Origin of the sequence: Streptomyces sp. NRRL F-525, from assembly GCF_000716605.1 — a bacterium.
In the GTDB taxonomy this organism is placed as follows: domain Bacteria; phylum Actinomycetota; class Actinomycetes; order Streptomycetales; family Streptomycetaceae; genus Streptomyces.
In genome coordinates, this window is record NZ_JNXE01000023.1 from 56,397 (window position 1) to 112,809 (window position 56,413).

At 69.6% G+C, this 56,413-nt stretch carries 50 protein-coding genes and 1 tRNA gene (1 of these 51 running past the window's edge); 23 read left to right on the forward strand and 28 right to left on the reverse strand.

The window, feature by feature from the left end:
* The 3 genes in view from OO69_RS29255 to OO69_RS29265 are tightly spaced (each overlapping or abutting the next) and all read left to right on the forward strand, a layout consistent with a single transcriptional unit that may run on beyond the window.
* A protein-coding gene (locus tag OO69_RS29255) for an ABC transporter substrate-binding protein (protein ID WP_033283820.1) crosses the window boundary here: on the forward strand, positions 1-552 show its final stretch. It extends 747 nt beyond the left edge of the window; 552 of the gene's 1,299 nt are visible here — the last part of the coding sequence; the start codon falls outside the window, past its left edge; its stop codon occupies positions 550-552.
* Complete coding sequence (locus OO69_RS29260) at positions 549-1,529, forward strand: carbohydrate ABC transporter permease (protein ID WP_033283821.1); 981 nt, start codon at positions 549-551, stop codon at positions 1,527-1,529. Before OO69_RS29255 ends, OO69_RS29260 begins: the two co-directional genes overlap by 4 nt.
* On the forward strand, positions 1,526-2,419 hold the full coding sequence (locus tag OO69_RS29265) for a carbohydrate ABC transporter permease (RefSeq protein ID WP_033283822.1): 894 nt from the start codon (positions 1,526-1,528) through the stop codon (positions 2,417-2,419). The genes OO69_RS29260 and OO69_RS29265 overlap by 4 nt, the downstream gene beginning before the upstream one ends.
* A gap of 36 nt (positions 2,420-2,455) precedes the next feature.
* Here the strand turns inward: OO69_RS29265 and OO69_RS29270 are convergent, their stop codons facing one another.
* The 4 genes from OO69_RS29270 to OO69_RS29285 all read right to left on the reverse strand — a co-directional run bounded on the left by OO69_RS29270 (position 2,456) and on the right by OO69_RS29285 (position 7,630).
* The gene (locus OO69_RS29270) at positions 2,456-3,160 is read right to left on the reverse strand and encodes a hypothetical protein (protein ID WP_033283823.1); all 705 of its coding nucleotides are present in this window, start codon (positions 3,158-3,160) and stop codon (positions 2,456-2,458) included.
* A 125-nt stretch (positions 3,161-3,285) separates the two neighbouring features.
* Entirely contained in the window at positions 3,286-4,815 is a 1,530-nt protein-coding gene (locus OO69_RS29275) for an HAL/PAL/TAL family ammonia-lyase (protein WP_033283824.1), read from the reverse strand.
* 151 nt (positions 4,816-4,966) lie between these two features.
* Positions 4,967-6,385 carry a GH1 family beta-glucosidase gene (locus tag OO69_RS29280; protein WP_033283825.1) on the reverse strand — a complete coding sequence of 473 codons (1,419 nt, stop codon included), beginning with the start codon at positions 6,383-6,385 and terminating at the stop codon, positions 4,967-4,969.
* Between the two features lie 201 nt (positions 6,386-6,586).
* Positions 6,587-7,630 (reverse strand): LacI family DNA-binding transcriptional regulator, encoded by a 1,044-nt coding sequence (locus tag OO69_RS29285; RefSeq protein WP_033283826.1) that lies wholly within the window; start codon positions 7,628-7,630, stop codon positions 6,587-6,589.
* Between the two features lie 492 nt (positions 7,631-8,122).
* Here OO69_RS29285 and OO69_RS29290 point away from each other — a divergent pair, with 492 nt between their 5' ends.
* The 6 genes from OO69_RS29290 to OO69_RS29315 all read left to right on the forward strand — a co-directional run bounded on the left by OO69_RS29290 (position 8,123) and on the right by OO69_RS29315 (position 15,284).
* On the forward strand, positions 8,123-9,442 hold the full coding sequence (locus OO69_RS29290; protein WP_033283827.1) for an ABC transporter substrate-binding protein: 1,320 nt from the start codon (positions 8,123-8,125) through the stop codon (positions 9,440-9,442).
* A 278-nt stretch (positions 9,443-9,720) separates the two neighbouring features.
* Positions 9,721-10,713: a carbohydrate ABC transporter permease gene (locus tag OO69_RS29295; RefSeq protein ID WP_033283828.1), complete on the forward strand. Its 993-nt coding sequence runs from the start codon at positions 9,721-9,723 to the stop codon at positions 10,711-10,713.
* Positions 10,714-10,727: 14 nt separating this feature from the next.
* Positions 10,728-11,648, forward strand: coding sequence for a carbohydrate ABC transporter permease (locus tag OO69_RS29300; RefSeq protein ID WP_033283829.1), 921 nt, complete (start codon positions 10,728-10,730; stop codon positions 11,646-11,648).
* A 169-nt stretch (positions 11,649-11,817) separates the two neighbouring features.
* Positions 11,818-13,272, forward strand: a complete 1,455-nt coding sequence (locus tag OO69_RS29305) for a GH1 family beta-glucosidase (protein ID WP_033283830.1) — start codon at positions 11,818-11,820, stop codon at positions 13,270-13,272.
* A gap of 107 nt (positions 13,273-13,379) precedes the next feature.
* Complete coding sequence (locus OO69_RS29310) at positions 13,380-14,435, forward strand: LacI family DNA-binding transcriptional regulator (protein ID WP_033283831.1); 1,056 nt, start codon at positions 13,380-13,382, stop codon at positions 14,433-14,435.
* 63 nt (positions 14,436-14,498) lie between these two features.
* On the forward strand, positions 14,499-15,284 hold the full coding sequence (locus OO69_RS29315; protein ID WP_033283832.1) for a serine/threonine protein kinase: 786 nt from the start codon (positions 14,499-14,501) through the stop codon (positions 15,282-15,284).
* Here OO69_RS29315 and OO69_RS29320 read toward each other — a convergent pair.
* From OO69_RS29320 to OO69_RS29340, 5 genes are all read right to left on the reverse strand, one after another.
* Positions 15,256-15,768: a GNAT family N-acetyltransferase gene (locus OO69_RS29320; protein WP_199811051.1), complete on the reverse strand. Its 513-nt coding sequence runs from the start codon at positions 15,766-15,768 to the stop codon at positions 15,256-15,258. The two genes, OO69_RS29315 and OO69_RS29320, sit on opposite strands and share 29 nt — an antisense overlap.
* A 75-nt stretch (positions 15,769-15,843) precedes the next feature.
* Positions 15,844-15,916 (reverse strand) — tRNA-His (locus OO69_RS29325).
* Between the two features lie 82 nt (positions 15,917-15,998).
* Positions 15,999-16,601, reverse strand: a complete 603-nt coding sequence (gene orn / locus OO69_RS29330; protein WP_078652613.1) for an oligoribonuclease — start codon at positions 16,599-16,601, stop codon at positions 15,999-16,001.
* A gap of 120 nt (positions 16,602-16,721) precedes the next feature.
* Positions 16,722-17,984 carry a GlxA family transcriptional regulator gene (locus tag OO69_RS29335; protein WP_033283834.1) on the reverse strand — a complete coding sequence of 421 codons (1,263 nt, stop codon included), beginning with the start codon at positions 17,982-17,984 and terminating at the stop codon, positions 16,722-16,724.
* 377 nt (positions 17,985-18,361) lie between these two features.
* Positions 18,362-18,706: a hypothetical protein gene (locus tag OO69_RS29340; protein WP_033283835.1), complete on the reverse strand. Its 345-nt coding sequence runs from the start codon at positions 18,704-18,706 to the stop codon at positions 18,362-18,364.
* Positions 18,707-19,027: 321 nt separating this feature from the next.
* On the opposite strand from OO69_RS29340, the gene OO69_RS29345 reads away from it, so the two are divergent.
* Positions 19,028-19,555 (forward strand): universal stress protein, encoded by a 528-nt coding sequence (locus OO69_RS29345; RefSeq protein WP_019065779.1) that lies wholly within the window; start codon positions 19,028-19,030, stop codon positions 19,553-19,555.
* A 120-nt stretch (positions 19,556-19,675) separates the two neighbouring features.
* On the forward strand, positions 19,676-20,239 hold the full coding sequence (locus tag OO69_RS29350; protein ID WP_033283836.1) for a GPR1/FUN34/YaaH family transporter: 564 nt from the start codon (positions 19,676-19,678) through the stop codon (positions 20,237-20,239).
* A 123-nt stretch (positions 20,240-20,362) separates the two neighbouring features.
* Here the strand turns inward: OO69_RS29350 and glmS are convergent, their stop codons facing one another.
* Positions 20,363-22,180, reverse strand: a complete 1,818-nt coding sequence (gene glmS / locus OO69_RS29355) for a glutamine--fructose-6-phosphate transaminase (isomerizing) (RefSeq protein ID WP_033283837.1) — start codon at positions 22,178-22,180, stop codon at positions 20,363-20,365.
* Between the two features lie 12 nt (positions 22,181-22,192).
* Positions 22,193-22,450 (reverse strand): hypothetical protein, encoded by a 258-nt coding sequence (locus OO69_RS29360; RefSeq protein ID WP_033283838.1) that lies wholly within the window; start codon positions 22,448-22,450, stop codon positions 22,193-22,195.
* A gap of 165 nt (positions 22,451-22,615) precedes the next feature.
* Here OO69_RS29360 and OO69_RS29365 point away from each other — a divergent pair, with 165 nt between their 5' ends.
* The gene (locus tag OO69_RS29365) at positions 22,616-24,190 is read left to right on the forward strand and encodes a purple acid phosphatase family protein (RefSeq protein ID WP_033283839.1); all 1,575 of its coding nucleotides are present in this window, start codon (positions 22,616-22,618) and stop codon (positions 24,188-24,190) included.
* Between the two features lie 71 nt (positions 24,191-24,261).
* Here OO69_RS29365 and OO69_RS29370 read toward each other — a convergent pair whose 3' ends face one another.
* The gene (locus OO69_RS29370) at positions 24,262-25,140 is read right to left on the reverse strand and encodes a DUF4429 domain-containing protein (RefSeq protein ID WP_033283840.1); all 879 of its coding nucleotides are present in this window, start codon (positions 25,138-25,140) and stop codon (positions 24,262-24,264) included.
* A gap of 95 nt (positions 25,141-25,235) precedes the next feature.
* Between OO69_RS29370 and OO69_RS29375 the strand changes: the two genes are divergently transcribed.
* Complete coding sequence (locus OO69_RS29375; protein ID WP_033283841.1) at positions 25,236-26,825, forward strand: beta-N-acetylhexosaminidase; 1,590 nt, start codon at positions 25,236-25,238, stop codon at positions 26,823-26,825.
* A 70-nt stretch (positions 26,826-26,895) separates the two neighbouring features.
* Here the strand turns inward: OO69_RS29375 and OO69_RS29380 are convergent, their stop codons facing one another.
* The 6 genes from OO69_RS29380 to OO69_RS29405 all read right to left on the reverse strand — a co-directional run bounded on the left by OO69_RS29380 (position 26,896) and on the right by OO69_RS29405 (position 34,066).
* Entirely contained in the window at positions 26,896-28,674 is a 1,779-nt protein-coding gene (locus OO69_RS29380; RefSeq protein ID WP_033283842.1) for an IucA/IucC family protein, read from the reverse strand.
* Positions 28,671-29,216, reverse strand: coding sequence for a GNAT family N-acetyltransferase (locus OO69_RS29385; RefSeq protein WP_033283843.1), 546 nt, complete (start codon positions 29,214-29,216; stop codon positions 28,671-28,673). The genes OO69_RS29380 and OO69_RS29385 overlap by 4 nt, the downstream gene beginning before the upstream one ends.
* On the reverse strand, positions 29,213-30,496 hold the full coding sequence (locus OO69_RS29390; protein ID WP_033283844.1) for a lysine N(6)-hydroxylase/L-ornithine N(5)-oxygenase family protein: 1,284 nt from the start codon (positions 30,494-30,496) through the stop codon (positions 29,213-29,215). The genes OO69_RS29385 and OO69_RS29390 overlap by 4 nt, the downstream gene beginning before the upstream one ends.
* Entirely contained in the window at positions 30,480-31,922 is a 1,443-nt protein-coding gene (desA, locus tag OO69_RS29395) for a lysine decarboxylase DesA (protein WP_033283845.1), read from the reverse strand. The genes OO69_RS29390 and desA overlap by 17 nt, the downstream gene beginning before the upstream one ends.
* A gap of 152 nt (positions 31,923-32,074) precedes the next feature.
* Positions 32,075-32,908, reverse strand: a complete 834-nt coding sequence (locus tag OO69_RS29400; protein WP_033283846.1) for a siderophore-interacting protein — start codon at positions 32,906-32,908, stop codon at positions 32,075-32,077.
* 108 nt (positions 32,909-33,016) lie between these two features.
* On the reverse strand, positions 33,017-34,066 hold the full coding sequence (locus tag OO69_RS29405) for an ABC transporter substrate-binding protein (protein ID WP_033283847.1): 1,050 nt from the start codon (positions 34,064-34,066) through the stop codon (positions 33,017-33,019).
* A 256-nt stretch (positions 34,067-34,322) separates the two neighbouring features.
* Here OO69_RS29405 and OO69_RS29410 point away from each other — a divergent pair, with 256 nt between their 5' ends.
* On the forward strand, positions 34,323-35,444 hold the full coding sequence (locus OO69_RS29410) for a polyprenyl synthetase family protein (RefSeq protein ID WP_234444556.1): 1,122 nt from the start codon (positions 34,323-34,325) through the stop codon (positions 35,442-35,444).
* Complete coding sequence (locus tag OO69_RS29415; protein WP_033283849.1) at positions 35,441-36,106, forward strand: biliverdin-producing heme oxygenase; 666 nt, start codon at positions 35,441-35,443, stop codon at positions 36,104-36,106. The genes OO69_RS29410 and OO69_RS29415 overlap by 4 nt, the downstream gene beginning before the upstream one ends.
* On the opposite strand, the gene OO69_RS29420 is transcribed toward OO69_RS29415, so the two are convergent.
* The 4 genes from OO69_RS29420 to OO69_RS29435 form a co-directional block, all read right to left on the reverse strand.
* Positions 36,096-37,256: an acyl-CoA dehydrogenase family protein gene (locus OO69_RS29420; RefSeq protein ID WP_033283850.1), complete on the reverse strand. Its 1,161-nt coding sequence runs from the start codon at positions 37,254-37,256 to the stop codon at positions 36,096-36,098. The genes OO69_RS29415 and OO69_RS29420 overlap by 11 nt on opposite strands.
* A 5-nt stretch (positions 37,257-37,261) precedes the next feature.
* Positions 37,262-38,200 carry a hydroxymethylglutaryl-CoA lyase gene (locus OO69_RS29425; RefSeq protein WP_033283851.1) on the reverse strand — a complete coding sequence of 313 codons (939 nt, stop codon included), beginning with the start codon at positions 38,198-38,200 and terminating at the stop codon, positions 37,262-37,264.
* Between the two features lie 68 nt (positions 38,201-38,268).
* Positions 38,269-40,182, reverse strand: coding sequence for a biotin carboxylase N-terminal domain-containing protein (locus OO69_RS29430; protein WP_033283900.1), 1,914 nt, complete (start codon positions 40,180-40,182; stop codon positions 38,269-38,271).
* Positions 40,183-40,241: 59 nt separating this feature from the next.
* Positions 40,242-41,858, reverse strand: a complete 1,617-nt coding sequence (locus OO69_RS29435; RefSeq protein WP_033283852.1) for a carboxyl transferase domain-containing protein — start codon at positions 41,856-41,858, stop codon at positions 40,242-40,244.
* A gap of 106 nt (positions 41,859-41,964) precedes the next feature.
* Between OO69_RS29435 and OO69_RS29440 the strand changes: the two genes are divergently transcribed.
* The 4 genes from OO69_RS29440 (at position 41,965) to OO69_RS29455 (ending at position 46,012) form a co-directional block, all read left to right on the forward strand.
* Positions 41,965-42,567, forward strand: a complete 603-nt coding sequence (locus OO69_RS29440) for a TetR/AcrR family transcriptional regulator (RefSeq protein ID WP_033283853.1) — start codon at positions 41,965-41,967, stop codon at positions 42,565-42,567.
* A gap of 394 nt (positions 42,568-42,961) precedes the next feature.
* Positions 42,962-44,119: an acyl-CoA dehydrogenase family protein gene (locus tag OO69_RS29445; RefSeq protein ID WP_033283854.1), complete on the forward strand. Its 1,158-nt coding sequence runs from the start codon at positions 42,962-42,964 to the stop codon at positions 44,117-44,119.
* Positions 44,120-44,154: 35 nt separating this feature from the next.
* On the forward strand, positions 44,155-45,036 hold the full coding sequence (locus OO69_RS29450) for an acyl-CoA thioesterase (RefSeq protein ID WP_033283855.1): 882 nt from the start codon (positions 44,155-44,157) through the stop codon (positions 45,034-45,036).
* 4 nt (positions 45,037-45,040) lie between these two features.
* On the forward strand, positions 45,041-46,012 hold the full coding sequence (locus tag OO69_RS29455; RefSeq protein WP_033283856.1) for a cation diffusion facilitator family transporter: 972 nt from the start codon (positions 45,041-45,043) through the stop codon (positions 46,010-46,012).
* Between the two features lie 22 nt (positions 46,013-46,034).
* Here the strand turns inward: OO69_RS29455 and OO69_RS29460 are convergent, their stop codons facing one another.
* Complete coding sequence (locus OO69_RS29460; RefSeq protein ID WP_033283857.1) at positions 46,035-46,823, reverse strand: phosphatase; 789 nt, start codon at positions 46,821-46,823, stop codon at positions 46,035-46,037.
* Between the two features lie 62 nt (positions 46,824-46,885).
* Complete coding sequence (locus OO69_RS29465) at positions 46,886-48,424, reverse strand: PucR family transcriptional regulator (RefSeq protein WP_199811052.1); 1,539 nt, start codon at positions 48,422-48,424, stop codon at positions 46,886-46,888.
* Between the two features lie 165 nt (positions 48,425-48,589).
* Between OO69_RS29465 and OO69_RS29470 the strand changes: the two genes are divergently transcribed.
* From OO69_RS29470 to OO69_RS29480, 3 genes are all read left to right on the forward strand, one after another.
* On the forward strand, positions 48,590-50,056 hold the full coding sequence (locus tag OO69_RS29470; protein ID WP_033283859.1) for a sodium:solute symporter: 1,467 nt from the start codon (positions 48,590-48,592) through the stop codon (positions 50,054-50,056).
* Between the two features lie 73 nt (positions 50,057-50,129).
* Positions 50,130-51,098, forward strand: coding sequence for an agmatinase (speB, locus tag OO69_RS29475; RefSeq protein ID WP_033283860.1), 969 nt, complete (start codon positions 50,130-50,132; stop codon positions 51,096-51,098).
* A complete protein-coding gene (locus OO69_RS29480; RefSeq protein WP_033283861.1) occupies positions 51,095-52,780 on the forward strand; it encodes a thiamine pyrophosphate-binding protein in 1,686 nt (561 codons plus the stop codon). The genes speB and OO69_RS29480 overlap by 4 nt, the downstream gene beginning before the upstream one ends.
* Before the next feature lie 68 nt (positions 52,781-52,848).
* Here OO69_RS29480 and OO69_RS29485 read toward each other — a convergent pair whose 3' ends face one another.
* The 4 genes from OO69_RS29485 to OO69_RS50485 all read right to left on the reverse strand — a co-directional run bounded on the left by OO69_RS29485 (position 52,849) and on the right by OO69_RS50485 (position 55,421).
* Entirely contained in the window at positions 52,849-53,631 is a 783-nt protein-coding gene (locus OO69_RS29485) for a VOC family protein (RefSeq protein ID WP_033283862.1), read from the reverse strand.
* Between the two features lie 524 nt (positions 53,632-54,155).
* Positions 54,156-54,608, reverse strand: a complete 453-nt coding sequence (locus OO69_RS52050) for a type II toxin-antitoxin system VapC family toxin (RefSeq protein ID WP_051801262.1) — start codon at positions 54,606-54,608, stop codon at positions 54,156-54,158.
* Positions 54,605-54,904 carry a hypothetical protein gene (locus OO69_RS52055; RefSeq protein WP_033283863.1) on the reverse strand — a complete coding sequence of 100 codons (300 nt, stop codon included), beginning with the start codon at positions 54,902-54,904 and terminating at the stop codon, positions 54,605-54,607. The genes OO69_RS52050 and OO69_RS52055 overlap by 4 nt, the downstream gene beginning before the upstream one ends.
* Before the next feature lie 79 nt (positions 54,905-54,983).
* Positions 54,984-55,421, reverse strand: a complete 438-nt coding sequence (locus OO69_RS50485; RefSeq protein WP_078652615.1) for an ATP-binding protein — start codon at positions 55,419-55,421, stop codon at positions 54,984-54,986.
* Positions 55,422-55,582: 161 nt separating this feature from the next.
* Here OO69_RS50485 and OO69_RS29500 point away from each other — a divergent pair, with 161 nt between their 5' ends.
* Positions 55,583-56,344: a GntR family transcriptional regulator gene (locus OO69_RS29500; protein WP_033283864.1), complete on the forward strand. Its 762-nt coding sequence runs from the start codon at positions 55,583-55,585 to the stop codon at positions 56,342-56,344.
* The last annotated feature ends 69 nt before the right edge of the window (positions 56,345-56,413 follow it).

Genomic DNA, 56,413 nt, shown 5'->3' on the forward strand with positions numbered 1-56,413 from the left:
CCGTACCACCAGGACGGCTTCATGGGCCGCACCTGGCAGGACGCGGCGCAGGGCATCGTGTCGAAGAAGTCCGGCATGTACCTCCTGGGCTCCTTCGTGGCCCAGCAGTTCACCGTCAAGGCCGACCTCGACGACCTCGACTTCTTCGCCTTCCCGGAGATCAACTCCGCGTACGGCCAGGACACCGTCGAGGCGCCCACCGACGGCTACATGGTCAGCAAGGCACCGAAGAACCACGCCGGTGTCGTCAAGCTCCTGGAGTACCTGGGCACCCCGGCTGCCGAGCAGCTGTACCTCAAGACCGACCCGAGCGTGGTGGCCGCCTCCAGCAAGGCCGACACCTCCGCGTACTCGCCGCTGCAGAAGAAGGCGTTCGACATGATCGGCGCCGCCAAGAGCCTCACCCAGTTCATGGACCGCGACTCGCGCCCGGACTTCACCTCGACGGTGATGCAGCCCGGACTGCAGAAGTTCCTCCAGAACCCCAAGGGCGTCGACAGTCTGCTGACCTCGATCGAGCGCCAGAAGAAGACGATCTTCGCCTCCTCATGATCTCCGAGACGACTACGACGAGCCCGGAGGCGGACGCCGTTCCGCCTCCGGGCCCCGCGCCCGAGAAGAAGCGGGTCCAGCAGGGCGCCAAGCGCCTGCTGACCCGCCGTGACCGCATCACGCTCGCCTTCATGGCGGGCGTGCCGACGATCCTGCACGTGGCCCTGGTCTGGGTCACCGCGCTCGCCTCGATCCTCCTGGCCTTCACGTCCTGGGACGGCATCGGCTTCAGCTCCATCAAGTGGGTGGGGCTGGCCAACTTCAAGGAGCTGTTCAACGACAACCCGCAGTTCTGGCCGGCGCTTGAGCACAACGTCATCTGGTTCGTCGTGCTCATCCTGCTGCCGACCCCCTTCGGCCTGTTCCTGGCCGTCCAGCTGGACAAGAAGATCCGCTTCAGCCGCGTCTACCAGACCGCGTTCTTCCTGCCGGTCGTGATGTCGCTGGCGGTCACCGGATTCGTCTGGCAGCTCATCTACAACCCCGACACCGGCCTGATCAACAGCCTCATCGGGGCCAACAAGCCCGGCCACTACATCGACTGGATCGGCGATCCCAAGCTCAATCTGTGGGCCGTCCTGATCGCCGCGTCCTGGCGGCACGCGGGCTACATGATGATCCTGTACCTGGCCGGACTGAAGGGCGTGGACCCGTCGCTGAGGGAAGCCTCCGCGCTGGACGGCGCGAACGAGTGGCAGACGTTCAAGAACGTCATCTTCCCGACGCTGCGGCCCACCAACACGGTCGTCCTGGTCGTCACGATCATCGAGTCGCTGCGCGCCTTCGACCTGGTCTACGTCTTCAACAAGGGCGCCCAGGGCACCGAGTTGCTGTCGATCCTGATCACCAACAACATCATCGGCGAGTCCAGCCGGATCGGTTACGGGTCGGCGATCGCCGTCGTCCTGCTGGTCATCTCCCTCGTGGTCATCATCCCGTACCTGATCTCGACCTTCCGGAAGGAGCGGCGCGCATGACCACCCCCACCGCCGCACTCGGCGTGAAGCAGCGCACCCCGCTCCGCCCGGCCCGGGTCCTGCTCCACACGTTCCTCGTCGTCACCTCGCTGGCGTGGCTCGCCCCACTCCTGTGGGCGGTCTACGCGGCCCTGCGCCCGTACTCCGAGACCAGCAACAAGGGGTACGTCTCCTGGCCGGACACGCTGAACCTCGACAACTTCAAGAACGCGTTCGAGCAGTCCGACATGACGCACTACTTCGTCAACACCCTGATCATCGCGGTCCCGGCCGTGCTGCTCACGCTGCTGCTGGCGTCGATGGTCGCGTTCTACGTCAGCCGGTTCGACTTCCGGCTGAACATCTTCCTGCTGCTGGTCTTCACGGCCGGCAACCTGCTGCCCCAGCAGGTCATCATCACCCCGCTGTACCGCATGTACCTGCTGATCAACCTGCCCGGCATCACGGCGAGCGGCAAGCTCTACGACTCCGCGCTCGGCCTGGTCCTCATCCACGTGGCGTTCCAGTCGGGCTTCTGCGCCTTCGTGTTGAGCAACTACATGCGGATGCTGCCGGACGAGCTGACCGAGGCGGCGCTGGTCGACGGGGCGTCGGTGTGGCGGATGTACTGGCAGATCGTGCTGCCGCTGTGCAAGCCGGCGATGGCGGCCCTGGCGACGCTGCTCTCCATCTGGATCTACAACGACTTCTTCTGGGCGATCGTGCTGATCTCGACCGGCGAGAACATGCCGATCACCTCCGCCCTGAACAACCTATCCGGCCAGTACTTCACCGACCCCAACCTGGTCGCCGCCGGCGCCCTGCTCACCGCGATCCCCACGCTGATCGTGTACTTCGCACTCCAGCGCCAGTTCGTCAGCGGCCTCACACTGGGCGCCAACAAGGGCTGACGCACTACGACTTGACCGAAGAACGGCCCGGGTGACTCAGAACCCCCCGGGCCCGCCGAAGCCCCCGAACCCGCCGGGTCCGCCCGGCCCACCGCCGAACAGCCCGCCGTGCGGCCCGTGATGGTGGAAGCCGTCGAACAGCGCGTCCGCGAGCAACATGCCACCGACCCCGGCGGCACCCGCGACGAGCGCGGTCTTCCACCACGGCGTGCTGTACCAACCCCCGGCCATGGAACGGCCGTTGACGACCCCGCCGGGGTAGTAGTACGGCGTGCTCGCACCGGGCTGCGCGGACGCGGTGTACGTCTGCCCGCCCACCGTGACCTGCCCACCGGCCCCCTGCGCGGGCAGCTCGGGCCCCGGGTCGAGTCCCAGCGCGCCACGGGCGGTCCGGATGTGATGCAGCCCCTCGATGGCGGTCTGCGTCACGAGCCCGTACTGCATCGGCGAGTAGGCGACGGCGAGTTGGCCCTCGGCGGCCCGGAGCCGCTCGGTGGCGTCGGCGAGCGCCTGCCGGGCGGCGGTGCTGTTGCCGGCGTCCAGCGTCGACAGACTCCCGCCCAGCCGCTCCACCCAGCGGGTGGCCTCGGCGCCGGCGTCGGCGTCGTAGGCCTGCGAAGCGGAACCGGAGGGATAGCCGCTGCCGCCGAACCGCGAACTCCCGCCCCCCGCCTGCCTCTTGCCGAAGGCGACCGCACCGCCGACGATCAGGGCCAGCAGCACCAACACGATGAAAAACATGACGTCCTCCCGTCCACGCCGGGATCGGATCACCCCGTACAGGAAGATCAGACGCCTCGGGGCTGAGAGGCCGCTGGACGGGGTCTGAGCGGCGGCTGTGAATGGCGGCGGGGATTTGCCCGGCCTCAGCGGCGCAGCGCCCCCACGACGCCTTCCACGACCCTCAACACGTCCCCGCCGCGCACGAGTTCGGCGATGTGCTCGATGTCCGCGTGGAAGACGCGGTCCTCGTCGACGGTCGGCACGGTTCGCCGGATCTCCGTCCGCAGCGCCTCCGCTGCCGGTGAGGGGGAGAGCGGGGCGAGGAGGTCGAGGGCCTGGACGGCGCACATCAGCTCGATGGCTATGACGTAGGCGAGCTTGCGGGCCGCGCGGTAGGCCTTCAGGGCGGCGAGATAGGCGTTGCCGACCGCGTCCTCCTGGTTGGCCGACGTGGTGACGTTGTCGGCGGAGGCGGGGACGGCCAGGCCGCGCAGTTCCATGGTCAGGGCGGCGGCCGTGTACTGGGCGATCATGTACCCGCTGTTCAGGCCCGGTTCGCGGACCAGGAAGGCCGGCAGCTCGCTGAAGTTGCTGTTGACCATGCGGTCGGTACGGCGTTCGGAGACCTTGGCCAGGACCGTCATCGCGTTGACCATCGTGTCGGCCTGGATGCCGACGTACGTGCTGTCGCAGTTCGCCCCGCTGAGCGCGACCCCGTCCTCGCCCTCGGGGTGGATGACCGGGTTGTCGCCCACCGAGTGCAACTCCTCGACGATGACCTCCCGCGCCTGCGCCAGCGCCCGCTTCGCACCGCCGTGCATCTGCGGAACGGCCCGCAGGGAGAGGCTGTCCTGGAGCCGGTGGTCGAGGAACTCCGTGCTGATGGCGCTGGACTCGGTCAGCCGCCGCAGGTTCTCGGCCACGGCTGCCTGCTCGGGGTGCCGCTTCCGCTCCTGGATCCGGGCGTCGTAGGCGCGGACGGTGCCCTTGAGCGCCTGTACGGAGAGGCTCGCGGCGACGTCGGCGGTGGTCGCCGCTGTGTCGGCGTCATGGGCTGCGAGGACGGCGATCGCGGTGACCGAGTGCGTCCCGTTGGTGAGCGACAGCCCCTCCTTGCAGGCGAGCCGGGCCGGCCGCTCCCCGATCCGGGCCAACGCCTCGGCGCCGGGCAGGAGTTCACCGTCGTGCCAGGCCCGTCCCTCTCCCAGCAGTACGAGGGCCATGTGGGCCTCGGGGGCGAGGTAACCGACGGAACCCTCGCCCGGTACGTGCGGTGTGACCCCGGAGTTGAGCATCCGCCGGATCAGCTCCAGCGTCTCGAACCGGATACCGGAGAACCCTTCCCCGAGCCCGACCAGCTCCATCAGTGCGATGGCCCGGACCACCTCGACGGGCAACGGCTCCCCGACCGACACGGCGTGCGACCGTACGATGTTGCGCTGCAGCCGCTCGGCGTCCGCCGGGTCGACGACCTCCGTGACGTTGTCACCGAACCCGGTGGTGACGCCGTAGACCAGGCGGTTCTCGGCGAGGAAGCGCTCCACCAGCGCGCGGGACTTCCGCACCCGGTCGACGTACGCCGCGTCGAACTCGACCGGGGCGCCGTGCCGGGCGACCGCGACGAACTGCTCGACGGTGATCGGCTCCCGGCCCAGGGTGACGGCCACGGACATCTCCTCGCGCTTGACGTGTATCCATTCACTTGCTGGTCGAATGAATCACTCTATTTAGCGCGTGGCAAGGGCGGTGGGTGACGGCGGGCGTCTGGGGCTTCGCCGTGTGCAGGCCGGGGTTCGATCTAACCCTCTTGATCCTCCAGGCTGGTTAGTTTGCAGGCAGCGTGCCCGTGCGGGCCGCCTCGCCGTACCACCGGGCGCTCGACTTCGGTGTGCGGGCGAGCGTCGCGAAGTCGACGTACACCGCGCCGAACCGCTTCTGGTACCCGTACGCCCACTCGAAGTTGTCCATCAGGGACCACAGGTAGTAGCCGCGCACGTCCGCGCCGTCCGTGATCGCGCGGTGCACGGCGGACAGGTGGCCGTGGAGGTAGGCGATCCGCTCGGGGTCGTGGACGTTGCCCTCGGGGTCGGGCTTGTCGTCGTAGGCCGCGCCGTTCTCCGTGATGTGGAGCGGCAGGCCCGGGGCCTCCCTGGCGTAGCGCATGATCAGGTCGTAGAGGCCCGTCGGGTCGATCGTCCAGCCCATCTCCGTGCGCTCGCCCGGGGTCTGGAGGAACGCCACGTCGTCCGCGCCCGGCCAGGGGGAGAACGCGCTTAGGCCGTGCCCGTCGGCGCGCGGGCTGCCCGGCGGGGCCGCCTCGGCCGCCTCCACCAGGGCGGGGGTGTAGTAGTTCAACCCCAGTGCGTCCAGCGGCTGGTGAATGAGCGTCAGATCGCTGTCCCGGACGTACGACCAGTCCGTGACCGATCGCGTCGCGTCGAGCAGCGACTTCGGGTACGTGCCGTGCAGCATCGGCCCGTGGAACACCCCGTTGGCCAGGTCGTCGATCTTCCGGACCGCCGCCATGTCCGCCGGGGACAGCGAAGCGGGCCTGACCACCGCGGAGTTGAGGCTCACCGCGATCGAGTTCCGGGCCGGCATCGCGGACCGCAGCGCCGAAGTCGCCAGCCCGTGCGCCAGGTTGAGGTGATGGGCCGCCCGGAGCGACGCGCCCGCGTCCGTACGGCCCGGCGCGTGCACCCCCGAGCCATAGCCCAGAAAGGCGCTGCACCAGGGCTCGTTGAGCGTGGTCCACTGCTCCACGCGGTCGCTCAGCGCCTCGCCCACGATCTGCGCGTACTCGGCGAAGCGGTACGCCGTGTCGCGCTCCGGCCAGCCGCCCGCGTCCTCCAACTCCTGCGGCAGATCCCAGTGGTAGAGGGTCAGCGCGGGCTTGATGCCGTGCGCGAGCAACTCGTCGACCAGGCGGCGGTAGAAGTCCAGGCCCACCTGGACCGCCGGGCCCCGGCCGGTCGGCTGCACCCGCGGCCAGGAGACCGAGAAGCGGTACGCCGTCAGGCCCAGGTCCGCCATCAGCGCCACGTCGTCGCGGTAGCGGTGGTAGTGGTCGACAGCGATGTCACCGTGCTCACCACCGGCCGTACGGCCCGGCGTATGACTGAACGTGTCCCAGATCGAGGGCGTACGGCCGCCCTCCCGCACCGCCCCCTCGATCTGGTAGGCGGAGGTCGCGGCTCCCCACAGGAAGGCAGGAGGGAACGTCGCGGGCGTCAGGTCTGGCATGGAATCGCTCCCATGGGGTCGAGTGGCGCCCATTATGCATGGGAGCGCTCCCATGAGCAAAGGGTCCGCCCCCCGACGTTCCGACATCCCGGCGTCCCGACGCCTTCCGCCCACCGCTCAGGCGCGCCCGCCACTCAAGCGCGCCGCCACTCAGGCGCGGACACCCCTCGCGCGCGGACACCCCTCACACGCGGACACCCCTCACGCGGACTCCCGCACCACCAACCGCGTAGGCAGCACCACTTGCCGGTGATCGCCACCGCGCTGGGCGATCTCGTCCAGCAGCAGGCTCGCCATCGTGCGGCCCATCTCCTCCAGCGGCTGGCGGACGCTGGTCAGCGGGGGATCGATGTGCCGGGCCACGACCGAGTCGTCGAAGCCGACGACGGCGACGTCGTCCGGCACCCGCCGCCCCGCCGCGCGCAGTTCCAGCACGGCACCCGACGCCATCACGTCGGACGCGGCGAAGACGGCGTCGAGGCCGGGCCGTCGGCGCAGCAGCTCCCGCATGGCCGCGCGGCCGCCCTCCTCGCGGAAGTCGCCGTACGCGATCAGGTCCTCGTCGACGGTGACGCCCGCGCCCTCCAACGCCTCGCGGTAGCCGTCGAGTCGGGCCTGCGCGGCGTCCATGTCCAGGGGACCCGTGATGGTGGCGATGGCCCGGCGGCCCTTGGCCAGCAGGTGCTCGACCGCGATCCTGGCACCGCCGTTGTTGTCCGCGCGGACGTGCCCCAGCAGCTCCCCGTGGCCGCGCCGGCCGGCCAGCACGGTCGGCACGGCGAGTTCGTGCAGCCGGTCGGGGAGCGTGTCGCCGCTGTGGACCGCGAGGATCAGCACGCCGTCCACCCGGTGTGCCGACAGGTAGGTGGCCAGCCGCGCGTACTCCTTCTCGTCCGGCGTCAGGACCAGCAGCAACTGCATCTGGGCGCTGGCGAGTTGGGCGGAGACACCGCGGATGATCCCGGAGAAGTAGGGCTCGGAGAAGAGCCGGTCCTCGCCCTCGGGGACGACCACGGCGACCGAGTCGGTGCGCCGGGTCGCCAGCGAGCGGGCGGCGGGGTTGGGGACGTAGCCGAGTTCGTCGATGGCCCGCTCCACCGCCGCGCGGGCGTGGTCGCTCACCTTGGGGGAGCCGTTGATGACCCGGGAGACCGTGCCGCGGCCGACGCCGGCGAGCGCGGCCACGGCGTTGAGGGTCGGGCGCCGGACGTCCGCGCGCGGGGGCGGCTGCTCGGCAGGGCTCATCGTTCACCTTCCGGCGATCAGTGGGGACTTGCCTCATTCTTGCCCAGAAAATCGGGCGACGGCCCGGACGGACCTCCCCGGCGCCGAGCCTGCGGGACGGACCCTTGGATCACCTGCGTGAATCCTGTGCGGGACCGGTCCGTGTCCGGTCGGTGACGCCTGGTGGAGCGACACATTCACGTGACGTGCGGAACACGCTTGCGCAACAACGCCGTTTTCAAGTCTTGACACCCGGCCCGGCACGAAGGAGTCTTCCGGCATGCCGCGTGGGAGCGGTCCCACGGAACCTCGGGGGCTTCCTTCCGTGTGGACGAAACCACCAACGGCCCGTCCCTCTATCTCGCATGGCACACCGTTGACCAGCACCTTTTCACCGCACGACCCGTGCTGTGGGCTGGCCGCTGCTCGAAACGAGAGGACAGGTCCGGATCGCCGAGCCTCGGCGGTCCGATTCCTGAGACCCCGTTCCCCACTGGAACAAGGAGTAGTGGAATGCGCATCACCCGTACCGGCGGCGGCCACGGCCGCAGAGCAGCGGCCCTGACCACGACGGTCCTGACGGCCTCCGCCCTGTTGCTGACCGGCTGCAGTAGCGACAGCTCCTCGGACGCCAAGGACTCGAACGGGAACATCACTCTCACGGTGGCCGACTACGGGCAGTTCGGTTACAAGGAAGCCGGCCTGTTCGCCCAGTACCACAAGCTGCACCCGAAGATCACGGTCAAGGAGAACGTCACCGCCAACGAGGCGGACTACTACCCGAAGATGCTTCAGCAGCTGAACACGGGCAGTGGCCTCGCGGACGTCCAGGGCATCGAGGTCGGCCGGATCAAGGAGGTCGTCGACACCCAGGCGGCCAAGTTCACCGACCTGAGCAAGTCGATCGACGTGAACGACTGGGTCTCCTGGAAGGAGAAGCAGGCCACCGCGTCCGACGGTTCGGTCATCGGCGCCGGCACCGACATCGGCCCGATGTCCCTGTGCTACCGCTCGGACCTCTTCAAGGCGGCGGGTCTGCCCAGCGACCGTGACTCGGTCGCCAAGGCCGTCGCGGGCGGCTGGGAGGACTACCTCAAGCTCGGCGAGAAGTTCAAGGCGAAGGCCCCCAAGGGGACTTACTTCATGGACTCCGCGAGCGCCATGTACAACGCGGTCGTCAGCTCCTCCGCGGAGCAGTACTACGACGCCTCCGGCAAGGCGGTCTACAAGAACAGCCCGGCCGTGCAGCAGGGCTGGAACCTGGCCGCGGAAGCCGCGTCCAAGAAGCTGACCGAGGGTCTGCCCCAGTTCACCGACGCCTGGACGGCGGCGCTGCGCAAGGGCACCGTCGCCACCGTGGCGTGCCCCGCGTGGATGGCCGGCCAGATCTCCATCAACTCCGGTGACGCCTACAAGGGCAAGTGGGACATCGCCCGTGCGCCCGGCACCAGCGCGGGCAACTGGGGCGGCTCCTTCCTGGCCGTGCCCAAGAGCGGCAAGAACGTCAAGGCGGCCACCGACCTGGTCAAGTGGCTGACCGCGCCCGAGCAGCAGGCCGCCGTGTTCAAGGCGATCGGCGTCTTCCCGTCGAACAAGGGCGCCTACGACCTCGCCAGCGTGAAGAACGCGACGCTGCCGTACTTCAACAACGCCCCGATCGGCCAGATCTACGCCGACGAGGCGAAGGCCATCCCGGAGGCCGTGCTCGGCGCGAAGGACGGCACGATCAAGGACACGATCTCCACGCAGATCAACAACATGGAGCAGCGGGGCACCAAGCCCGACAAGGCGTGGAAGGCCGCGACCGACTCGATCGACAAGGTGATCGGCTGACACAGGCAGCGGTGCGGGCGGCCCGGCGGCCGCCCGCACCGCGCCGCGTGCGTGGGGCCGCGCGGCGGCTCCCGCCGTAGGCGCGGGGCCGGCCGCACCGGCCCAGGTCGTCAACTGCCGGTCTGCTCCGCGGTGTTCGGCGCACACGCACCGGACGCCGCCGCACCGTGTCCGCCGGACCGGCGGCCCGACGGCGACGACGTGTCCCGGGCGAGGAGCCCGGCCCCGCGCCCGCCCCCTGCCCGTACCCGGCCGAGATCCAGGGAAGGACTCCCTCCGTGGCAACCACAACCCCCACACGGGGCGCCCCCACCCCGCCACCCGGCGGGGCCGGCGCCGTACCGAAAGAACCCAGCGTGTGGCGTACCCGCCTGTGGCGCCTCGACGACAAGGCGTCGCCGTACGCGTACATCGCCCCCTTCTTCCTCATCTTCGGTGCCTTCGGCCTCTACCCGATGCTGTACACGGGCTGGATAGCCATGCACCGGGTGGAGATGACGAGCCTGAGCCAGTCCGAGTGGGTCGGCTGGGACAACTTCGCGAAGATCCTCCAGGACTCCGAGTTCTGGACCGCGGTCACCAACACCTTTGTCATCGGCGTCATTTCGACCGTTCCGCAGCTCCTGATGGCCCTGGGTCTGGCCCACCTGCTCAACTACAAGCTGCGCGCCAGCACCTTCTGGCGGACGGTGATCCTCACCCCGTACGCCACCTCGGTGGCGACCGCGGCCCTTGTCTTCGCCCTGGTCTTCCGGGCCGACGGCGGGCTGCTCAACTGGGTGCTGCACTTCGTCGGCATCGGCAACACCGACTGGGGCAACGGCGAGTGGTCGTCCAAGTTCGCCATCTCGGCCATCGTGATCTGGCGCTGGACCGGCTACAACACCCTGATCTATCTGGCGGCCATGCAGGCCGTCCCCACGGACCTGTACGAGGCGGCCTCGATCGACGGGGCGACGCGCTGGCAGCAGTTCCGCAAGGTGACCATCCCCTCGCTGCGGCCGACGATCCTGTTCACCATCGTCATCTCGACCATCGGTTCCATGCAGCTGTTCGGTGAGCCGCTGCTGCTCCAGGGCGGCACGCTCGGCTCCACCGGAGGCAGCGAGCACCAGTACGAGACGCTCAGCATCTACCTCTTCAACTACGGCTGGAAGCTCGGGCACTTGGGCCCGGCCGCGGCCGTCGCCTGGGCCATGCTCGTCCTGCTGCTGCTCATTGCCCTGATCAACCTGATCGTCGGCCGGGTCCTGCGCAAGAGCGCGGCGTGACGGGAGCGAAATCGATGACCACGACCAGCACCACTCCGACCGCGCCGGACCTCGATCCGGCGCCGCTTCCCGTCACCCCCGGCACCGGCCGCCGCCGTTTCAAGATCGGCGCCGGCCAGCAGCTCAAGGGCGGCCCGTTCACCTACGCGGCCCTGATCATCGTCGGCCTCGGCTCGGTCTTCCCGCTGTACTGGACGCTGGTGGCCGCCTCCCACGACCAGCAGCGGGTCCTCGACAGCCCGCCACCGCTGCTGCCGGGCGGCCGGCTGTGGACCAACCTCCAGTCGGCCTGGGACCAGGCCCACCTGGGGAAGGCCATCGTCAACACCGTCGTCGTGGCCGGCTCCATCACCGCGGCCACGCTGTTCTTCTGCACCCTCGCCGGGTACGCCTTCGCCAAGATGCGCTTCCGCGGCCGCGGCGCCCTGATGACCGCGGTGATCGCGACCCTGACGATCCCGCCCCAACTCAGCGTCGTACCGCTGTTCATGATGATGGCGGACATCGGCTGGGGCGGAAAACTGGAGTCGGTGATCTTCCCGACCCTCGTCGGTGCCTTCGGCGTCTTCTTCATGCGGCAGTACCTGCTGGAGGCCCTGCCCTACGAGCTCATCGAAGCGGCCAAGGTGGACGGCGCGAGCAACATCCGCATCGTCTGGAACGTGGTCCTGCCCGCCGCCCGCCCCGCGATGATGGTGCTCGGGATGCTCACCTTCGTGCAGGCGTGGAACGACTTCTTCTGGCCCTTCCTCGCCCTGAACCAGGACAACCCCACCATCCAGGTGGCGCTCGGGCAGCTCAGCGCCTCCTACACCCCCGACCAGAGCATCGTCATGGCCGGGGCGCTGATCAGCACCCTGCCGCTGCTCCTGGTGTTCGTGATCTTCGGCAAGCAGATCATCGGCGGCATCATGGCGGGCGCCGTCAAGGGCTGACACCGGGCGGCCGACCACCGGTCGCACAGGCCCAGTTCACCCTCCCGTACGGCCCGCCCCGCACGCGGGCCGTACCCGGCCGGGCGCCCACCGTCGTGCCCCGTCCGCTTCCCCCCTCATCGCCGGACCCCCGTCCGGCTTTTACCCACTCCACTTCGGGAGCGCTCACATGACCGCCGTACGACATGAGACCAAGGCCGCGCCGGCGTCCGCGACCTCCTTCCCCCCGGGCTTCGTCTGGGGCGCCGCCACCGCCGCCTACCAGGTCGAGGGCGCCGCCGCGGAGGACGGCCGGACCCCCTCCATCTGGGACACCTTCAGCCACACCCCGGGCAAGGTGCGCAACGGCGACACCGGTGACATCGCCGCCGACCACTACCACCGGTACCGCGACGACGTGGCGCTGATGAAGGACCTCGGCCTCAAGGCGTATCGGTTCTCCATCTCCTGGTCCCGGGTCCAGCCCACCGGACGCGGACCCGCCGTGGAGCGCGGCCTCGACTTCTACCGCCGGCTCGCCGACGAACTCCTCGCGGCCGGCATCACCCCCGTCGCCACCCTCTACCACTGGGACCTGCCGCAGGAGCTGGAGGACGCGGGCGGCTGGCCGCAGCGCGACACCGCGCACCGCTTCGCCGAGTACGCCGAGATCATGGGCCGGGCCCTGGGCGACCGCGTCGGCCTGTGGACCACCCTCAACGAGCCCTGGTGCAGCGCCTTCCTGGGCTACGGCTCCGGCGTGCACGCCCCCGGCCGCACCGACCCGGCGGCCACCCTCCGCGCCGCGCACCACCTCAACCTCGGTCACGGCCAGGCGGTCGGGGCGCTGCGCGAGGTACTGCCGGCCACCGCGCAGACCTCCATCACCCTCAACCTGCACCAGGTGCGCCCGCTCACCGGCAGCCCCGAGGACGCGGAGGCCGCCCGCCGTATCGACGCGGTCGGCAACCGGATCTTCACCGGCCCCCTGCTCGACGGCGCCTACCCCGAGGACCTGCTCGCCGACACCGCGCACCTCGTCGACTGGGCGGAGCTGGTGCGGGACGGCGACCTGGCCGAGATCTCCCGGCCCATCGACGTGCTCGGCGTCAACTACTACGCGCCGACGGTCGTCTCGGCCGGCTCGGGCGACGGTGCCACCAAGAACGACGGCCACGGCGCGAGCGACCACACACCGTGGACGGGCTCCGAGAACGTGGACTTCCACCTCGCCAACGACGACCTCACGGCCATGAACTGGGCGATCGACCCCAGCGGCCTGCACACCCTCCTGACCGACCTGGCCGCCTCGCACCCCGGGCTGCCGCTGATGGTCACGGAGAACGGCGCCGCGTTCGACGACTACATCTCCCCCGAGGGCCTGGTCAACGACCCGCAGCGCATCGCCTATCTCCACGCCCACCTGGACGCCGTCCGCCGGGCGGTCGCCGACGGAGCCGACGTGCGCGGCTACTTCCTGTGGTCCCTGCTCGACAACTTCGAGTGGTCCTACGGCTATTCGAAGCGCTTCGGCGCCGTCTACGTCGACTACTCCACCCAGCGCCGCATCCCCAAGGCGAGCGCCCACTGGTACGCCGGGGTGATCCGCGGCAACGCCCTGCCGACGGTCGGCGAGGACGGGTGAGTCCCGGCGGGCGGTGACCCCGGCCGACGAGGGACGATGGAGGGCGGGGCGTCCGGCCTCGACTGTTACATTCCTGGCCTGAAAGCTGCGAACGGAAGGCGGCGACCATGGCGGTCAGCGGTGGGCGGAACCGGGGCGGCAGGCGGCCGACCCTGGAGGAGGTCGCCGCCCGTGCCGGTGTGGGCCGCGGCACGGTCTCCCGGGTGATCAACGGCTCGCCCCGGGTCAGCGACGCGACCCGCGCCGCCGTCGAGGCGGCGGTCGCGGAGCTGGAGTACGTCCCGAACACGGCGGCCCGGGCGCTGGCCGCCAACCGCACGGACGCGATCGCCCTCGTCGTCCCCGAGCCGGAGACCCGCTTCTTCGCGGAACCGTACTTCTCCGACATGCTCAAGGGCGTCGGCACCCAACTGTCCGACACCGAGATGCAGTTGCTGCTCATCTTCGCGGGCAGCGACCGGGAGCGGCAGCGCCTCGCCCAGTACCTGGCAGCCCACCGGGTGGACGGCGTCCTGCTCGTCTCGGTCCACGCGGACGACCCGCTGCCGGACCTGCTGGCCGCGCTGGAGATCCCGGCGGTGATCAGCGGCCCCCGCTCGGCCGTCGAGCCCCTGACCTCGGTCGACTCGGACAACTACGGCGGCGCCCGCTCCGCCGTGGAACACCTCCTGTCCCGCGGCCGCACCCGCATCGCCCACATCACCGGCCTCCTGGACGTCTACGGCGCCCAGCGCCGCGTCGCCGGCTACCGCGAGGCCCTGCTCGACGCGGGCCACGAACTGGACGAACACCTCATCCAGCCGGGCGACTTCACCGAGGAGGGCGGCCGCCGCGCGATGAAGGAACTGCTGGCCCGCCGCCCCGACGTCGACGCGGTCTTCGCCGGCTCGGACGTCATGGCGGCGGGCGCCCGCCAGGTCCTCCGCGAGGAGGGCCGCCGCATCCCGGACGACGTGGCCCTCGTCGGCTACGACGACTCGGCCATCGCCCGCCACATGGACCCGCCCCTCACCAGCGTCCGCCAGCCGATCGAGGAGATGGGCCGCGCGATGATCGACCTCCTCCTCGCGGAGATCGCGGACCGCCGCCCGGCGACTCCCCGCGGCCCGGAACGACAACACGCGGTGCTGGCAACGGAGTTGGTGACGCGGGCGTCGTCCTGAAGTCCGGGGCGCGTATGGGGTTTTTGCTCCTCACCCGGTCGTTCACCGTCCAGGCTGGTCCCCATGACACCCCGTCAGCACCCCCTCCTGACCGTCGACGAGATCCCCGCGACCGAGCCCTACCTCCACACGGTGGGCAAGGTCTTCCGCGCCTTCCGCGAACAGGACTCCGGTTGTGTCTCCTACGGCGTCCAACTCCCGGACGGGGAACGCTGGTTCGTGAAGGAGGCGACAACTCCCGCCGCCCAGACCTCACTTGACGGCGCCTGGTCCTTCCACCGGGCGGTACGGCACCCGGCGATCGTCCCGCAACTGCACCGGATCGCCGTGACGGACAGCGGCCGTACGGCGGCCGTCCTGCCCTGGCGCCACGGCGAGTCCCTCTACGGCCCCGCCCGCGCCCGCTTCCGCGCCCTGCCCCTCGCCTCCGTCCTCCGCGCCGTCGACCGCGTCCTGGACGCGCACCTCACGGTGGAGGCCGCCGGAATGGTGGCGGTCGACCTGTACGACGGCGCGTTCCTCTACGACTTCGGCGCCGACGTCCTCCACCTCATCGACCTAGACGAGTACCGCCCCGGCCCCTTCGTCCTCCAGGGCGACCGCCTCCCGGGCTCGGCCCGCTTCATGGCCCCCGAGGAGTGGCACCACGGCGCCCGCATCGACATCCGTACGACGGTCTACGCCCTCGGCCGCACCGCCCGGCTGCTCCTCGACGCGGGGGAGGGCGAGCGGGCCTGGCGGGGTACGGCGGCTCAACTCACCGTGCTGGAAAGGGCTACCCGTGCCGATCCCGCCGAACGGTTCGCGGGCGTACGGGAGTTCACGGACGCGTGGCGCGCTGCCACCTGATCTCGTCGTCCTGCGACTGCTCCGACGGCGTCAGCCCCGCCGCCGTGGCGACCGCCGCGGATGCCCGATGGTCCGGGTGGATGTGCGCCACGACCGTACGAACCGCCTGTTCTTCGAGCCAGGACACCAGGCCCCGCGCCGCTTCGCTCGCCAGGCCGCGGCCCTGCCAGGGTGCCCCGACCACCCAGGCGATCTCGGCCTCGGACCCGGTCACGGTCGCCTGGACGGTGCCCGTAAAGCAGGAGTCGGAACGGAGGCGGATGACCCAGTTGAGCCAGGAGACGGCCGGATCAGGGGAGCCGGCGACCAGGCGCTCGTAGCGAGTGCGAAGGGCGGCGGGAGTGAGGGGAGCCCCGCCGATGTAGGTGTGGAGGGCGGGGGAGGAGAGGACCGCTGCCATTTCCTCCGCGTGCGCCGCGCTCAGCGGGATCAGATCCAGGCGGGCGGTGCTGATGAGTTCGGCGTGCACTGCAGACAGGTCCATCGCAGGCGGGCTCCCGTCGCCGGAAAACGAATCAGCCGGTGACCTCGTTTCCGAAGTCACCGGCTGATTACTCAGGGTGAGTGACGGGACTTGAACCCGCGACTTCCTGGACCACAACCAGGTGCTCTACCAGCTGAGCTACACCCACCATGCCCGGTCGTTCACTCTGTAAGTTTCCGACCGGCCGAGAAAAAGTGTACAGGGTCCGAAGGGGTGCTCGCGCACGCCTTTTACGAGGTGGGCAGGACGTGCTTCGCGGCGATCGTGCGGGCCGTCTCCGAGTCCGGGCCGGGCTGCGGGACGAAGATCGCCTCGCGGTAGTAGCGCAGCTCGGCGATGGATTCGCGGATGTCGGCGAGGGCGCGGTGATTGCCCTTCTTCTCGGGGCTGTTGAAGTACGCCCGCGGGTACCAGCGGCGCGCCAGCTCCTTCACCGAGGACACGTCCACGATGCGGTAGTGGAGGTACTCCTCCAGGGTCGGCATGTCACGGAGCAGGAAACCGCGGTCGGTGCCGACCGAGTTGCCGCACAGCGGGGCCTTGCCCGGCTCCTTGACGTGCTCCCGGATGTACGCCAGGACCAGCTCCTCGGCGTCGGCCAGCGTCGTACCGCCGGCCAGCTCGTCGAGCAGGCCGGACGCGGTGTGCATCTGGCGTACTACGTCCGGCATCGTCTCCAGTGCCTGGTCCGGCGGGCGGACGACGATGTCCACCCCTTCGCCGAGCACGTTCAGCTCGGAGTCGGTGACGAGGGCGGCCACCTCGATGAGAGCGTCGTCTGACAGCGAGAGGCCGGTCATCTCGCAGTCGATCCACACCATGCGATCGTTCATGTGTCTAACCTTAAGGTGCGTGCCGCCCGGCTGAGCCGACCGTGCGCCGACCTTGTGCCACCGGTACATGCGGAAACCCCCGGAGATCTCCTGCGAGAGACCTCCGGGGGCGTGCGGTTGCTACGTCGCGCTCCGCTGGCCGGGCAGACTCGCGGCCCGGCTTGTGGCGTACGCCTCACGGCCGTTCTCCGCGGCGGAAGCCGACGCGGACGCCGTCGCCGACAGCGCGTTCGCCGCCGTACGACGCGACTGCATCGGGACCGGGCCGTCCGGGTGCAGCGCGGGCGGCAGCCCGGCCGGACCCAGGGACGCCGGACCGCCGGGCTGGCCGGGAGCGCCGTCGCCGTCCACCTGCTTGTCGCCCTGGGGCCTGCGGGCGCGGTACGCGGCCCGGTAGGCGGCGGGCGACGAGCCCAACTGGCGCCGGAAATGGCCGCGCAGGGCCACCGGCGAGCGGAAGCCGCAGCGGCCCGCGACCTCGTCCACCGAGTAGTCCGACGTCTCCAGCAGACGCTGCGCCTGGAGCACCCGCTGCGTGATCAGCCACTGCAGGGGAGCGCTCCCGGTGAGCGAGCGGAAGCGGCGGTCGAACGTACGCCTGCTCATGTACGCGCGTGCCGCCAGCGTCTCCACGTCGAACTGTTCGTGGAGGTGCTCCAGCGCCCAGGCGACGACCTCCGCGAGCGGGTCGGCGCCGATCTCCTCTGGTAAAGACCGATCGAGGTAGCGCTCCTGACCGCCGCTTCGGCGCGGCGGGACCACCAGGCGCCGGGCGAGCGCGCCGGCCGCCTCGTTGCCGTGGTCCGTCCGCACGATGTGGAGACAGAGATCGATTCCGGCCGCCGTACCGGCGGACGTCAGCACGTCACCGTCGTCGACGAAGAGTTCCCTCGGATCGACGTGCACCGACGGATAGCGCTTGGCCAGCGTCGGCGCGTACATCCAGTGGGTGGTCGCGGGACGGCCGTCCAGCAGGCCCGCCGCGGCCAGCACGAAGGCGCCGGTGCACAGGCCGACGATGCGGGCCCCTTCTTCGTGCGCACGGCGGATCGCGTCGAGTGCCTCCTCCGGCGGCGGCGAGGTGATCGACCGCCAGGCCGGCACGACGACGGTGCCCGCCCGTGAGATCGCCTCCAGGCCGTGCGGTGTGGTGAGTTCCAGCCCGCCGGTCGTGCGCAACGGTCCTTCTTCGCCACCGCACACAAGAAGGCGGTAGCGCGGAACTCCGGCGTCCTGCCGGTCGATTCCGAACACCGACAGCGGTATGGAACTCTCGAAGATGGGGCCGCCGCTGAACAGCAGCACCGCGACGATCTCCTTGCGGCGTCGCCCGGAAAGCTTCCGGGCCGCGGCTTCCGGCGCGGCAGTGGAGTCGTGGCTCATACTGCTAAGCCCCCCTCGGTGGTCGCGGCTCCTCGGTTGTGTCGCTCCTGCACGTTTCCCCTCGGTCCTGCACGAGTCCCCCGCCGTAAGACGTCAAGATCGAATCTACTGTGTCCAGTGGTGCCGGGGTGACCAGTTCGGCAACCGGCACATTGTCGACATGGCAACTTGGCGTGAAGCATTCGATCACGAAGCGTTGCACTCGTGGGCCGTGCAGGGAAGTGCGCCTCGTCGTAGTGGCCAATCCCCGTAGGGTGCGCAAGGCCCCCCAGACCCTTTCGGTGCAGGTGGAACGGGGGTTGGGGGGTGGTTCGGACAACAGATGCGCGGTGGCCGGAAGTTGGCTGAAAAGCGTCGGGCGCGTGCGCTGAAACCGGTCAGTCGACCGGTGTACTTCCCCCGGCGTGCCGCCCGCCCCTGTGCGCCCCCGCCGGGGCCCGGTGACGGTGGCCGCGGTGCGGGGAGTGTTCTTCGGCCAGTGGCGGTGCCTGCTCCTCGGGCAGCAGTCGGGCCTCGCCCTGTTCGGACCGGCGCAGCAGCACCCGGCAGGCGGCGGTGACGGCCGCGAGGCCCAGGGCCGTGCCGGTGGCGCCGGCGAACGAGGTGCCGTACCAGAGGAGGACCACGGGGACGAGGACACAGCTGAAGACCGCCCAGCGGACCACGTCGGTGGCGGTGTCGTGGCTGGGGTGTGCCTCGGAGGTCGTGCGGTGTCCGGACATGGCGTGCTCCCTGGGGCGGCGGCTCGCCGGGTTCAACGCGTGTTCGATGCGTCGGTCACTGTAGGGCAGTCCATGGAGGGACACGGACGCCCGCGGATAAGTGAATCCTGTGCAAACCGCCTGTACGGGGCAGCAACCATTGCGTTACGGGCGCCCCCTCGTGCATGCTCCGGGGAACTCCGCCGGAGCATGCGCGGGATATGGGCTAAGGAGGAGTGCCGCCGTACCCTTGGGGGTATGGGGTTGGGAAGATGATTCCCGGACACAGCTCCGCCGCACCCTGTTGTCCCCTCCCAAGAGGATCAAAAAGCCGAGACACCCATGGCCGGTCACGAATCTTTCGAACCAGCGGACCGCAAGCGCCCCGTCGCCGATCCCACGGCGGCCGAGCCCCTGGCGGCGGAACAGCCACGTCATTCCTGCGATCCAGCCTTCAAGCACGGAGTGGTCGTCGGCTTCGACGGCTCCACGTCCAGTGAGCGTGCCCTCGCCTACGCGATCGGCATGGCCCATCGCTCGGGCTCGGGCCTGGTCATCGTGCATGTCGCCAACCGGCTGCCCACCACGGTGTGGGCGGGCTGCGAGCCACCGGTCTTCGTCGATGTGCCGGACCACCGCACCGAGGTGCTGGGTCTGGAGCTGGCGTGCGCCGAGTACTTGGCGGAAGTGCCCTGGATCCTTGTCGAGCGTGGCGGCGACATCTGCCATGAACTCGAAGAGGTGGGGCGGGAGTACGAGGCGGACGCGATCGTCGTGGGCTCGACCCACGGGATCGTCGGGCGCATCTTCGGGTCCGTCGCGGGGCGGCTCGCGAAGCGGGCGCAGCGGCCTGTCGTCGTCATCCCGTAAGTCGTAGGTCCAACTCGGCGGTCGGCTCCGAATTCCCTGTTGTGCAGAGGTGTTTGTGTCCTTGTGAAGGGCATATATCGGTCACACCGCACAAACGCACATGCATGAAGGGAGCCCGCCGTGGACAATGACGTCTCCGCGGGAAGCGCCACCTCGATCGTCGGCCGACTCGCCCTGGGAATCACCCTGTTGGCCTTCGGGCTCGGGTACACGAATGTCATCAACGGGGTCTCTACAGCTGACGCCGTGTCAATCGCCCATTACGTGGGCGGAGTTGCCCTCTTCCTCGTCGGACTGCTCGCGTTCCGCGACGGTGACGCTGTCAGTGGTACGGCGTTCTCGGCGTTCGGGGCGCTCTGGTTCACGTGGGCCGTGTCCGCGGGGGGCTCCGCCTCGGACAACGCGGCGGGGTTGTTCCTGGTCCTGTTCGCCCTGGTCGCGCTCTCCGTGACGCTCGCGGGTGGGGACCAACTCACCCAGGCGACTTACGGGTTGTTCTTCGTCTCCCTCGTGCTGCTCGCCATCGCGCAGTTCGCCGGTAACGACGGGCTGGGCAAGGTTGGTGGGTGGTTCGGTGTCGCTGCGGGGGCTGTTGCCTGGTATTCGGCGACGGCGGCGTTGGCTCATTGGCCGACGGTTCTTCCGCGGCGGGCTGCGGGTCGGGGCGTGACGGCTACCAGTTGACCGGCAGTAGAAAGGCCCCCCACGTGCATGAGGCGCACGTGGGGGGCCTTTCTGTTTGTTGGCCTCTGCCGGCCGGTGGGGGCTGGTCGCGCAGTTCCCCGCGCCCCTAAAAGCAAAAGGCGTTTACTCGACCGTGACTGATTTGGCGAGGTTCCTCGGCTTGTCGATGTCCCTGCCCAGGGCCAACGCCGTGTGATACGCGAGGAGTTGGAGCGGGATGCCCATCAGGATCGGGTCCAGCTCGTCCTCGTTCTTGGGGACGACGATGGTCTGGTCGGCCTTTTCCTGGTGCTGGTGGGCCACCGCGAGGATGCGGCCGCTGCGGGCCTTGATCTCCTCCAGGGCGGCTCGGTTCTTCTCCAGGAGGTCGTCGTCGGGGACGATCGCGACCGTGGGGAGGGCCGGCTCGATGAGGGCGAGGGGGCCGTGCTTCAACTCCGAGGCGGGGTAGGCCTCGGCGTGGATGTACGAGACCTCCTTGAGCTTCAGGGAGGCCTCACGGGCCACTGGGTAGCCGCGGACCCGGCCGATGAAGAGCATCGAGTGGGCCTCGGCGTACTCGGCGGCCAGCTTCTTGATCTCCTCCTCCTGGTCCAGGATCTCGGTGATCTGGGCCGGGAGCTTGCGCAGGCCCTCGATGATGCGCTTGCCGTCGCGGACCGAGAGGTCGCGGGTGCGGCCGAGGTGGAGCGCCAACAGGGCGAACGCCACTGTGGTGTTGGTGAAGCACTTGGTCGAGACGACGCAGACCTCGGGGCCCGCGTGCACGTACATGCCGCCGTCCGCCTCGCGGGCGATCGCCGAGCCTACGACGTTGACGACACCGAGGACCCTCGCGCCCTTGCGCTTCAACTCCTGTACTGCCGCCAGGACGTCGTACGTCTCGCCCGACTGGGAGACCGCGATGTACAGGGTGTCGGGGTCGACTACCGCGTTGCGGTACCGGAATTCGGAGGCCGGCTCGGCGTCCGCGGGGATGCGGGCCAGCTCCTCGATCATCTGGGCGCCGATCATGCCCGCGTGGTACGAGGTGCCGCAGCCGAGGATCTTCACGCGGCGGATCTGCCGGGCCTCGCGGGCGTCCAGGTTCAGGCCGCCGAGGTGCACGGTGGAGAAGCGGTCGTCGATGCGGCCGCGCAGCACGCGGTCCACGGCGTCGGCCTGCTCGAAGATCTCCTTGTGCATGTAGGTGTCGTGGCCGCCCATGTCGTAGGAGGCGGCCTCCCACTCGACGGTGGTCGGCTCGGACGTGGTGCGGGTGCCCTCGGTCGTGTATGTCCGGAAGTCGTCGGCCTTGAGGGTGGCCATCTCGCCGTCGTCCAGGGTCACTATCTGGCGCGTGTGCGTCACCAGTGCGGCGATGTCCGAGGCGACGAACATCTCCTTCTCGCCGATCCCGAGGACCACCGGGGAACCGTTTCGAGCCACCACGATGCGGTCGGGGAAGTCGGCATGCAGGACGGCGATGCCGTAGGTGCCCTCGATCACCCGGAGCGCGTCGCGGACCTTGTCCTCGAGCTTCTCCTGCTGCGAGCGGGCGATGAGGTGGGTGAGGACCTCGGTGTCGGTCTCGGAGAGGAACTCGACGCCGTCCGCCTCCAGCTTCTTCCGGAGGTCGGACGCGTTGTCGATGATGCCGTTGTGGACGACGGCGACCTTGCTGTCGGCGGACAGGTGCGGGTGGGCGTTCACGTCGGAGGGGGCGCCGTGGGTGGCCCAGCGGGTGTGGGCGATTCCGGTGGTGCCCTTGAAGCGTGCCGGGACCTTGGCCTCCAGGTCACGGACCCGGCCCTTGGCCTTGACCATCTTCAGGCCGGCCGTCTTGGGGGTCGTCACGACGATGCCCGCCGAGTCGTAGCCGCGGTACTCCAGCCGCTGCAGGCCCTCCAGCAGAAGCGGAGCAACGTCACGCTTGCCGATGTATCCGACGATTCCGCACATGTATAAGCATTCCTAGCCGTAGACGATGCGGCGCAACTGCCTGAGCGTGAGCTCCGGTGGTGCGACCGCCCGGTATTTCAGGTCCGCCTCGATCCGGTCGAAGATCGTCGCGTTGACCAGGCCCTGGGCCTGGAGCTCGCGGTGGCGGCGACGGACGTACTCCTCGGTCGTCTCGTCGAAGTAGGCGAGCACGTCCTGGATCACCCGCAGTGCCTCGCCCCGGTTGAGGGGTGAGGAGCGCGTCAGATGATCAACGAGTTCGTCGTGCACCCGGTTGATCCTGGGGTACCGAAGGGAGGTTTGCAAGAATCCTGCCCGATATCGGGCAACGGCCTGTTGAAAGTCTTATGGGGCTCTGTTCGTAAGCTGTCCATCCTGTGTCTTGCGCACCGTTGCTCATGTCGACGAGTTTCAGACGCCATGGACATTCCTCGTATGGGCGTACCCGCGGAGCTCGCAGAGCGCATGAGCATGGCGGAGCAGCACGAGTACCTGCGCGCGAGATTCTCGCGGCGCACGATGATCAGGGGCGGTGCCGTCACGCTCGGCGCCGTCGCGGGTGGCGTGTTCGTACCGGGCGGTATAGCCCAGGCGGCCGTCCCCACCCAGGCCACCACCAAGACCACCCCGGCCACGGAGTCGGTGGACGGGGCCCTCGTCTCCCCGTTCGGCCGCCACCTCGCCTTCGGCAACGACCCGAGCACGGAGGTGACGGTCTCCTGGCAGGTCCCGACCAACGTCAAGAAACCGTTCGTCCGGATCGGCGCGCACCCCTGGGACCTCTCCCACAAGATCGAGGCCGAGGTGCGCTCGCTGTACACCCCGGCGGGCGTCGGCGCGAGCGGCGACCACACCCAGTACTACCTGCACGCCAAGCTGACCCACCTGCGCCCGGGCAAGACGTACTACTACGGCGTCGGCCACGCGGGCTTCGACCCGGCCGAGGCCCATCTGCTCGGCACGCTGGGCACCTTCACCACCGCCCCCGACCGCGCCGTGCCGTTCACCTTCACCGCCTTCGGCGACGAGGGCGTCGGCTACCACGGCCTGGCCAACAACAGCCTCCTGCTCGGCCAGAACCCGGCCTTCCACCTGCACGCCGGCGACATCTGCTACGCCGACCCGGCGGGCGCGGGCCAGACCGCCGACGCCGGTTTCGACTCGCGCACCTGGGACCTGTTCCTCGCGCAGACCGAGTCGGTCGCCAAGTCCGTGCCGTGGATGCCCGCCTACGGCAACCACGACATGGAGGCCTGGTACTCGCCCAACGGCTACGGCGGCGAGGACGCGCGCTGGAACCTGCCGGACAACGGCCCCGACAAGGCGAACCTGCCGGGCGTCTACTCCTTCGTCTACGGCAACACGGCGGTCATCTCGCTGGACGCCAACGACGTGTCCTTCGAGATCCCGGCCAACCTCGGCATCTCCGGCGGCACCCAGACCAAGTGGCTGGAGGCGCAGCTCAAGAAGTACCGCGCGTCCAGGGACATCGACTTCGTGGTGATCTTCTTCCACCACTGCGCGTACTGCACCTCGACGGCGCACTCCTCGGAGGGGGGAGTGCGCAACGAGTGGGTGCCGCTGTTCGAGAAGTACACGGTGGACCTGGTCATCAACGGCCACAACCACCAGTACGAGCGCACCGACGTCATCAAGAAGAACGCGGTCGTCAAGAAGCTGCCGATCGGCGGCACGGCGTACCCGGAGACCGAGGGTGTCGTCTACGTGACGGCGGGCGCGGCCGGCCGCAGCCTGTACGCGTTCTCCGCCCCGGACTCCTACGAGGGCCACGTCGCCGACCTCGACTCGGTGGCCGCCTTCGTCAACACCAAGGACGGCAAGGTCAACGAGACGGTCGCGTGGTCGCGCGTCCGCTACCTCAACTACTCGTTCCTGCGCGTCGACGTCCAGCCCGCCCACAAGGGCCGTACGGCGACCCTGACGGTCCGCGGCATCGCCGAGACCGGCGCCGAGATCGACCGCTTCACGGTGGCACGCAAGGCCAAGTAGCTCTGAGCCAAACCGAGTTACGCCCGGAAGGCAGGGCGCCACTCATCCCGCAGGCGGTCCTCCCCGGATGGTCACATCCGTTTGAGGACCGCCTGTTTGGCCATCGTGAACTCCTCGTCCGTGAGCACCCCGTCCCGGTGCAGCTCCCCGAGTTCCCGCAGCCGCCGCAGCAGCGCGTCATGGCCGTCCTCCGCGGCGGCCGCCAACTGCCGTACGGGCTCGGGCTGTTCAGGCCGTACGTCCGTCTCGGCGGCCGGGTGCGGGAGGCGGGCCTGGACGGCCGCGGCGACCAGGGCCATCAGCGGATCCTTCTTGAAGCCCCACAACTCAACGGAGTTGGGGTCGTACTTGGGCGGAGCCTTGGTCGGCGCGTTGCGCACCGAGAAGCGGATGTAGCCGTTCTCCAGACCGGCCGACGGGCGCCACTCCACGCCGACGAGGTCCGTGACGGCGAGCGTGCGGGCACCGGCCGCCGACTTGGCGTCCTCGGTCTTCCAGTTCCACTCCAGCCGTACGCGCTCGCCGTCGAAGCTCGCCGTGCCGTCCCCGGCGGACACCGACAGCGGTACGGCGGGGCCCGGCAGCAGGTACGCGTCCACCGGGTCGGCCGGTACCTGGTCGAGCAGCAGGGCGCTGCGGACCTCGTCCACGAAGTACTCGGCGACGCCGTACCGGTCCGACTCGACGGGGAGTTGGTAGGGATCGTCGCCCTCGGTGAGGCGGCCGCCGGTGGCGTGCAGCAGGGGGTCGGCGCCGTCGCGCAGCCGCAGTCTCAGCCGCCCGGACTTCCGGCCCTGCTCGAAGGAGACGCCCGCCAACGCGCCCAAGGGGACGACGAGTTCGCCGAGTGTCTTGCGGAACAGGCCGACGTTCTTGTCCCGTCCTGGAGTCAGCCGCAGGGCGTCGCCGTCGAAGATCCAGGTGCCGTCCTTCTGGATGATTTCCGCCATAGGAAGGATTGTTCCACCGCTCTGCCGACAGAATGGTCTGTACCTGTCCGGGCTCAAAGGAAGTTCAAAGGAAGGGACCGCTCGTGAGACGCCTTGTGAGACAGCGCCACAGAACGACCCGCCTCCTCGGTTCGCTGCTGCTCGTCGCCGCCGCGAGCGTGTCCGTCGTCGGCGCCGCACCACCCGCCGCGCCCGCCGCCGCCACCCCGCTGGGCCGGGTGGTCCCGGCGCCCGCCAAGGTCACCCCCGCCGGCCATCCGTACCGGATCACGAGCGCCACCCGGATCCGCGTCGACGACACCCGTGAGTCGCGCCGGATCGGCGCGTACCTCGCGGGCATCCTGCGCCCCTCCACCGGCTACCGGCTGCCCGTCACCTCGCGCGGCAAGGGCGGCATCCAACTCCGCCTGGCCAACGGCACGTTCGGCGCCGAGGGCTACCGGCTCGTCAGTGGGGCCTCGGGGGTCACCATCACCGCGAGCAGGCCCGCAGGCCTCTTCCACGGCGTGCAGACCCTGCGCCAACTCCTGCCCGCCGCGGTGGAGAAGAAGTCGGTGCAGCGCGGCCCCTGGCAGATCGCGGGCGGCACGATCGAGGACTCCCCGCGCTACGCCTACCGCGGCGCGATGCTCGACGTCTCCCGGCACTTCTTCACCGTCGCCCAAGTCAAGCACTACATCGACGAGTTGGCGCTCTACAAGATCAACACCCTGCATCTGCACCTCAGCGACGACCAGGGCTGGCGCATCGCCGTCAACTCCTGGCCCCGCCTGGCGACTTACGGCGGCTCGACGGAGGTCGGCGGCGGCACCGGCGGCCACTACACGAAGGACGACTACAAGGAGATCGTCCGCTACGCCTCCTCGCGCTTCCTGGAGGTGGTCCCGGAGATCGACATGCCGGGCCACACCAATGCGGCCCTCGCCTCCTACGCCGACCTGAACTGCGACGGTGTCGCACCCCCGCTCTACACCGGCACGGACGTCGGCTTCAGCTCGCTGTGCGTCGGCAAGGACCTCACGTACCGCTTCGTGGACGACGTGATCCGTGAGCTGGCCGCGATCACTCCGGGCCGCTACCTCCACATCGGCGGCGACGAGGCGCAGTCCACCAGCCACGAGGACTACGTCAAGTTCATGGACCGGGTGCAGCCGATCGTCACCAAGTACGGCAAGACGGTGATCGCCTGGCACCAGATCACCGGCGCCCACCCCGTGAAGGGCGCCCTCGCCCAGTACTGGGGTCTCGACGACACCGACGCCGCCGAGAAGGCGCAGGTCGCCGAGGCCGCGAAGAACGGCACCGGGCTGATCCTCTCGCCCGCCGACCGGGTCTACCTCGACATGAAGTACACCGAGGCCACCCCGCTCGGCCAGGACTGGGCGGGCCTCGTCGAGGTCAAGCGGTCCTACGACTGGGACCCGGGCAACTACCTTCCCGGGGTGCCGAGTTCGGCGATCCGGGGTGTCGAGGCGCCGCTGTGGTCGGAGACGATCGTGACCGGCGCGAACATCGACTACATGGCCTTCCCGAGGCTCCCGGGCGTGGCCGAGCTGGGCTGGTCGCCGGCCTCGACGCACGACTGGGACACGTACAAGGTGCGGCTCGCGGCACAGGCCCCGCGCTGGGACGCGCTGGGGATCGACTACTACCGGTCGCCCCAAGTCCCTTGGACCGCACAGTAGTTGATCGGTCTGGGTAAAAGGGCGGACACCCCGGGGGACCGTACCCCGGGGTGCCCGCCTGCTTGTGGTGTCAGAACCCGGCGATGGGGTTCTTCAGTGTGCCGATGAGCTGGAGCGCGCCGGCCGGGTCCGCCAGGTCCACCATCTGCTTGTTGTTGCGCAGCTGGAGACGGTTGAGGCAGGACAGCGAGAACTCGGGCGCGAACATGTCGTACTGCCGGAACTTGTCGGCGAGTTCGGGTGCCGCGTCCTGGTACTCGCGGGTGACCTCCGCGACCGTACGCCAGAAGTCGTCCTCCTCCAGGACTCCCTCGGCGGCCAGGTTGGCGGCGAGCAAGCGGAAGAAGCAGTCGAAGACGTCGGTGAAGATCGAGAGCAGTTTCTTGTCCTCGGGGACCTCGACCCGCAGCCGCTCCACCGTCGGCGGCAGTACCGCGTCCGGGTCCATGACGGCGATCTCCTCGGCGATGTCCTTGTAGATCGCGCGCTCGACGACACCGTCCTTGAGGACGAGGATGACGTTCTCGCCGTGCGGCATGAACACCAGGTCGTAGGCGTAGAAGCTGTGCAGCAACGGGGTGAAGTACGCCCGCAGATACCGCCGCAGCCACTCCACCGGGGTCAGCCCCGACTGCTCGATCAGCGCGCCGGCGAAGGACGCGCCCTCGTGGTCGAGGTGCACCAGCGAGGCCATCGTCGCGAGGGACTCGCCGTCCTGGAGCGAGGAGACCGGGCTCTCGCGCCACAGCGCGGCGAGCATCTTGCGGTACGGCGAGTAGCGGTCGGTCGCGGCCTCGTACTCCAGGTGCCGGTAGCCGACGGCCGCCTGCTCGCGGATGATCGACAGGCCGGTGGACTTCAACACCGGGTCGTTCTCGATGAGTTGGGCGAGCCAGTCGTTGATCGCCGGGGTCGCCTCCATGTAGGCGGCCGACAGTCCACGCATGAAGCCCATGTTGATGACGGACAGGGCCGTCTTCACGTAGTGCTTCTCGGGGTGGGACTTGTTGAAGAAGGTCCGGATGGACTGCTGGGCGAGGTACTCGTCGTCGCCCTCGCCGAGGCACACGAGGTGGCCGCGGGCGATCTCGGCGGCGAAGGTGACGCTGAGCTTGTTCCACCACTGCCAGGGGTGGACGGGGATGAGGAGGTAGTCGTCCGGGTCGGCACCCTGCTCGGAAAGTGTTACGCGGAAACGGTTCAGCGTCACACTTCCCAGCTCCTCCCTCAGGAAGGACTCGTACTCGATGCCCACGCCCGCCGTGAACGCGGCCCGCGAGCGGTGCGCGGCCAGCCAGACCAGCCGGACCGGGCTCGCGGTCTCGGGGGCGTACGAGAGGTACTCGTGGATGCCGAAGCCGAGGCGGCCGTTGTTGGCGACGAAGCAGGGGTGGCCCTCGGTCATCCCGGTCTCGATGGCCTGGAAGTCGCTCTTCACCAGCTCGGCGACCGGGATCTGCGGCTTGGTGAGCTTGTAGCAGGTGCCGGAGAGCGTGGAGGAGATCTCCTCCAGGTAGACCGGCAGGATCTCCTCGCTCAGCCCGAGTGCCTGCTTCAGCTCGATGAAGAAGTCCAGCGCGGCGAGCGGGAGTTCGGCCCCGTCGCGGTGCCGGGTGATCGAGTCGGCGTCGACCTGCCAGTGGTCGAGGGCGTACCGGGTGGCGGCGAACCGGTAGCGGGTCAGCCCGTCGTCACTCCGGACGACGTACAAGTCGCCGTCCTTCTCGGCCGGTTCGGGGGTGATCAGCCGCTCGTGCGCGAACTCGGCGAGGGCCTTGCGGATGAGGAGGCGGTTGGCCTTCTCCCAGCGCTCGGGGGAGAGATGGGCGACGGCGTCGGCGAGGCTCATGCGGACACCGCCGTAGCGGCCAAGCTGCGCCTTTTAAGGAAGCGTTCCCGTGTGCAGAAGCTCAACAAGGCTTTCTTCTCCGGCTTTTGGATCTCACGCTCGGGCACGAACCCGACCGCCTCGTTCAGGGCGTGGACGGCGGTGTTGGACACGTCCGGTTCCACGACGACACGGGCGACGGCCGGGTCCTCGAAGAGGCGGGCCATCACGGCGGTGATCACCGCACGGGTGAAGCCGTGGACGGGCGCCTCCGTGGCCGGCGTCAGGAAGTGCATGCCGACGTCACCGGGCAACGGCTCGTACAGGCCCACCAGTTCGCGATGACGGGGGTCGTAGTACTCCATGAGGAAGGCGGGAACACCGTCCTGCAGCCCGAGCAGCGCGTGCTGGTGCTCGTCGGCCGCGATCTCCATGTACGCGCGCTCGACGTCCTCCAGTCTCGCGTCCTGCATCATCCAGAACGCGGCCTTGGGATGCGTGAGCCACCGGTGCAGCAACTCGGCGTCCTGGAGCGGGTCGAGGGGGCGGAAGGTGAAGGTCATACGGCGAACTCCTGGAACGCGATGGTCTGTTCGACCGGGTAGTACTCGGTGCCGAGCAGCTCACGGATGATGTACGAGTTGCGGTACGCGCCCATGCCCAGGTCCGGGGACGTGATGCTGTGCGCGTGGACGCCGGCGTTCTGCAGGAAGACGCCCCGGCCCGTGGTGTCGATGGAGTAGTTGCGCGCGATGTCGAAGTTGCCCCGCGAGTCGTAGCGCAGCCGCTCGTGGACGGGCTTGAGGAACTCCGGCTCGGCGTACTTGTAGCCGGTGGCGAGGATCAGGCCCTGGGAGCGCAGGGTGTAGTCCTTCTCCTGCTCCTCCTGGCGCAGCCCCAGCTCGTACACGCCGTCGCGGTAAGTGGCGCTGTCCAGCGAGGAGTTGGTGAGCAGCCGGGTGGGGACGGGCCCGCCGACCTTCTTCTGGTAGAGCAGGTCGAAGATCTCGTTGACGAGGTCGCCGTCGATGCCCTTGAACAGGCCCTTCTGCTCGGCCGTGAGGCGGTAGCGGGTCTGTTCCGGCAGGGCGTGGAAGTAGTCGATGTACTCCGGGGAGGTCATCTCCAGCGTGAGTTTCGTGTACTCCAGAGGGAAGAAGCGCGGCGAGCGCGTCACCCAGTTCAACTCGTAGCCGTGGACGTCGATCTCACTGAGCAGGTCGTAGTAGATCTCGGCGGCGGACTGCCCGCTGCCGACCAGCGTGATCGACTCCTTGGCCTGCAACTCCGCTTTGTGCTGCACGTAGCGGGAGTTGTGGATGAAGTCGCCGCCCAGACCGGCGACGGCCTCCGGGAGATACGGCGGGGTACCGGTGCCCAGGACCAGCTGCCGGGCGCGGAACACGTCACCGGCCTCGGTCCGGACGACGTAGACCTCGGTCTCGTCCTCGTACGTCACTTCGCTGACCGTCGTGCTGAAGCGCACGTTGGTGAGCTTGTTGGCGGCCCAGCGGCAGTAGTCGTCGTACTCGACGCGCAGCGGGTAGAAGTTCTCGCGGATGTAGAAGGGGTACAGACGCCCCTTCTCCTTCAGGTAGTTGAGGAAGGAGTACGGCGAGGTCGGGTCGGCCAGCGTGACCAGGTCCGACATGAACGGGGTCTGGAGGTGCGCGCCGTCGAGGAACATGCCGGCGTGCCACTCGAAGTCGGGCTTCGAGTCCAGGAAGACACCGTCGAGTTCGGCGATGGGCTCGGTGAGGCAGGCGAGGCCGAGGTTGAAGGGCCCGAGCCCGATGCCCACGAAGTCGTAGGTCTTGTTCGAGGCTTCAGGATGCGCGGTCAAGGGACTCTCCCAGGTACTGCTCGGCGTGGCCGGCGATCAGGTCGAGGACGGCGGCGATGTCGTCGGCCGTCGTCTCGGGGTTGAGCAGGGTGAACTTCAGGTAGTGGCGGCCCGCGACCTTGGTGCCCGCGACCACCGCGTCACCGGAGGCGAACAGGGCCTTGCGGGCGTACAGGTTGGCGCGGTCGATCTCGGCCGGGTCGGTGACGGCGGCGGGGATGTAGCGGTAGACGAGGGTGGAGAGCGAGGGCGCGACCACGACGTCGAAGCGCGGATCGGCGGCAAGCAGCTTCCACCCTTCCTCCGCCAACTCGCAGACCTCGTCGAAGAGTTGGCCGATGCCGTCGGCGCCCATCACGCGCAGCGTCATCCACAGCTTGAGCGCGTCGAAACGGCGGGTGGTCTGGAGGGACTTGTCGACCTGGTTGGGGATGCGCTCCTGCACCGCGCGGCGCGGGTTGAGGTACTCCGCGTGGTAGGTCGCGTGGCGCAGGGTGTCGGCGTCGCGGACCAGCAGGGCGGACGAACTCACCGGCTGGAAGAAGGACTTGTGGTAATCCACGGTGACCGAGTCGGCGCGCTCGATGCCGTCGATCCGGCTCCGGTGCTTCAGCGAGGCGAGCAGCCCGCAGCCGTAGGCCGCGTCCACGTGCATCCACACCCCGAACTGCTCGCACAGGGCGGCGACTTCGGGCAGCGGGTCGATGGAACCGAAGTCGGTGGTGCCGGCGGTGGCGACGACGGCCATGGGGACGAGCCCGGCGCTCTTGCAGCGCTCCAGTTCGCGGGCGAGGGCAACGGTCTGCATCCGCTTGTCGGCGCCGACAGGTATCGACACGACGGCGTCCTGCCCAAGTCCCAGCAGTTTTGCCGACTTCTTCACGCTGAAGTGGCTGACCTCGGAGGCGAAGATACGCAGTTTGGCGAGACTGTCGGTCTTCGCCTCCTCACGGGCCAGCAGCAGCGCCTGGAGGTTGGACTGGCTGCCGCCGGAGGTGAACACCCCGTCCGCGTGCGGCCCGAGGCCGATCCGCTCGTTCGTCCAGTCGATCAGTTTCCGCTCGATGAGGGTGCCGCCGGCCGACTGGTCCCAGGTGTCCAGGGAGGAGTTGACGGCGGAGAGCACCGCCTCGCCGAGCACGGCCGGGATGACGACCGGGCAGTTGAGGTGGGCGAGGTAGCGCGGGTGGTGGAAGTAGATCGCGTCACGCAGATAGACCTCGTCCAGCTCGTCCAGCACCGCGGCGGTGTCGTGGAGCGGGCGGTCGAGGTCGATCCGGTCGATGAGGGGGGAGAGGGCGTCGACCGTGACGCCGGTGAACGGCCGTTCGGTGGTGGCGAGTTTGGCCGCCACCCGCTCCACGCCTTCCGTCACGGAGCGGCGGTAGTGCTCCGCAGTCGTGTCATTGAGCAGGTGCGAGCGCATGTGGGGGTCCTCCGGTGGGGAAGTCCGTGCGGGACAGGTGAGCGGCGGGGTTCCGCAACATCAACTTAGGTAAGCCTAACCTAACTTAACGTCCACGAAACCCGCCGCTCCCGTGACAGCCGTCACTCACGCCCCAGCTGCCCCGCGCACCGTCACCCGGCGTCGCGCAACTGCTCCTCGCTGAGCCCCTGCCGCCAGTACCCGACAAAGGTCACCCGCCGCCGGTCGAACCCCCGCTCACCCACGAAGTGCCGCCGCAACGCCTTCACTTGACCGGCCTCACCGGCGATCCACACGTACGGCCGCTCGGCAGAAGGCAGTTGGGCATCCCGAAGGGCTCCGAGGGCCATGGGCGACCCCTCGACGCCCTGGTTCTCCCGCACCAGCCAGGTCACTTCGGCATCGGCGTCGGTGACCAAGTCCTGCATATCTCCGGCATGTTGAACTTCGAGCCACACTCGCGCACGGACACCGGAGGGCAGCGCTTCAAGAACCGCGGACACGGCCGGCACGGCAGTCTCATCGCCCCACAGGACCAAGAGATCGGCATCCTCCGGCGGCCGGAACCGAATCGCCCGATTGTCCGCGACCGCGGGCCCGAGCAACACGACCCGATCCCCGGGTGCGGCAAGAGAGGCCCAACGGGAAGCGGGCCCGGCGGGCTCGTGCAACACGAAGTCGATATCGATCTCGTCAGGATCGCGGCGCAAGGCGCGCAAAGTGTACGACCGCATCACGGCCCGCACGTCGTCCGGCAGTTCACGCCACCCCTGCCACCACCCGTCACCAAGCTCGTACGGCACAGCGGGCTCCAACTGGCCCGGCTGGGGCAGAAAAAGCGACAGGGACTGATCACACCCGTCGGAGAAGAACCAAGCCAGATCGTCCCCACCAAAGGACACCCGAACCAGAGACGGCCCAAGCCGCTCCGTCCGCAAAACCTGAAGGGAAAAAAAGCGAAACGGGACGGCAACAGCCGTAGTCACGGGGCAACTCCTAATCGCAGGTCAAGGCCAACCCCCCAGGGGCGCGGGGAACTGCGCGCCCAGCCACACACGGCCCGCAGCTCCCCACAAAGCGCAACCACCCCTAAATCAACTGACCTTCTTCGCGCCTTCGATCGCCTTCGCGAGATCCTCAAGCAACGGCGCACACTTGGCGTAGGACAGAATCGGCTCAGGGTTACGCGCGATGACCTGCCCCGCCTTCACAGCCGGCAGCTTCTTCCACGTGCCCTCAGTGATGTCCGCGGGCTGAATCGCCGAAGTCCGGTTGTCCATCATGATGATGTCCGCCCCGTACTTGTCGACATTCTCCCAGCTCAGATTCTCGAACCACCCACCACTCGCCTTGAGCGCGGCAGCGGACGGCTCGACGAAGTTCACGCCGAGAGCCTTGTAGTACTCGAGGTCGGCGGAGAGATTGGACCCGGAGACGTAGAAGATGTCCTGGCTCGCGGACCCGGCGAGCACCTTGATGTCCGGCTTCGCCTTGGCCGCGGCCCGCAGCCGAGCGGCCGCGTCCTCGAACCGCTTCTTCGCCGCGGTGATCGTGGAAGAACTAGTGTCCGCCCCAAGGGACTTGGCAAGCTCCAGCATCCGCCCGAGCGGCGTCGGCAGCTGGATGTCGTACACCGAGATACCGACGGTCGGCGCCCCCACCGCGAGGATCTTCTTCTTCGACTCCTCCGGGACGTACCAGAGCGTGCCGGCCGAGTCGAACATCGTGGTGATGAGGACGTCGGGGGAGAGCGCCGCGTACTTCTCGATGTTGAACTGGCCCCACTCGTTGCCGATGATGGTGACCTTGCTGATGTCGAGGTCGCCGGCCTGCACGTCGGCCTTGCCGTCCTTCAGCTTGGTCGGCCCGAAGACGCCCTTCGACTCGATGCCGTAGTCGTGCAGCGCGGCGGCGACACCGATGAACGAGACGATGTTCGCCGGGGTCTTGTCGGCCTTCGCGGTGGTGCCGCGGTCGTCCTTGAAGGTCCAGGGGCCGGACTTGGCGGCCGCCGTCTCCTTGTCCGAGCCACCGCTTTTCGCGTCGTCGTCGCCGCAGGCCGCGAGCGCGGCACCGAGGCCGAGGGCGCCGCCCGCGGCGAGGATGCCGCGGCGGGAGAGGTGAGTGGCACGGGCGTTGGACATGTGTGGCTGCTTTCGAACAGGGCGGGAGCGCCCGCCGGACAATTCGAAGGTAGGTTAGCCTAACCTCACTATCTGTCCAGTGGGCGGGGTTGCCGCCGCCCGGGTCTGTACGCGCCCTGTGCCTGTCCTGTGCCGGACTTATGAGCCCATGTCCCAGGCGATTTGGCTTTCAACCGCCTTGTCTCGTCCGGCTGTTGTGATCACGCTCCTTCTACGGGGATCTGCGCACTGTTGTTCGGTCGTCTGCGGAGGTGGAGTGGCTACCACGATGGATGTGACGGACGTGGAGGCGGTGGTCCGGAGTGACGCGGCCCTGCTGGAGGACGACCTGGCCGAGTTCCTCGACGCGCTGACCGCCCCGGCGCGGACGGCGGGGGTCTCCGTCTACGACACGGCCCTGCGCCGCGCCCTGTACGAACCGGTCGCCGACGCCCTCGGGTCGAAAGTGGGCCAGCAGGCGCTGCCCCCCACGGCCGGAGCACCCGGCGGCCGGGCCCCGCTGCGGCCCTCGATGGTGTACTGGGCGTACCGCAACTACCGGGGGTTCCCCGAGGAACCGGAGAGCACCGCCGACCTTGCGGTGATCCGCCGCACGGCAGTTGCCGTAAGGATTCTGCTGAAGGCCGCGGTCGCCCTCGACGACATCCAGGACGGCAGCGGCGTCCGCTACGGCGAACCCGCCCTCCACGCCACCCACGGCACCTCGCTCGCCCTCAACACCGGCGCCTGGCTGATCATGTCCGCGCTCCGGCACGCGGCCGACCCCGCCGTCGTGGACAGCCTGGTGCGCTCCGTCGGCAGCGGCTTCACCGGGCAGGCCGTCGACATGTCCTCGCGTACGGCGCTCACGCGCGCGGAGCTGTTGGCCGCGCCGCGCGCCACCCGGGTCGACTTCTGGGCGTCGACGGCCGCGCTGAAGACCGGAACCCTGTTCTGGATGCCCCTCGACGCGGCGGCCGCGGGACTGCGCGTGGTCGAGGACGACCGGCTCGCCCTGGACGGCGCGATGCGTCAACTGGGCCTCGCCAGCCAGCTGTTCAACGACCTGACCGACTTCGTGCCGGAGTTCGGCGGCGCCAACACCCACGAGGACTTCGACGGCCTGGGCAACCGGGTCTTCCTGGAACTCCTCGACGACGTGCCGTCCGGGAGCCCACGCGAGGACTTCAAACCGTACGTTCTCGGTCACCCGAAACTGGAGGGCACGCTCCTCGCGCTCGCCGAGGAGGCCGTGGCATTGAAGCGCGCCGCGAAGGACGCCGTGCACGGCGTGTGCCGCTCCGAGCGCAGCGCCGCCTACTTCGACGTGACGATCGAACGCAAGGGCCACCTCATCGACCGTCTGCTCGCGACGGTCCGACAGCGGAGCGGCGTATGACGGACACGGGCACGGACGTGAGCACGGCGACCCAGTGCCTGAGGAACGGCACCCGCGCCTGGCACGAGGCCCTGGAACGCACGGGGTTCGCCACCGCGATGCTCGCCGGGACCCTGCCGCTGGACCGCTACGTCGGACAACTCGCCGCCTACCGGGTGGTGTTGGAGGCGCTGGAAGCCGAACTCACCCGCACCACCTGCCCGTCGGTCACCTCGGTGTGGTCTCCCGACCTCGTCAAGCTCCCCCTCGTCGAACGCGACCTGCACCACTTCGCCACCCGGGGCACGACCCCCGAACCCGGCCCGGCCGCCCAGGAGTTCGCCGAGGAGATCCGCCGCACCGCCGCGACCGAACCCCGCGAACTCCTCGGCATCCTCTACGTGTTGGAGGGCTCCACCCTCGGCGCGATGTTCCTGTGCCGGTACGTCACCGAGGCGTACCGGCTCACGGACGGGAACGGTGCCTCGTACTACGGCAGCGGCGACCGCACCCGCTGGGCGGCCTTCACCGAGCGCCTCGACCGCGCGCTCGGCGAACCCGCCGTACAGGAAAGGGTGTTGGCCGCCGCCGAACGGGCCTACCGCCATATCGCCCTGATCTCGGGGGAGTTGTCGGTGGGGCTGGACGGTCCGGCGCCCGTCCGGCGTGCACTCAGCCCGTGAGGCCCAACTCGCGGGCGATCAGCATCCGTTGGACCTCGCTGGTGCCTTCGCCGATCTCCAGGATCTTGGAGTCGCGCCACATGCGGGCCACCGGGTACTCGTTCATGAAGCCGTAGCCGCCGTGCACCTGGGTGGCGTCGCGGGCGTTGTCCACGGCGATCGTGGAGGAGTACAGCTTGGCGAGGGCGGCCTCCTTCTTGAAGGGCTCGCCGGCGACCAGGCGGGAGGCCGCGTCGCGCCAGGAGAGCCGTGAGGTGTGGGCCTTCATCTCCATGTCGGCGATCTTGAACTGGATGGCCTGGTTGGCACCGATCGGCCGCCCGAACGCGTGCCGTTCCTTGGCGTACTTCACCGACTCGTCGACACAGCCCTGTGCGAGACCGGTCGCGAGCGCCGCGATGGCGATGCGGCCCTCGTCGAGGATGCGCAGGAACTGGGCGTAGCCGCGGCCGAGTTCGCCGAGCAGGTTGGCCGCCGGGACCCGGACGTCCGCGAAGGACAGCTCACGGGTGTCCGAGGCGTTCCAGCCGACCTTCGAGTACGGCGCCGCGACCGTGAAGCCGGGCGTCCCGGACGGCACGATGATCGCGGAGATCAGCGGCTTGCCGTCGGGCTTGCGGCCGGTCACCGCGGTGACCGTCACCAGACCGGTGATGTCCGTACCGGAGTTGGTGATGAAGCACTTCGACCCGTTGATCACCCACTCGTCGGTGTCCGGGTCCAGTCGGGCCGTCGTCCGGGTCGCGCCCGCGTCGGAGCCGCCGTCCGGCTCGGTCAGCCCGAAGGCGCCGAGGATCTCGCCGGAGCAGAGCCGGGGCAGCCACTCGGCCTTCTGGGCGTCGGTTCCGAAGAGGTGGATCGGCATCGCGCCCAGCGACACCCCGGCCTCCAGGGTGATCGCGACCGAGGAGTCGACCCGGGCCAGCTCCTCCAGGACGAGGCCGAGCGCGAGATAGTCGCCGCCCATCCCGCCGTACTCCTCGGGGAACGGCAGCCCGAACAGGCCCATGCGGCCCATCTCGCGGACGATCTCGTACGGGAACTCGTGCCGCTCGTAGAAGTCGCCGATCTTCGGCGCGACGACGTCGTGCGCGAACTCCTCGACCGTACGGCGGAGTTCTTCCAGCTCGGGGGAGAGACGGTGGTCCATGGCGGTCACTGCTCCTTGTGGGGCTGCGCTGTTGTACCGAGGGCGCGGACGGTGCGGGACGGGCTGGGTCGGCCCAGTTGTTCGGCCATCCACACGCTGGTGGCGGTGAGACGGGCGAGGTCGACTCCGGAGTCGATGCCGAGACCCTGGAGCATCCACACGAGGTCTTCGGTGGCGAGGTTGCCGGTCGCGGACTTGGCGAACGGGCAGCCGCCGAGGCCGCCCGCGGAGGCGTCCACGGTGGTGACGCCGTGCTGCAGGGCGGCCAGGGTGTTGGAGAGGGCCTGACCGTAGGTGTCGTGGAAGTGCACGCCCAACACGTCGGTGGGGACGTGCTGTTCGTTGAGCGCGGCCAGAAGTTCCAGCACATGCCCGGGAGTTGCCACCCCGATCGTGTCGCCGAGGCTCAGCTCGTCGCAGCCCATGTCGACCAACGCCCGGCAGACACGCACCACTTGGGCGATGGGCACCGCGCCCTCCCAGGGGTCGCCGAAGCACATGGAGACGTAGCCGCGCACATGGGCGCCCTCGTCCTTGGCGCGGGCCACGACCGGGGCGAACACGGCCAGCGACTCGTCCACCGTGCGGTTGAGGTTGGCCTTGGCGAAGGACTCGGTGGCGCTGGCGAAGACGGCGACGCGGGTCGCCTTCAGGTCCAGGGCCCGGTCGAGCCCGCGGGCGTTCGGCACGAGGACGGGGAGGTGCACGCCCGGCAGATCGCGCACGAGCGGGAACAGCTGCTCCGCGTCCGCCAGTTGGGGCACCCACTTGGGGTGGACGAAGCTGGTCGCCTCGATCGTGGTCAGGCCCGCGTCGGCCAGCCGCCGCACGAACTCGGCCTTCACCTCCGTGGGCACGGTCGCCTTCTCGTTCTGCAGCCCGTCCCGCGCGCCCACCTCGTGGATACGCACCCGGGCGGGCAGATCGGGGGCCGGTACGACCATCGGGAGCGCCGCTGGCCCGGTTGCGACTGGTCCAGTTGTCCCTGCTCCGGTTGTGCCTGCTCCGGTTGTCACTGGTCCTCCTCCGCGGGTGTGACGACCGCCAGCACCTGGTCCATGGCGACCGTCGCGCCCGGCGTCACATCGAGTTCGGCGACGGTGCCGGCGTGTGGCGCGGAGACGACGTGCTCCATCTTCATCGCCTCCACCACCAACAGGCTCTGCCCCGCGGCCACTTGATCCCCCACGGCGACCTTCACCACGGTCACCGTCCCCGGCATCGGCGCGGTCAGCGAACCCGCACCGGACCGGTCGGCCCCGCTCAGCGAGGCGGCCACCGGATCGTGGTCCCGCACCTGCCAGGCGTCCCCGTCCCGGCCCAGCCAGTCACCGGCCCGGTGGAAGGTGTGCCGGACCCCGTCGAGCGTGACGGCGACCCGGTCCGCGGTGACGGTGTGGGTGCCGCGCGGGACGTACTCCACGGGCTCGGTCACCTTGAGATGGAACCCGACCGGCTTCGGGGTACCGCCCAGCCGCCACCCGTCGGGCACGGAGAAGGGGTCGGTCCACCCGTCACTCTTCGGGCGGAGAGCCTCCAGCCGTACGGCGGCTGCCGCCTCGTACACCTCCGGGGGGACCCCGTCCGGGACCAGGGACTCCGCCTCCCGCTCGACGAGCCCGGTGTCCAACTCGCCCGCCACGACCGCCGGATGAGCCAGCAGCCGCCGTAGGAAACCGGCGTTCGTCGGCACGCCCAGCGTCACCGTGTCCGCGAGGGCGGCCCGGAGCTTCCTGAGCGCGGTCGCGCGGTCGGGGCCGTAGGCGATGACCTTGGAGAGCATCGGGTCGTAGAGGCTGCCGACCTCGGTACCTTCGGAGAGGCCGGAGTCGGTGCGGATGCCGTCGCCCTGGGGTTCGTGGAGTTGGACCACCGTGCCGCCGGAGGGGAGGAACCCGCGCGCGGGGTCCTCCGCGCAGATGCGCGCCTCCACCGCGTGGCCGGTGAGCGTGATGTCGTCCTGTACGAAGGGCAGTTGCTCGCCCGCCGCCACCCGCAGCTGCCACTCCACCAGGTCGAGGCCGGTCACCAACTCCGTTACCGGGTGCTCGACTTGGAGGCGGGTGTTCATCTCCATGAAGTAGTACGACGACGGGTCGTTGCCGGGGACGATGAACTCCACCGTGCCCGCGCCCGCGTACCCGCACGAGCGGGCCGCCTGGACCGCCGCCTCGCCCATCGCCGCGCGCGTGGCCTCGTCCAGGAGGACGCTCGGGGCCTCCTCGACGACCTTCTGGTGGCGGCGCTGCAAGGAGCACTCGCGTTCGCCGAGGTGGACGACGTTGCCGTGGCCGTCGGCCAGGATCTGGATCTCGATGTGGCGGGGGCGGTCGACCCAGCGCTCGACCAGGAGGGTGTCGTCGCCGAAGGAGGCGCGGGCCTCGCGGCGGGCGGCGGCGATCTCCTCCTCCAGGAGGGTGAGGTCGCGGACCAGACGCATGCCCTTGCCGCCGCCTCCGGCCGACGGCTTGAGGAGGACGGGCGCGCCCAACTCGTGCGCCGCCTTGGCCAGTTCGGGGTCGCGGCCGCCGGGGACGACCGGGACGCCGGCCGCCTCCACGGTCTCCTTGGCGCGGATCTTGTCGCCCATGAGGGCGATCGCGTCGGCCGGGGGACCGATGAAGACGAGCCCGGCGTCGGCGCACGCGCGCGCGAAGGCCGCGTTCTCGGCGAGGAAGCCGTAGCCCGGGTGGACGGCCTGCGCGCCGGAGCGGGCCGCTGCCTCCAGCAGCCGCTCCACCGACAGGTAGCTCTCGGCGGCCGGTGCCGGACCGAGCCGTACCGCCGTGTCGGCCTCGCGGACGTGCCGGGCGTCCGCGTCGGCGTCGGAGAAGACGGCCACGGAGCGCACGCCGAGGGAGCGCAGGGTGCGGATGACGCGGACCGCGATCTCGCCCCGGTTGGCCACGAGGACCGTGTCGAACATCGCGGGTACGTCGGGCGTCTCGGGAGTCGTGAAGGTGTCGACCATCTCGGGCATCCTCATCACATCCGGAAGACGCCGAACTGGGGGTCTCCCAGGGGCGCGTTGGCACAAGCGGTCAGGGCGAGACCCAGCACCTGGCGGGTCTCCGTCGGGTCGATGACCCCGTCGTCCCAGAGGCGGGCGGTGGCGTAGTAGGCGTTGCCCTGGCGCTCGTACTGCTGCCGGATCGGGTCCTTGAAGGCGTCCTCGTCCTCGGCGGGCCAGGACTCCCCGCGCCCCTCCAACTGGTCCCGCTTGACGGTCGCGAGGACCGACGCGGCCTGCTCGCCGCCCATCACGGAGATCTTGGCGCCGGGCCACATCCACAGGAAGCGGGGGGAGTACGCCCGGCCGCACATCGAGTAGTTGCCCGCGCCGTACGAGCCGCCGACCACCACCGTCAGCTTCGGCACGCGCGCGCAGGCGACGGCGGTGACCATCTTGGCGCCGTGCTTGGCGATGCCGCCCGCCTCGTAGTCCTTGCCGACCATGAACCCGGAGATGTTCTGGAGGAACACCAGAGGGATGCCGCGCTGGTCGCACAGTTCGATGAAGTGGGCGCCCTTCTGGGCGGATTCGGAGAACAGGATGCCGTTGTTGGCGACGATGCCGACCGGGTGACCATGGATGCGGGCGAAGCCGGTGACCAGGGTCTGTCCGAACTCGGCCTTGAACTCGGCGAACCGCGAGCCGTCGACCACGCGCGCGATGATCTCCCGCACGTCGTAGGGGGTACGGGAGTCGACCGGGACGGCGCCGTAGATCCCGTACGGGTCGACCTTCGGCTCCACCGACTCGGTGACCTCCCAGGGGAGGGCCCCGCGCGCGGGGAGCGTGGCGGCGATGTTCCGGACGATGCGCAGGGCGTGCGCGTCGTCCTCCGCGAGGTGGTCGGTGACACCCGACACGCGTGCGTGGACGTCGCCGCCGCCCAACTCCTCGGCGGTGACGACCTCACCGGTGGCGGCCTTCACGAGGGGCGGCCCGCCGAGGAAGATCGTCCCCTGATTCCGGACGATGACGGCTTCGTCGCTCATGGCGGGCACGTAAGCCCCACCGGCGGTGCAGGAGCCTAGGACGGCCGCGATCTGGGGAATGCGGGCGCCCGACATCCGGGCCTGGTTGTAGAAGATCCGCCCGAAGTGGTCGCGGTCCGGGAACACCTCGTCCTGCATGGGCAGGAAGGCGCCTCCGGAGTCGACGAGATAGATACAGGGGAGGCGGTTTTCGAGGGCGATCTCCTGGGCGCGCAGGTGCTTCTTCACGGTCATCGGGTAGTACGTCCCGCCCTTGACCGTGGCGTCGTTGGCGACGATCACGCACTCGCGCCCGCTCACCCGCCCGATCCCGGCGATGACACCGGCGGCCGGGGCGGCGCCGTCGTACATCCCGTCGGCGGCGAGGGGAGCCAGCTCCAGGAAGGGCGAGCCGGGGTCGAGGAGGGTGTCGACGCGGTCGCGGGGGAGCAGCTTGCCGCGCGCGGTGTGGCGGTCCCGGGCGCGCTCACCGCCGCCGAGCCGGGCCGCGGCCAGCTTCTGGCGCAGCTCCTCGCCCAGCGCGCGGTGCGCCGCCTCGTTGGCCCGCCACGCCTCCGACGCGGGGTCCGCCGCGCTCGTCAGCTCCGGTGCCTCTTGCATTTCGTGGGTCCCCTCGCACAGCGATCGGCTGCTCTCGACCGTTAATGAGCGTTAACCATTTCCTTCAGGTTAACGACCGCTAACCTCCCTGTCTAGAATTACTCCCATGACCACGAGAACCGACGCCCCCACCCGCCGCGAGCAGATCCTCAAGGAGGCCGCGCGGCTCTTCGCCGAGCGGGGTTTCCACGGCGTCGGGGTCGACGAGATAGGCGCGGCGGTCGGTATCAGCGGGCCTGGCCTGTACCGCCACTTCCCGGGCAAGGACGCGATGCTCGCGGAGCTCCTGGTCGGCATCAGCGGCCAGCTCCTCACGGGCGCGAAGCGCCGCCTGGCGGAGTCGGAGGGCGTGACCTCTCCGGAGGTCCTGCTCGACTCGCTCATCGAGGGCCACATCGACTTCGCCCTCGACGACCGCCCCCTGATCACCCTCCACGACCGCGAACTGGACCGGCTCCGGGACACGGATCGGAAGCTCGTGCGTCAACTCCAGCGCCAGTACGTGGAGTTGTGGGTGGAGGTGGTACGGGAGGTGTACCCGGAGTTGGCCGAGCCCAGCGCGCGGTCCGCGGTGCACTCGGTGTTCGGGCTGCTGAACTCGACTCCGCATCTGGGGAGGCCGGGGTCGTTGCCGGGGCGGGGGGCTACGGCGGAGTTGCTGCATCGGATGGCGCGGGGGGCGTTGGGGGCGGCGGCTTCGGTGGGGTGACGGCGTGGCCTACCGGGCCGGGTCGAGGCGGCGGCTGCGCCGGGGTCCGGGGCGGAGCCCCGTGTCGGGGCCGGGCGGGCCCGGGGTGAGGGGGCGGCTCTCGGGGTCCGGGGCGGAGCCCCGTGTCGGGACGGTGTGGCCTGCCGGGCCGGGCGGGCCGGGTCGAGGCGGCAGGTGTCCCGGGGTCCGGGGCGGAGCCCCGTGTCGGGACTGCTTGGCCAACCGAGTCGGGCGGGTGGGTGGGCAATCGCGTGGGCAACCGGCCCGATGAGCGAGACACGGCGTGACGAGCGTTACGTACTCGTTCCGCTGGACGCTCGATCTACTCGCCGGTACCGTGATGTTCTGAGCAAGCGCTTAGACATGGACCCTGGGCTAGCTGGAGGTGGCGGCGGTGCGCCGTACGGTGTTTGACGAGGACCACGAGGCGTTCCGGGAGACCCTCCGGGCCTTCATCGAGGCCGAGGTCGTCCCCGTCTACGACGAGTGGTTCGCGGCCGGCCAGGCGCCGCGCGACTTCTACTACAAGCTCGCCGAGCTCGGCGTCTTCGGCATCCGCGTGGACGAGGAGTACGGCGGCGCGGGCATCGACTCGTACAAGTTCGAGGCCGTCCTCTACGAGGAGACCGCGCGCGCGGGTGTCTCCTTCGGCGGCTCCGGCGTCCACGTGCTGCTCGGCCTGCCCTACATCAAGCTGCTCGCCACCGACGAGCAGAAGAAGAAGTACCTGCCGAAGTTCGTCTCCGGCGAGGAGATGTGGGCCATCGCGATGACCGAGCCGGGCACCGGCTCCGACCTCGCGGGCATGAAGACCACCGCCAAGCTCTCCGAGGACGGCACGCACTACGTCCTCAACGGCGCCAAGACCTTCATCACCGGCGGTGTGCACGCCGACCGCATGATCGTCTGCGCCCGTACCGCCCCCTCCACGAAGGAGGACCGCCGCCACGGCATCTCCCTCTTCGTGGTGGACACCAAGGCCGAGGGCTACTCGGTCGGCCGCAAGCTCGACAAGCTCGGCCTGAAGACCTCCGACACCGCCGAGCTGGCGTTCGTCGACGTGAAGGTCCCGGCCGAGGACCTCCTCGGCGAGGAGAACAAGGGCTTCTACTACCTCGGCCACAACCTCGCCTCCGAGCGCTGGGGCATCGCCTTCGGCGCGTACGCGCAGGCCAAGGCCGCCGTCCGGTTCGCGAAGCAGTACGTCCAGGAGCGCGTGGTCTTCGGCCAGCCCGTCGCCGCGTTCCAGAACACCAAGTTCGAACTGGCCGCCTGCCAGGCCGAGGTGGACGCCGCCGAGGCCGTCGTCGACCGCGCGACCGAGGCCCTGGACGCCGGTGAGCTGACCCCCGCCGAGGCGGCCAGCGCCAAGCTGTTCACCACCGAGGTCGCCCACCGCGTGATCGATCGCTGCCTCCAGCTGCACGGCGGCTACGGCTTCATGAACGAGTACCCGATCGCCCGCCTGTACGCGGACAACCGCGTCAACCGCATCTACGGCGGCACCAGCGAGATCATGAAGACGATCATCGCGAAGGACATGGGCCTGTAAGGTCCCCGAAATTACCGGCCCGTAGAAAAGGTGCCATGAGCAAGGCACTTCAGGGACTCCTCGATCTCCTCGACCTCGAGCAGATCGAGGAGAACATCTTCCGCGGCCAGTCCCAGTCCGCCGTCGTCCCCCGGGTCTTCGGCGGACAGGTGGCGGCCCAGGCGCTGGTCGCCGCCGGCCGGACGGTCTCCGCGGACCGTCTCGCCCACTCCCTCCACGCGTACTTCCTGCGCCCCGGCGACCCCGGCGCGCCCATCGTCTACACCGTCGAGCGCATGAACGACGGCCGCTCCTTCACCGCGCGCCGCGTCGTCGCGGTCCAGCACGGCCAGCCGATCTTCGCCCTCTCCGCGTCCTTCCAGCGCCACGAGGACGGCCTCGAACACCAGGCCCCCATGCCGTCCGCCCCCGACCCGGCCACCCTGCCCACCTCGCAGGACCGGCTGCGCGGCTACGACCACATCGCCCCCGAGGTCGTGGAGAAGTTCCTGGAGGCGCGCGAGGCCATCGACCTGCGCTACGTCGAGGAGCCGCCGTACGGAAAGTTCGGCGCACCGCGCGAACCGCACTCCCAGGTGTGGTTCCGCACCAACGGCAAGCTCGACGGAGCCATCGACGACCCGCTCCTCCACGTAGTACTCGCGACCTACGTCTCCGACATGACCCTCCTCGACTCCGTGCTCCTCGCGCACGGGCGGGGCGGCTGGGCCGTAGGGGATGTCGTAGGGGCGTCCCTCGACCACGCGATGTGGTTCCACCGGCCGTTCCGCGCGGACGAGTGGCTGCTCTACGACCAGGAGTCGCCGTCGGCGTCCGGCGGGCGCGGGCTCGGGCAGGCCCGGATCTACACGCAGGACGGTCAACTGGCCATCTCCGTCATTCAGGAGGGCGTGGTCCGGGTTCCTCGGGAACACTGAGGGCATGGCAGAAACAGAGGAGGGTGACGGCGGCGGCGAGTCCACCGTCACCGTGATCGTCGCGGCCGTCGCCAACCTGGGCATCGCGCTCGCCAAGGCGGTCGCCGGCGTCATCAGCGGATCCAGCGCGATGCTGTCGGAGGCCGCGCACTCCGTCGCCGACACGGTGACCGAACTCCTCCTCCTCACCGCCCTCAAACGCAGCAGCAAGCCCGCCGACGAGGAACACCCCCTGGGCTACGGCCCCGAGCGCTACATCTGGGCGATGCTCGCCGCCGTCGCCACCTTCGTCGGCGGCGCGGTCTTCTCGATCTACGACGGCGTTCACACCCTCGTCGCCGGTGAGGATCTCGGCGACCCGCTGATCTCCTACATCGTGCTCGGCGTCGCCTTCCTCCTGGAGGGCTACTCCCTGCGGACGGGCGTACGCCAGGCTCGCGGCGAGGCGGCCCGCTTCGACGCCTCGTTCAAGCGCTACCTCCGCTACACCCCCGACACCGCCGTGAAGGCCGTAGTACTCGAGGACTCCGCCGCGCTCGTCGGCCTGGTCCTCGCGGCCGGCGGCCTGCTCGGCGGCCAGCTCACCGGCTCCGGCGTCTGGGACGGCATCGCGTCCCTCTGCATCGGCTTCCTGCTGCTCTACGTCGCCTGGGTGCTCGGCCGCTCCAACGCCGAACTCCTCATCGGCCGCCCCCTCCCCAAGGCCATGCGGGACCGCATCCGGGAGGATCTGCTCGGGGTCGAACACATCGAGGCCGTACTGGAGTTGACGACCCTCGTGCAGGGCCCGCGCGAGGCGCTGGTCGCCGCGAAGATCGACTTCCGGGACCGGTCGAGCGCCGCGCAGATCGAGTGGGCCTGCGAACAGGCCGAGCAGCGACTGCGGGAGGCGTTCCCCTCGGTCAACCGGGTCTATCTGGACCCGACACCGGGGTACGCGCAGCGCCGGGCGGAGGGGCTCAACCCCTGGCCGTGACAAGGGAGTTGAGGGCTGCCCCTCAGCTCAGTCCCGCCTCCGCGAGCAGATACGCGGTCATCGGGTCGTAGTACCTGGGGCTGACGACGTGGTCGTCGAGGGGGACCGCCACCTGGACGGTGCCCTCCGACTCGGCGAGGAAGAGCGCGGGGTCGTTGGAGTCGGCGTAGCCCACGGAGTCGACGCCGTGGCGGCCCGCGTAGCCCGCCCAGCCGTGGTCGGCGACGACCAGGTCGGGCAGCGGGCGGCCCTCGCGCTCCAGGGTGGTGAGGATCGCCTTCATCGGCTCACCGGAGTGCGTGTGCCAGAGCGTCGCGCCGTGCTCCAGGACGGACACGTCCGCGAACTGCATGACGTACCCCTCCTCCGTCTGCAGCCCCTCCGGGATCACCACGATCTCGCAGCCGGCCGTGCGCAGGGCGGCGGCCGTGGCGCGGTGCACGTCCAGCAGACCGCCCGGGTGACCGGTCGCGAAGAGCACCCGCTGCTGCCCGTCGGCCGCCTTGCGCAGCCGCGCCGCCAGCCGGTCGAGACCCTCGACCGTCAGCTCCGGGTCGATGGTGTCCTGGCCGTAGCGGTACTCGGGGTCGTCGTTCACGCCCACCCGCTCCGCCATCACCGCGAGCACGTCCTGCTCGTCGGTCCAGCGGCTGCCGAGCTCCAGGCCGAACCAGTAGTGGCGGTCGCCGTTCGCGAGCTTGCGGTAGTGCGAGAGGTTGTTCTCGCGGGGCGTGGCTACGTCGCCCGCGATACGGGTCTTCACAAGGTGATCGACGAGCTCGGCGCGGCTGGGGGTCCCGGGTATCGGCATGGTTCCCATTGTGGAGCAGAGAGATGTGCGCCCGCCCGACGTCCCGAACGCTGGGATGTGGATCACTCACCGGCGACCGCTCGCAGGTGTCGCAGCCCGAACCACAGCTCCATCCGTACGTCCGGATCGTCCAGGTCCGCCTCCAGCAGCGCCGCGCACCGGGCGATCCGCTGCCGCACGGTGTTGCGGTGCACGGCCAGGGCGACCGCCGTACGGTCCCAACTCCCGTGCAGGGAGAGCCAGGTGCGCAGGGTCTCGGTGAGCGCGGGGTGCGCGGCGAGCGGCGCGAGCAGGGCACGGGCGTGCGCCTCGGCCTCGTCGTGCGGTACGAGTCCGTCGAGCCCGGCGCGGCCGGCGGAACCGTGTCCTGCCAGCGGGGTACGGGTCGCACGGGCGCGGGCCAGGGCACGGGCCGCCTGGGTGTCGGCGGCGGACCAGTCGTCGGGGGTGACAGGGGCGCTGACCCCTAGGGTCCAGCCGGGTTGCGGGGCGGGTTCGCGATCGGCGGGGAGGAGTACCCGTACGACCTCCGGTGTCTGGTCGATCAGCGTGGAACCGAGGGCGGCGCCGAGCGCGGAGGCGGCGACGGGGTCGGGGGCACGGTCGGCTCCGGCGTCGGGCGCGGCGTGGACCACGACCCACCGGTCCCCGCCGAGCAGCGACGCGACGTCCTCCGGCGGGGCGCCCAGCAGCAGCCGCACGAGCGCCGACGAACGGTCCGCTCCCGTGCGGCTCTGGTGTTCGCCGGTGAGGAGGGAGAGGAGGACGGCGGCGACGGAGGCGATGGTGTGGTCGCCGGGGGCGCGCTGCGGGGCGGCGACCCCTAGGACGAAACCCTGACCGGTACCGAGGGCGTAGGCCGCGAGGTGGATGCCGAGGACGGTGTCGGTGGCGGAGGTGGGGGACGTAGAGGATGAGGTCGCAGTGGCGGGGGGTCGTACCACCCGTGCCAGCTTCGCCAACGCCTCCCGAGCCTCCACCCCCGGTGTTCCCGTCGTCCCCGCCCCACGCCCCGCCGCCGCGATCTCCGTGCCGTCCGGGCCGTAGAGCACGGCCCGCCCGCTGACCCGCTGGGCGAGTTGTCGTAGCACCGAAGGGACCGGATCCGGGCGGGAGGCCGCTGCGGCGAGGCTCTGTTGGGCCTCCGTGACGCGGCGGAGTTCGGCGAGGCGGGCCTGGGCCATCAGTTGCCAGACCGCGCGGGCCACGCGGGAGAACGGGGTGGGCGGGGGGACTTCCAGTAGGGGGAGGTCGTAGTGGTCGCAGGCCGCGACCAAGGCGCGCGGCACGGTGTCGTGGACCGGTGCGACGCCGAAGCCGAGGGCCACTCCGCCCGCTTCGACGATCCGGGCGACGTAGTCGTCGAAGTACGTGCCCGAGCCGGCCGCGTCGGTGATGTGGACGCCCGCCGTCAGCAGCAGCTCGCCGCCCAGCAGGTACGGATAGGGGTCCGGCATCTCCGACGTGTGCGCCCAGTGGATCGCGACGTCGGGGTCGGACGGTCCGGCGATCTGCCGCAGCCCCAGGTCCTCGCGGGCCAGGAGGGCGGAGAGGAGCACGGGTGGGGTGGGCGGTGTGGGCGGAACCGTGAGGTCCGGCATGGTGGACGTTTCCTCCATCGCCTCGGGCTCGGATGGATGAAACGTACACTTCGCAGCCGCTTTCCGGCCACCTAGGGTCAGTCGCGACGCAAGCCCCCCCCGAGACACCGGGGCAACCCCTAGACCCCCGGGACGACCCCTAGAGCGCGCGAAGGAGGCCCCCGTATGGCCGTCGACTACACCGTGATCGTCGTCTACCTGGCCGGCATGCTGGCCATGGGCTGGTGGGGCATGCGCCGCGCCAAGTCCAAGAGCGACTTCCTGGTCGCGGGCCGCCGACTGGGCCCGGTCATGTACTCCGGCACCATGGCCGCGATCGTTCTGGGCGGCGCGTCCACCATCGGCGGCGTCGGTCTCGGCTACCAGTACGGCCTGTCCGGCGCCTGGATGGTCTTCACCATCGGCCTCGGCCTGCTCGCCCTCTCCGTCTTCTTCTCCGCCCGCATCGCCCGCCTCAAGGTGTACACGGTGTCGGAGATGCTCGATCTCAGGTACGGCGGCCGCGCGGGGGTCATCTCCGGCATCGTCATGTGGGCGTACACCCTGATGCTGGCCGTCACCTCGACCATCGCCTACGCCACGATCTTCGATGTCCTCTTCGACATGAACCGCACCCTCGCGATCGTCCTCGGCGGCTCGATCGTCGTCGCGTACTCGACGCTCGGCGGCATGTGGTCGATCACGCTCACGGACATGGTGCAGTTCGTGGTGAAGACGATCGGCGTGCTCCTGCTCCTGCTGCCCATCGCGGTCGTCAAGGCGGGCGGCTTCAGCGAGATGAAGGCGAAGCTGCCCACCGAGTACTTCGACCCGCTGGGCATCGGCGGCGAGACGATCTTCACCTACGTCCTGATCTACACGTTCGGCATGCTCATCGGCCAGGACATCTGGCAGCGCGTGTTCACGGCGGGCAGCGACAGGACCGCCAAGTGGGGCGGCACGGTCGCGGGCACGTACTGCCTCGTCTACGCCGTCGCGGGCGCCGTCATCGGCACGGCGGCCAAGGTCCTCTACCCGAACCTCGGCAGTCCGGACGACGCCTTCGCGACCATCGTCAAGGACGAACTCCCGGTCGGCGTAAGGGGGTTGGTGCTCGCCGCCGCCCTGGCCGCCGTGATGTCGACGTCGTCGGGCGCGCTGATCGCGTGCGCCACGGTCGCGAACAACGACATCTGGTCGAGGCTGCGCGGCGCCGTACGGCGGGAGGGGGACGAGGACCACGACGAGGTACGCGGCAACCGCGTCTTCATCCTCGTCATGGGCGTAGCGGTGATCATCACGGCGATCGCGCTGAACAACGTCGTAGAGGCGCTGACGGTCGCCTACAACCTCCTCGTCGGCGGCCTCCTCGTCCCGATCCTCGGCGGCCTGCTGTGGAAGCGCGGCACCGCACAGGGCGCGCTCGCCTCGGTGATCGTCGGCGGCCTCGCGGTCGTCGGCCTGATGGCGACCTACGGCATCCTCGCCAACGAGCCTGTGTACTACGGCCTGTTGCTGTCTCTGGCCGCCTATGTGACCGTCTCCCTCGCCACGCCGGCGACCGACGCGGCCGTCCTCGCCGCGTGGCGGGACCGGCTCGCGGGGCGGGGTGTGCCCGAACGCGCGTCCGAACCGGTCGCCGCCCACCAGTAAAGTCGTAGTCAGGCGTACAAACCCGCAGGAAAAATCCCATACGCGACGTAGCGTAGGAAAGAAGGCAGTCCCCATGACCAGCAACGAGACGCCCCGCGGCCCCGTCGACTCCTCGCGCGTCCCGCGGTTCGCCGGCCCCGCGACCTACGCCCGGCTGCCGCGCCTGGACGAGGTCGGCACCGCGGACGTGGCGGTGGTCGGGGTGCCGTTCGACGCCGGTGTCTCGTACCGGCCGGGCGCGCGCTTCGGCGGCAACGCGATCCGCGAGGCGTCCCGGCTGCTGCGGCCGTACAACCCGGCGCAGGACGCGTCCCCGTTCGCGCTCGCGCAGGTCGCGGACGCCGGGGACATCGCGGCGAACCCGTACAACATCAACGAGGCCGTCGAGGCCATCGAGGAGGCGGCGGACCAACTCCTCGACACCGGCGCGCGGTTGATGACCCTGGGCGGCGACCACACGATCGCGCTGCCGCTGCTGCGCTCGGTCGCGAAGAAGCACGGCCCGGTGGCGCTGCTGCACTTCGACGCCCATCTCGACACCTGGGACACGTACTTCGGGGCCGAGTACACCCATGGGACGCCGTTCCGAAGGGCAGTTGAGGAGGGCATCCTCGACACGGAGGCGCTCTCGCACGTCGGCATCCGCGGTCCGCTGTACGGCAAGCAGGACCTCAAGGACGACGAGAAGATGGGCTTCGGCATCGTCACGTCGGCGGACGTCTACCGCCGGGGCGCCGACGAGGTCGCCGACCAGCTGCGCCAGCGCATCGGCGACCGCCCCCTGTACATCTCCATCGACATCGACTGCCTCGACCCGGCCCACGCGCCCGGCACCGGCACGCCCGAGGCCGGCGGCCTGACCTCCCGCGAACTTCTGGAGATCCTGCGCGGCCTGGCATCCTGCAACCTGGTGTCGGCGGACGTCGTCGAGGTGGCACCGGCGTACGACCACGCCGAGATCACGTCGGTGGCGGCGTCGCACACCGCGTACGACCTGATCACCATCATGTCCCGTCAGATTGCCGAGGCTCGTTCGAAGTGACCCACGACCACGACCTGGAACTCCGCCCGACGGCCGCGCAGATCTCCGCCGCCCTGAACCCGCCCCCCGGGCGCAACGGCGGTGACCTGGTCGTGGAGACCCTGGCGGGCCTCGGCGCGACGACGGTCTTCGGCCTGCCGGGCCAGCACGCGCTCGGCATGTTCGACGCGCTGCGCCGATCCGACCTGCGCTATATCGGCCTACGGGTGGAGAACAACGCCGGGTTCGCGGCGGACGCGTACGGCCGCATCACGGGCGAGGCGGCACCACTGCTCCTGTCGACGGGCCCGGGCGCGCTGACGTCCTTGGCGGCACTCCAGGAAGCACGGGCGGCCTCGGCTCCCGTCCTGGCGATCAGCAGCCAGATCCCGACGGCGGGTCTGGGCGGTGGCAGGCATGGCTATTTGCATGAACTGCCCGACCAGTCCGCCTCGTTCAGGGGCGTGGTGAAGTCCGTCCACACGGTCCGTACGCAGTCCCAGATCCCGTCGGCGATCGCGGAGGCTTGGAAGTCGGCGCTGACGGCTCCGCACGGTCCGGTGTGGGTGGAGATCCCGCAGGACGTGTTGCTGGCGGGGACGTTGCTGCCGGTGGTGACGGCGGTGGACGCGACACCGGAGGACCTGGTCCCGCGCCCCGAACTGACGGCCGTAGCAGCCGACTTGCTGTCGAAGGCGTCCCGCCCGGTGATCATCGCGGGCGGGGGAGTCGTACGGGCGGACGCGTCCAAGAAACTGCGACAACTGGCGGAGGAGCTCCAGGCGCCGGTGGTGACGACGCCGGGCGGGAAGGGCGCGTTCCCGTGGACGCATCCCCTGTCGCTCCAGTCCTGGCTGGAGGACCGCTATACGACGGACTTCCTGGAGGACGCGGACGTAGTACTGGTGGTGGGCTCGGGTTTGGGTGAACTCTCCTCGAACTACCACACGTTCGCCCCGCGCGGCCGGGTCATTCAGATCGAGGCCGACCTCGGCAAACTGGAGTCGAACCACCCGGCGTTGGGGATCCACGCGGACGCGTGGCACGGGTTGCAGGCGCTGCTGGAGACGGTGACGGAGCGGGCGGACGCGAAGGCGCCGGCGCGGGTGGCGGAGGTGCTGGGTAAGGTCCGCGAACGCATCGCGTCCCAGGAACTGACCCTGGAACAGGGCGTGTTGGAGTCGGTCCGAAGGGCTCTGCCCGCCAACTCCCCATCTTTCTGGGACATGACGATCCTCGCCTACTGGGCCTGGTCGGCCTTCGACGCGAAGGGCCCCAACCACCTCCACTCCGCCCAGGGCGCCGGCGGCCTCGGCTACGGCTTCCCGGCGGCGCTGGGCGCGGCGGCCGCGGACCCGACGCGTCCGGTGCTGGCGGTGTCGGGTGACGGTGGCGCCCTGTACTCGATCGCGGAACTGGCCACGGCCAAGCAGTACGACCTGAACGTCACGTGGCTCATCGTCGACGACGGCGGCTACGGCATCCTCCGCGAGTACATGACGGACGCGTTCGGCGAGGCCACGGCGACGGAACTGACCCGGCCGGACTACGTGGCGCTGGCCGAGTCGTTCGGGGTGCGGGGGGTTCGGACGACCCCGGAGGCACTGGAGTCGGACCTGGCGAAGGCGTTGGGGGAGCCGGGGCCGTCCGTGGTCGTACTGCCGGCTGTGTTGCGGATGTTCGCGGCTACGCACCTGGGGTGACGGGTACTCCCCGCGAAAGTGTGACACTTCGGCGCGAAGTGTCACACTTTCGCGCCTCGCCCCTGGCCTCACATCCGCGGATCCGGCGTCAGCAGTGCGAACACCGCTCCGAACGGGTCCCCGAGCCACGCCATCCGGCCGACCTCGGGTACGTCCGTCGCCGGCATCAGCACGGAACCGCCCTTGGACTGGGCCGTCGCGATCGTGGTGTCCGTGTCCGTCACGTGGAAGTACGGTACCCAGCGCGGCAGTTCGTCCTCGCCGTCACCCAGGGGCGCGACTCCGCCGAAGGAGGCGTCCTGCTGGTCCCCTTGGCTGGTGCTCAGTACCCGGTACGTCATGCCGGGAGCCGACATGTCCTGGCTGCGCCAGCCGAACAGGCCCCGGTAGAAGGTGATGGCCGCCTCCGGGTCGGGTGCGTGCAGTTCGGCCCAGAGCAGGGTGTTGGGGGCGGAGGCGAGTTCCAGGCCCGCAGTCCTGCCGGGCTGCCAGAGCGCGAACTGGGCGCCCTGCGGGTCGGTGGCCTGGGCCAGCCGGCCCTCGCCCATGACGTCCATGGGCTCCATGCGGACGGTTCCGCCGCCTGCCGTGACGGACTGGACGGTGGCCGTGATGTCCTCGGTCTTGAAGTGGATCATCCAGGCGGAGTCCGCCCCTTCCTCGGTGAGCGGTCCGAGGGCGCCGACGGTCTTCCCGTCCACCTGGAAGAACCCGTATCCGCCCGCCTCGGGCCCGGCGGAGGCGAAGTCCCAGCCGAGGACGGCGCCGTAGAACGCAGCTGCCGCCTCGGTGTCGGGGCTGCCGAGGTCGAGCCAGTTGGGCGATCCGGTGATGAAGTCGGTGCCGAGCATGAAGCCTCCTGGGCGAGGGGTGGACCGGGACGGGGGCCACGATGCCGTCCCGACCGTCGCCGTCCGCGTACGAGCACCGACAGGACTCCGGTTTCCACCGAACGGCCGAACGTTCGCCGGTGCCGGTGTCATGCACGCTGACAGACTTCCCGCCATGGGTGGACACGAGGCGGGAGATGGCGTCCGGACGGTCGAAGTCGCCGTGACCTTCGGGCTGTTGGCGGCCTGGGCCCGCGGCCATGTCCCCGGGCTGCGGCAGCGGTATCCGCACGTGCCGGAACAGGTGTGGCGGCGACCGGAGTCCATGCACGGGCGGGAGTTCCCGACGGCTGTCGCCGTCCGGGGATACATGCCCGGGGTGGTCACCTTGCCCCTCGTGGCCGGCGCTCGCCGCGGCGGCCACGGTCGGAACGCATGCGGTGGCGCGGCGGTTGCTGTGCCGAGGGTGAACAGTGTCCCGACTCAGCCGGAATGGCTGAACTCCCCGTGGTGCTGCGGGTGTTCGCGTCAGGGCGGAGAACGAGCTATTCGACTGCCGGGAGCACGTGCAGCGGAACCTCGGCCCCAGTCCTGGGTGCGATGACATCTCGGTAATGATGGTCGAGCGCGAGGACAACCGGCTGCGGCAACGCCCAGGCCAGAACGGCGTTGACTGCGTCGGTCATGCCGATGGCGTCATGATCCGCGTACTTACGCATCAGACGCTCGGCCTCGCTCAGGATCGGCCAGCCCACCGTGGCGAGCGTGAGCCGATCCGTGCTCGCCCAGGCGCGCATGCTGGCCAGGGCGTCCGCTGCCGCCCTGCCGCTGATCTTTGTCGTCAGGTGGTAGTCCAGCTCGGCCAGGACCATGGGTGACACCACGAGCCGGTCGACCAAGGAGAGTGCTTGCACGGAGGACTCATGGTGAGTGTCCTTCCGGTTGTAGACGGCGAGGAGGACCGACGTGTCCGCGACGCCGAACAGATTGCGCTTCAACGGCCACCTTCCCCGAACAGGTCCTCGCCGGATCGAGCGGCCAGGTCGGAAGGCCCGTCGAACATGGCCTGCGCCAGGACGGCCATCGCTTCCGAGTCCTCTCCCAAGGAGGAGGAGAAGGACAGCGGGACGCCGCGTGCGATGTGGTCCAGCGCTACTTCCTCGGGCGTACGTCCCTCCAAGAGGGCGAGGGTGCGCAGTACTTCGGCCTGGTTGCCGGTGTAGGTGAGCGTCACCGTGACGGCGTCGTCCGGCGTGGCCGGTCGGTCCGGCGGGGGAACGGAGGCGTCGGCCACGGGGTCTCCTCATACGCGCTGCGAGATGCGGTGTACGGCGATTTCAACGGTATCGGCCGTACCGCCGTGTTGCTCGTGTTCATCGTGGCAGGGCCAACTCTGCCCCTGTCGCCTTCCCGATGCCGTGCAGGCGGGGGCAGCATCCCCAGCGTTCCGCCAGAGCCTGGACGAGGGCGAGTCCACGGCCCCCTTCGTCCTCGGGGGCTGTCTCTCGGGGTTGGGGCCGGTGATTGCTCGCGTCGGCCACCTCCACGCGCAGCCGCCCGTCGTACGTGGCGAAGCGCAGACCGATCTCACGACCGGGCGGAGTCCGTGCGTGCCGGATGGAGTTGGTGACCAGCTCCGAGAGCAACAACTCGGTGGTGTCGGCGATTTCGCCGACGATTTTCCAGTCGGTGAGCTGTAGGCGGAGCAGCGCGCGAGCGTGTTTGGCGCTGCGCGGGTTGTGCGGGAGGCGTGGGCGCGGTGTGGGCTGACAAGAAGACCTCCACGGCAAGGCGGCGGGCGCATCTCGCATCTCTAGAGAGGTGGAGGGGTGTCCAGTGAAGCGGGCTTCTCGCGTCTGCGTCAATAGATCTCTAGAGATGTGTGAAATTGCTCGCCCCGGTCAGCAGTCGGCTGTGAGGGTGTGGCGGCTGATGCCTAGGATGTCTAGAGATGACCGGAGGAGAGACCTGGATGAGCGGCGGGGACACGGGGCGTCAGCCGAAGTACCAGCGCATCGCGGCGCAGCTGCGGGCGGCCATCGAGGCCGGCGAGTACGGGCCCGGCGAACGGCTTCCTGGCGAGAACGACCTCATGGCCGAACACGGCGTGGCTCGGATGACGGCCCGGCAGGCTCTGGGTGTTCTCCAGACGGAGGGCATCGCGGAAGCGCGCAAGGGAGCCGGGGTGTTCGTCCGGGACTTCAAGCCGATTCGGCGGCGCGGGCTGGAGCGACTCGCGCACTCGAAGTGGGGCGAGGGGCGTTCCATCTGGACGACCGATACCGGGGACCGTGAACTCGTCGTCGACTCGGTTGAGGTCGGCGAGGAGGACGCCCCGGTCGCGATCGCGGGAGTGCTGAGTCTGAGCGACGAAGGGGCACGGGTCTGCGTGCGTCGTCGCCGCTATGTTCTCGACGGCAAGCCGGTGCTTCTGGCCACCTCGTACCTGTCGGCCGAACTGGTCGCCGGTACGCGGATCGCACAGCCTGACACCGGCCCCGGCGGTATGTACGCCAGGCTTGAGGAACTCGGCCGCAGGCCCGTCCGCTTCCGCGAGGAGATCCGCTCCCGCATGCCGAGCGCGGACGAGGCCGACCGGCTCGCCCTCTCGTCCGGTGTGCCGGTGGTGCTCGTCGTACGTACCGCGTTCGACGCGCAGGGGTGGGCGGTTGAGGTGAACGACATGGTGCTGGACGCGGCGTCGTACATCTTGGAGTACGACTTCGAGGCCTGAGCGTGGTGTTGAATCCCTCGGCCTGGGAGAGGGGAGCTTCGAGCGGTATGCCGACGATGGACGGTGAGG

Excerpts from the sequence above, each read along its gene's own strand:
- OO69_RS29260 (WP_033283821.1), top strand. The coding sequence starts at position 549 with ATGATCTCCGAGACGACTACGACGAGCCCGGAGGCGGACGCCGTTCCG.
- OO69_RS29265 (WP_033283822.1), top strand. The coding sequence starts at position 1,526 with ATGACCACCCCCACCGCCGCACTCGGCGTGAAGCAGCGCACCCCGCTC.
- OO69_RS29270 (WP_033283823.1), bottom strand. The coding sequence starts at position 3,160 with ATGTTTTTCATCGTGTTGGTGCTGCTGGCCCTGATCGTCGGCGGTGCG.
- OO69_RS29275 (WP_033283824.1), bottom strand. The coding sequence starts at position 4,815 with ATGTCCGTGGCCGTCACCCTGGGCCGGGAGCCGATCACCGTCGAGCAG.
- OO69_RS29280 (WP_033283825.1), bottom strand. The coding sequence starts at position 6,385 with ATGCCAGACCTGACGCCCGCGACGTTCCCTCCTGCCTTCCTGTGGGGA.
- OO69_RS29285 (WP_033283826.1), bottom strand. The coding sequence starts at position 7,630 with ATGAGCCCTGCCGAGCAGCCGCCCCCGCGCGCGGACGTCCGGCGCCCG.
- OO69_RS29290 (WP_033283827.1), top strand. The coding sequence starts at position 8,123 with ATGCGCATCACCCGTACCGGCGGCGGCCACGGCCGCAGAGCAGCGGCC.
- OO69_RS29300 (WP_033283829.1), top strand. The coding sequence starts at position 10,728 with ATGACCACGACCAGCACCACTCCGACCGCGCCGGACCTCGATCCGGCG.
- OO69_RS29305 (WP_033283830.1), top strand. The coding sequence starts at position 11,818 with ATGACCGCCGTACGACATGAGACCAAGGCCGCGCCGGCGTCCGCGACC.
- OO69_RS29310 (WP_033283831.1), top strand. The coding sequence starts at position 13,380 with ATGGCGGTCAGCGGTGGGCGGAACCGGGGCGGCAGGCGGCCGACCCTG.
- OO69_RS29315 (WP_033283832.1), top strand. The coding sequence starts at position 14,499 with ATGACACCCCGTCAGCACCCCCTCCTGACCGTCGACGAGATCCCCGCG.
- OO69_RS29320 (WP_199811051.1), bottom strand. The coding sequence starts at position 15,768 with ATGGACCTGTCTGCAGTGCACGCCGAACTCATCAGCACCGCCCGCCTG.
- orn (WP_078652613.1), bottom strand. The coding sequence starts at position 16,601 with ATGAACGATCGCATGGTGTGGATCGACTGCGAGATGACCGGCCTCTCG.
- OO69_RS29335 (WP_033283834.1), bottom strand. The coding sequence starts at position 17,984 with ATGAGCCACGACTCCACTGCCGCGCCGGAAGCCGCGGCCCGGAAGCTT.
- OO69_RS29340 (WP_033283835.1), bottom strand. The coding sequence starts at position 18,706 with ATGTCCGGACACCGCACGACCTCCGAGGCACACCCCAGCCACGACACC.
- OO69_RS29345 (WP_019065779.1), top strand. The coding sequence starts at position 19,028 with ATGGCCGGTCACGAATCTTTCGAACCAGCGGACCGCAAGCGCCCCGTC.
- glmS (WP_033283837.1), bottom strand. The coding sequence starts at position 22,180 with ATGTGCGGAATCGTCGGATACATCGGCAAGCGTGACGTTGCTCCGCTT.
- OO69_RS29365 (WP_033283839.1), top strand. The coding sequence starts at position 22,616 with ATGGGCGTACCCGCGGAGCTCGCAGAGCGCATGAGCATGGCGGAGCAG.
- OO69_RS29370 (WP_033283840.1), bottom strand. The coding sequence starts at position 25,140 with ATGGCGGAAATCATCCAGAAGGACGGCACCTGGATCTTCGACGGCGAC.
- OO69_RS29380 (WP_033283842.1), bottom strand. The coding sequence starts at position 28,674 with ATGAGCCTCGCCGACGCCGTCGCCCATCTCTCCCCCGAGCGCTGGGAG.
- OO69_RS29385 (WP_033283843.1), bottom strand. The coding sequence starts at position 29,216 with ATGACCTTCACCTTCCGCCCCCTCGACCCGCTCCAGGACGCCGAGTTG.
- desA (WP_033283845.1), bottom strand. The coding sequence starts at position 31,922 with ATGCGCTCGCACCTGCTCAATGACACGACTGCGGAGCACTACCGCCGC.
- OO69_RS29405 (WP_033283847.1), bottom strand. The coding sequence starts at position 34,066 with ATGTCCAACGCCCGTGCCACTCACCTCTCCCGCCGCGGCATCCTCGCC.
- OO69_RS29415 (WP_033283849.1), top strand. The coding sequence starts at position 35,441 with ATGACGGACACGGGCACGGACGTGAGCACGGCGACCCAGTGCCTGAGG.
- OO69_RS29420 (WP_033283850.1), bottom strand. The coding sequence starts at position 37,256 with ATGGACCACCGTCTCTCCCCCGAGCTGGAAGAACTCCGCCGTACGGTC.
- OO69_RS29425 (WP_033283851.1), bottom strand. The coding sequence starts at position 38,200 with ATGGTCGTACCGGCCCCCGATCTGCCCGCCCGGGTGCGTATCCACGAG.
- OO69_RS29430 (WP_033283900.1), bottom strand. The coding sequence starts at position 40,182 with ATGTTCGACACGGTCCTCGTGGCCAACCGGGGCGAGATCGCGGTCCGC.
- OO69_RS29435 (WP_033283852.1), bottom strand. The coding sequence starts at position 41,858 with ATGCAAGAGGCACCGGAGCTGACGAGCGCGGCGGACCCCGCGTCGGAG.
- OO69_RS29440 (WP_033283853.1), top strand. The coding sequence starts at position 41,965 with ATGACCACGAGAACCGACGCCCCCACCCGCCGCGAGCAGATCCTCAAG.
- OO69_RS29450 (WP_033283855.1), top strand. The coding sequence starts at position 44,155 with ATGAGCAAGGCACTTCAGGGACTCCTCGATCTCCTCGACCTCGAGCAG.
- OO69_RS29455 (WP_033283856.1), top strand. The coding sequence starts at position 45,041 with ATGGCAGAAACAGAGGAGGGTGACGGCGGCGGCGAGTCCACCGTCACC.
- OO69_RS29460 (WP_033283857.1), bottom strand. The coding sequence starts at position 46,823 with ATGCCGATACCCGGGACCCCCAGCCGCGCCGAGCTCGTCGATCACCTT.
- OO69_RS29465 (WP_199811052.1), bottom strand. The coding sequence starts at position 48,424 with ATGCCGGACCTCACGGTTCCGCCCACACCGCCCACCCCACCCGTGCTC.
- OO69_RS29470 (WP_033283859.1), top strand. The coding sequence starts at position 48,590 with ATGGCCGTCGACTACACCGTGATCGTCGTCTACCTGGCCGGCATGCTG.
- speB (WP_033283860.1), top strand. The coding sequence starts at position 50,130 with ATGACCAGCAACGAGACGCCCCGCGGCCCCGTCGACTCCTCGCGCGTC.
- OO69_RS29485 (WP_033283862.1), bottom strand. The coding sequence starts at position 53,631 with ATGCTCGGCACCGACTTCATCACCGGATCGCCCAACTGGCTCGACCTC.
- OO69_RS50485 (WP_078652615.1), bottom strand. The coding sequence starts at position 55,421 with ATGCGAGATGCGCCCGCCGCCTTGCCGTGGAGGTCTTCTTGTCAGCCC.
- OO69_RS29500 (WP_033283864.1), top strand. The coding sequence starts at position 55,583 with ATGAGCGGCGGGGACACGGGGCGTCAGCCGAAGTACCAGCGCATCGCG.